The organism is Thermoanaerobacter thermocopriae JCM 7501 (genome assembly GCF_001310975.1).
GTDB lineage: Bacteria > Bacillota > Thermoanaerobacteria > Thermoanaerobacterales > Thermoanaerobacteraceae > Thermoanaerobacter > Thermoanaerobacter thermocopriae.
This window is the reverse complement of sequence record NZ_BAZY01000008.1, coordinates 1-57,671: the sequence shown is the minus strand read 5'-3', so window position 1 is coordinate 57,671 and position 57,671 is coordinate 1. Positions and strand designations below refer to the sequence as shown.

Here is a 57,671-nt window from a genome sequence, read left to right as displayed (position 1 = left end):
GCATTTTTAACCGCTTCTACGAAATATTTAGAATTTCTGTAACTACTTATATCACTATAATCTTTCAAATTGTTTTTTATACTGTCATGACCTGTAAGAACTAATATATCCGGCCTATATTTTTCTAAAAGGTCATAGACTTTATCTGGTTGTTCTTCCTCTTTTAGTACCACTCCTACGACTTCCATACCAACCTTTTTATAAGCATCAACGCATATATTTAAATATTCTTCATCTCCGTCTATGTGAAGAACTTTTCCTGGCCTTCCGTAAGGCTCTTGCCGACTTGAACGCACCATTCTTTTTTTTCGTTGAAGGCTTTTTGAAGAAGCAATTTTTTTTTAAAAGGTATTCTGCTTTTTCTCTATAAGGCCTATCATATTCCGCAATCTTGGCACGAGAAGCCTCTATAAGGTCATCTTCTGGTGCATCTGCAATTATTCTCATGTTTAAACCATGTAAAAGATAATGTCTTACTCCTTTATTATCTATAACATTAATGACTCTAAACAAAATATCAGAGCCATATGATTTTCTCGTTACAATGTCATTAATGCGAAAAGCCATAAATTAACCCCCCTGCATAGTTTAATTCATAATCTATAATATGCAGAGGGGTATATATGGGTGTATATAAATTTATTCTTCCATCTGTTTGCCCAAAAAAGCAGCAGCTGTTTCAGCAATTTTTGCTTCAACTTCTGTAACCGATTCGCCAGCTTCTTTAGTAAAAATCACCACGCTTCCTATTGTATCTCCTCTTGAAATAATAGGAACTATGACTTGAGAGGTAATGTTAAATTCCTGGCCATCTGCTATTTTAATCGGTCCTTTATCTTTTCCCGTTCCAAGCATTATGGTCTTTTTTTCTTCCAAATATTTTTCTAATTCTTGACTTATTGGTTTATCAATTAATTCTTTTTTTGCAACTCCGGAAACAGCAATCACATTGTCTGTATCTGTGATGCATACAGGGTGTTTCGTAGATTGATATATACTATCAGCGTACTCTTGGGCAAAGTCGCTTAATTCACTTATTGGAGAATATTTCTTTAAAATTATCTCTCCTTCTTTATCCGTAAAAATTTCTAAAGGGTCTCCTTCCTTGATTCTTAATGTTCTTCGTATTTCTTTAGGGATAACTACTCTTCCTAAGTCATCTATTCTGCGTACAATTCCTGTAGCTTTCAAAGTAAATACCTCCATTTCCTTAAATTTTTAGCTCAAGATTAGTATTTATAATTTTCCATAAATTTATTCGCAAAAAACCGGCAACTAAATTGCCGGTTTTTACCTTACTGATACTTTTATGTTTTGAGGAAACTTTTGTATTTTTGCTGCTTTCTCAAGAGCATCATATTTTTCCGTAATAACTTGATTTTTTTATCATTCAACAGATAAGCTTCTATATCTCCTTTTACCTCATCAAAAGATTTTAATGTAGCACCCTCTGACTTTATTATATGGTATCCATAATCAGTTTTAACAGGCTTTGATATTTGACCTTTTTTAAGTGAAAAAGCCACTTGCTCAAACTCAGGTACCATGACCCCACGAGCAAATTCTCCCAAGTCTCCTCCCTGGTCTTTTGTAGCCGTATCAATAGAATACTCTTTTGCTAATGTGGCAAAATCTTCACCCTTCATAAGGCGGTTGTATATATCCTGGGCTATTTTTTCATCAGACACTAATATATGACTTGCTTTTACTGTTTCGAATCGGTCTTTATTATCCTCATAGTATTTTTTCAACTCTTCCTCTGTAATTTTTACATCTTTTGTATATTCTTCAAAAAGCTTATTTATTAAAAGATAATTTTTTACATCTTCTTTTGTAATATCTTTATTAAATTCTTTCTCTCTTTGATACTCTTCCTCTATTTCTTTATCTGAAACTGTAATATTATTTTTTAGAGCTTCTTGTAACAGCAATTTTTGAGCAATCAAACTATCAAGTACATTTTCTTTTACCACATCTAAAAACTTTTTCCCTTCGTAATCCTGATTCCATATGTCTTTTGTATATTGCGGACTACTTTCAATTTGAGCCTTTACTTGGTCAAAAGCTTTTCTATATTCGGCATTAGTAATGTTTTCCCCATTAACAGTTGCAACAACCTCTTTTTTGGCAGAGCAAGATACTAGCAAAAATACTATAAAGCCAAAAGACAAAATTAAAGCTATTTTTCTTTTCAAAATGACATCCTCCTGACTTTAAAAAGTTTACATAGGTATAGCTTTATTATATATCATATTTATCCTAACTGCAAATTTTTTATTTTTTCGTGTATGTCAAAATTTTGTAGCTTATTTACGCAGACATCTTTTCTACCAATCAATAAGCTCTTTTTGCAGAGTCTCTTTTTTATTGAACCTATAAGTTAGATATGGCTGTAGTTGATTTGAAAATATTAAATTTCCTCCATATTCTTTTATTATTTTTTCTATAACCTCCATTTTAACCGATTCTATGTTTTTAAATTTTAAAATAACAGTGTTCCCTTTTTCTGTTATTTCAGTAATATTGGCTTTAGAAGCAATAGCCTTTAAATAAGCAATTTCCAGCAGTGCCTCTACAGGCTTTGGATAATCTCCAAACCTATCTACAAGTTCTTCTGAAATTTCCACCATATCTTCTCTAGATTCTATAGAGGCAATTTTTTTGTACATCTCTAATCTTAAATTCTCGTCTTCAATATAGGAAGAGTCAATATAAGCATTGACTTTTATATCTATTGTGGTAGTAATCTCCTCCTTAGGGGCTTCTCCCTTCAAATTCCGTATAGCCTCCTCTAAAAGCTTTAAATACAGGTCATAACCAATTGCGCCAATATGGCCATGTTGTTCTGCTCCAAGGAGATTACCTGCACCTCTTATCTCTAAATCCCTCATGGCAATTTTAAATCCAGAACCAAATTCAGTAAACTCTTTTATCGCCTCTAACCTTTTTTCAGCCACTTCGCTTAAAACTTTATCCTTTCTATAGGTAAAATAGGCATAAGCCAGTCTATTTGACCTACCCACTCTTCCTCTTAATTGATACAATTGAGATAGCCCTAACTTATCTGCATCATAAACTATAATGGTATTCACATTTGGTATATCAAGCCCTGTCTCAATTATTGTAGTGCTTACTAAAACATCGTATTCCCCATTTAAAAAGTCAATCATCACTTTTTCTAATTGACTTTCCTCCATTTGCCCATGAGCCACAGCTACCCTGCAACCGGGAACCAAATCTTTTACCAAAGAAGCCATCTTTTCTATGCCATTTACTCTATTGTAAACAAAATAGACTTGTCCTCCTCTTCCAATTTCCCTCAAAATAGCATCTTTTATTAACTCCTCATTAAATTCTACCACATAAGTTTCTACTGGAAATCTGTCTTCAGGAGGATTCTCTAATACGCTCATATCCCTTATGCCAATTAAAGACATGTGTAAAGTTCTAGGAATAGGAGTTGCTGATAATGTCAAAACGTCTATATTTTCTTTGAGTTTTTTTATTTTTTCTTTATGAACAACTCCAAACCTCTGCTCTTCATCTATAATTAAAAGTCCTAAATCCTTAAATTTCACGTCATTTTGTAAAAGCCTATGAGTACCAACAATAATATCGATAGTCCCTTCCGCCAAACCTTTAATTATTTGTGCTTGTTCTTTGGGAGTCCTAAAACGACTAAGCATCTCTATCTTCACAGGAAATTCCTTAAACCTTTCCATGAAATTAGTATAATGCTGATAAGCCAAGATAGTTGTAGGGCACAAAAAAGCAACTTGCTTTCCATCAGCTACTGCTTTAAAAGCAGCCCTTAAAGCAACTTCTGTCTTACCATACCCCACATCTCCACAGAGAAGTCTATCCATTGGCTTATCTTTTTCCATGTCCTCTTTAATCTCTTTTATACACCTTAACTGGTCTTCTGTCTCTTCATAGGGAAATTGCTCCTCAAACTCCCTTTGCCATGGAGTATCAGGAGAAAAAGCATGTCCTTTAGCTATCTGTCTTTTGGCGTAAAGTTGTATCAAATCCTTAGCAAGGTCTTCTACTGCTTTTTTGGCTTTTCTTTTTGCTTTAAGCCATTCACTGCCCCCCAATTTATTTAATTTAGGAGGATTGTCTGTAGGCCCTACATATTTTTGCACAAGGTCTAATTGTTCCACCGGTACAAAAAGGGTATCTCCCCCGGCATAAATTATTTTTAAATAATCCCTTATAATCCCATCTACTTTTATCTTTTCTATGCCTTCATACTTTCCTATACCATAATTTACATGTACGACATATGACCCTACTTCTAATTCAGTAAAGCTCTTTATCTTATCGGCGTTTTTAATTTTCACAGTTTTTTTGCTCTTTCTAGTCTGTCCAAAAATTTCTCCCTCAGTTATGACAGCAAATTTTGCATCCACATATTCAAATCCCTTGCTGATAGAGGCAGGATATATCACTACTTGCCCTTTTTGTATATCGTATTCACTGTCTTCAATCACTGCCGCATCAATATTAAAACTTTCAAGTGTATCCTTTAAAATTTTGCTCTTTCCTGATTCCCACTTAAAAGCAAAACTTTATATCCTGCATTTTTATAATACTTTAAATCATCTATCAAAATATCAATTTTGCCGTGAAAAGGATGCATAGACCTTGATATAAAATTAACAATTTTTCGCGGCTGTAGATCATTGTCAGGCTTTGCTAAAGTATTTACTATGAGTAAAAAACTATTTTTTGCCTTTTTTAATATTTCCTCATAATCGAAAAAAAGCCTGCTCTGCTCTGGCAAAACTTCTCCTTTTTCTAATAAAGCCTTGAAATTTTCATTGAATTCCATTTGAAGGTTATTTACCCTTTGCTTAATACGGCTGCTCTCGTCTAAAATAATAACTGCCTCTTCTCCCACATAATCAACAATAGAATAAACCTCATCATAAAAATAATCTATAAGTTCATGAATATTTTCCACCCTTTTAGCTTCCGTAATCTCCTCCATAATTTCCTCAAATTTTTGCTGTAATTTTTCTGCAATTCCGCTTTTTGATTTTTTTATTTTTAATAAATAGGAATTTAAAGACTTGGAAACCGCTGAAATCCCTTTTTTAATATGCTTTTCTTCCGCGATAAACTCTGTAGCAGGGAAAATATTTATTTTATCAATATTTTCTAAAGACCTTTGGGTGATCACATCAAAAGTCCTTATGGAATCTATTTCATCGTCAAAAAGTTCAATTCTATAAGGATATTCTTCAATAGGAGAAAAAACGTCAATTATTCCCCCTCTCACACTAAATTGCCCTTTTCCTTCTACTATTTGAACTCTTTCATATCCCATTGCCACAAAATTTTTTATAACCTCTTGTAAATTTACAATATCACCTATCTTAAAAAACATCTGATACTTTTCAAATAAATCCATGGGTATGAGTTTGCCTATTGCTGCATCTATAGAAGTAACTACCGCATGGGGAGTTTCCCTTGTCAATTTTTTAATTACTCTTAACCTCTGAGATACCATCTCTTGACTGGCAGCATCTATTTTATAAAACAAAGCTTCTCTCTTGGGAAATAAAGAGGCATTGCCAAAACTAAAAGAATACAAATCTTCGTATATTTTTCTCGCTTCTATATCATCAGGAGCAATAACTAACACTTTTTTATTAAACTTGCTCATTATATAATGGGCAACATGAGCTTTTTGAGAATCTGTAAGCCCATAAGCTAAAAGGGGGCCTTTCCCTTGTTTTAAAAATTCTTCTATTGTTTTTATTTCTTTTAATTCTTCTATTTGGCGAGTAAACATGTTCATCACCTCAACATAAGCCTATTCCATAAGCCGTGTATTAAAGAAGTTACAATAATAGCCCAAAAAATATTTGTTTGCATTACTAATATGTAAGAGGTTATGCCAAAAAAGCCGTGGCTTAAAATACTCAAAATAGAAGCCCTTAAATTGATTTCATAGGAAGCTTTTATGTAATCATTTACTGCCTCTGTAACCCCAAATATCAAATGAGACAAAAGAATAGAGGAGGTCAAATACCCTGCAACTGTCTTACAGGTTTCTTCAATGACTGGTACAAGATAAATTATAGCTTTTTTGTTGTATTTATTTACTGCCATCTTATTCAGAAAATACGCTAAGATTACACCAGCAATTCCAGACAATAGCCACATATGTTCTTTTTTCTCCTTCAATTGCCTTTTTGCAAACCGTTAAACTTGCTCATAGCATGTTCTATCCCATTTTCTATAATATCTATCACCGCATCTGCTGCTTTTATAACAGCTTCATCAATTAGTTTTTTCTCTGACTCTTCAAACTTTCCTAATACATGACTTACTAAATCCTTTTGTGGTTTTCCAATTCCAATTCTAACTCGTGGAAACTCTTCGCTATTTAAAAGATATATGATAGAATTCATTCCATTGTGACCACCTGAACTGCCTTTTTTTCTTATCCTTATTTTACCCACATCCAAATCTTTGTCATCATAAATTACAATTACATTTTCAAGTGGAATTTTATAAAAATTTACAGCCTCATATAAAGCTTCACCACTTGAATTCATAAATGTCTGCGGTTTTAAAAGAATTATTTTTTCTCCTTTAAAATAATCTTCCCCCATAAGGGATTTAAACTTTAATTTTGTTACATTTATGCCTAACTTTTTAGCCAATTCATCTATTACCATAAATCCTATATTGTGTCGCGTTTGTTCATATTCTATACCAGGATTTCCTAAACCTGCAATTATGAACATACAACCACCCTTCCTTATCAAATTAATTATACATGATTAAGCAAAAAAAAGCTATAACATGCACAAAAGATTACCGGCAAGTCACTTGCCGGTAATCTTTTGTGCGAAGGAGGCCTTTATTTCATTTATTGAAAGTTTGCACTGCTTTGTAATTTTACATTAACTGTAAATGTTCTGCCATTTCTCCAAATTGTCACCTTTATTACATCTCCAACTTTGTGGTCATCTAGTATTCCTTGTAAATCCTCAAAGGAAGTAATGTCTTTACCGTCAACCTTTATTATCACATCTCCTGGTTGAATTCCAGCTTGTTCTGCTCCACTATTTGGCTGAACCTGAACTACATATACCCCTACAGGCAAATTATATCGTTGTGCATCTTGTTCTGTAATGGTTTGAGCACCTATACCCATCATAGGTCTTTCTACATAACCATATTTTATTATTTGGTCAATTATAGGTTTAGCTTCGTTTATTGGAATTGCAAAACCCATACCCTCAATAGGAGTCCCTTGGCTTTGAAACATTCCAAACGGGTCCTGAATACTTGACCCTAGTGAAGTAAGCTTAACACTTGTTATACCTATGACTTCTGCTTTACTATTTACAAGGGGTCCTCCACTGTTGCCAGGATTAATAGCTGCATCCGTTTGTATAAGTTTGACAGGTCCATAATCACTTTGGAGGTTTCTGTTAAGCCCGCTTATTATACCAGCAGTGACCGAACCTGCAAAAGAACTTCCCAAAGGATTTCCTATAGCAATAGCCAGTTCACCCGGTTGAAGCTTTGAAGAATCACCTAATTCTACAACAGGTAAATTAGAAAGATTTATTTTAACTACTGCGAGGTCTGTTCTTTCATCTTTTCCTATAAGTTTTGCATCAGCACTTCTTCCATCTAAAAGTTTTACTGTAATTTTTGATGCTCCATCAATTACATGGTTATTGGTAACAATATATCCATCCGAACTTATTATAAAACCAGAGCCGCTACCTTTTGGAACATATCCTGTTCTATAACCATTGGTATAAGCAGCACTTGTATCAATTTCTACAACTGCTGGACTCACTATTTTGTAAATGTTGGGTATCAGATTTAAAATGCCGCTTTCGTCTGACGAAGTAGTATTTAGAGGTAAATATCTTGTAACAACTTGAGCTGACGCATTATTTTGGCTTCCATAGTATTTCATTACAGACCCCGTAATTCCTCCACCGATTAAAGCTGCCACTAAGCTACTGCGATAAAATAAGCTAGCATCCTTCTTCTAAATCTTTTAACCATTTTGCCAAGGCTCTTTTTATTGTTTCTAAATTTTACGTTAGAAGGTATCATAGAAGTTTCAAACTTCTCATAAGGTTGCTGCTCCTCAATTATTTCTTGATACATTTTTTCCTCGTTGGAAGTCTCTTCTAGTTTATTTTCTGGTAAAGTCATATCATGTTCCGTATCATTTTTCTCAATTTTATTTTCAAAGTCTTTTTCGTAATCCATATTACCCCTCCTTTTGTTCTTTTTTTTAATTATAACCTTCTTTTATTAACAAATTATGAACACGATGTAAAGATTTTAAGTAATTTTTATTAAAAAATTTTTTGCACTGCTTTTTATAAATAAAGTGCGGCCCAAGTATTCGCTTGGACCGCTGAAAAGGGAGGTCAAGGAGAGGCATTTGTCACTTTCAAATATTATTATATCCTTTATTTATGAATAAAGTGTTAATAAAGTGTAAATATTTTGTTGCAATTTTTTAAAACTTTTTCACCGGCAAAGTAAAAGTAAAGGCAGCACCTCTGCCTATTTTGCTTTCTACCCATATTTCCTCGTTATGAGCATTTATAATACGCTTTACGATATAAAGCCCAAGACCTGCACCATCTTTTCCCCTCGACTTGTCCGCTTTATAAAATCTGTCCCATATATGCTCTTGGTCTTCAGGAGAGATACCTATTCCATTATCTTTTATAGTAATAAATACCTTGTCATCTTTTGTTTCAGTAAAAATGTGGATTATACCTTTTTCTTTGGAAAATTTTATTGCATTATCTATAAGATTTGACAAAACTTGCTCTATCTTGTCCTTATCAGCTATTACTATTCGTCGGTCTTCTTCAAAATCAACTTTAACGGTGAGATCTTTTTCCACTATTCTTTTTTCAAATTTTATAACTGCAAGTCTTATAAGTTCATTTATATCAAATTCCGTCTTGTGTAGTGGAAATTGCCCTGACTCAAGTTTAGTCATTTCAAGAAAATCGTCTATGAGTCGAGACATTCTCCTCGTTTCTTTTTGCACTATTTTAAGATAATCGCAAGCTTTTTCTACCGGAATAGTACCGTCTAATATTCCGTCTATATATCCCTGTATAGAAGTTAATGGAGACCTCAATTCGTGGGAAACATTTGCCACAAAATCTTTTCTCATGTCTTCTAACTGTTCTAACTCTTTTGCCATAACATTAAAGGACTTAGCCAACTCCCCTATCTCATCTTCTTCTCTATGCTGTACCCTTGCAGAAAAATTCCCTTTGGCTAATTGCTGAACAGCTAAACTCATCTCTTTAAGAGGCTGAGATATTTGCTGGAAGTATAAGAAATGAGCACAAAACCTATTATAAGAGCTACTCCTCCAGATAAAAGCATTAAAAGAAAGATGTTAATAATAGTTTTATTCATTTCTGTCAAAGGAGCATGCATAAATATGGCCCCTTCAATCCGGCCCTTTATGACAAGAGGCACTCCCACTGTTAAAACAGGTTGATTAAATCTTCCGCCAAAATATCCTTTTTTTACAACAGATTGTCCATCTAAAATACTTTTTATTTCATCTTTACTGAGGCTTACCCCCGTCCAAGCTTTGCCATGTTTATGCGATTGACTGTAAATTAACCCTTCTTTATCTACAATCCATACAGTAGCATTAATCAACCTAGTGACAACATCTAATTCTTGATTCCATTTATCTATGTTTATGTCTCCTACCGCAAAATCATTTAAAATTGCATTTATTTCTCGAGCCTCTTCTAACATTATTTTTTCTTTGTCGGCAAAGTAATAGTTTTGAAACATCAGATAAAACATTCCTGAAAGAATAGACAAAGTAATAAGGATTATAATTATGTTGCTTATAAAAAGTTTTTTAAAAAGACTATTTTTGGTCAAATTTAGTTCACCTCAAATTTATAACCTACACCCCATACGGTGGTAAGTTTCCAATTAGTGCCATCTCCTATTTTTTCTCTAAGTCGTTTTATATGAACATCTACCGTGCGACTATCTCCCATATAATCATAACCCCATACATTTTCTAACAGCTGGTCTCTTGTAAAAACCCTGTTAGGATGCGTACATAAAAAGTATAAAAGTTCTAACTCCTTGGGAGTCAAATCCACATTTTGCCCTTTATAAACAACCTTATATTCGCTCAAACTTACATAAAGGTCTGGGTAAGAAACAGCCCGCCTTTCATCGCTTTCCGGCTCATACCTTCTTAAAACCGCTTTAACTCTTGCTATTAATTCTTTCCCATCAAAGGCTTTACAATGTAGTCATCAGCGCCGATCTCTAAAGCCAATACCTTATCAAGAGTATCCCCTTTTGCAGTAAGCATTATTATAGGCACCTTTGAAAATTTTCTGACTTCTCTGCAAAGAGCAATACCATCAATCCCTGGTAACATTATGTCAAGTATGACGAGCCTTGGTGGATTAGTTTGGATCTTCTTTAAGGCTGTTTGTCCATCGTATATTTGTTCTACTTCAAATCCCTCTTTTTCAAAGTACAAAGACACTATTTCACATATATTCTTGTCATCATCCACTACATAAATCTTTGGATTCTCTCCCACAAAACCACCCTCTATGCCGAGTTTCCTTGCTTAAATTATATCATAAAATTTTAAGGATAATAATAAAAAAGGCACCATAAGTGCCTATTCGAACAATTTACTGACAGACATGCCTCGTGGATTCGCAAAATTGCTTCTGCAAACAAAGGAGCTACAGACCTCACTTTAATTTTTTCAATTTTTTTCTCTTCGGTAAGAGGAATTGTATCGGTGATAACCAATTCTTTTATTGGCGATTCTTTCAATCTCTCAATGGCAGGTCCTGACAACACCCCATGGGTTGCACAAGCATAAACTTCAGTAGCACCATTATCAATAAGCTTCCGCCCCTTGTACCAACGTACCAGCAGTATCAATAAGGTCATCTACCAAAATAACCTTTTTTCCTCTAACATCACCTATTATATTCATTATCTCTGCTACGTTGCTTTTGGCCTTCTTTTGTCAATAATTGCAAGAGGAGCATTAAGTTTCTCTGCAAAATACCTAGCTCTTGTCACACTGCCATGGTCTGGTGAAACAACTACAACATCATCTCCCAAATCTTTTTCAAGAAAATATTTTGCAAGTATTGGTCCTCCTAAAAGATGGTCAACAGGAATATTAAAGTACCCTTGTATCTGCGGAGCATGCAGGTCCATCGTAACAACTCTGTGAGCTCCTGCTGCAGTTATAAGGTCGGCTACAAGCTTAGCACTAATTGGGTCCCTCGGCTTTGCTTTTCTGTCTTGTCTTGCATAACCATAGTAAGGTATAACTGCATTAATTTCAGCTGCAGACGCCTTTTAAAAGCATCAATCATTATCAATAATTCCATTAAGTTGTTATTGACAGGTGCGCAAGTTGACTGTATCACAAAAACACTTGCCCCTCTTACACTTTCGCCGATCTTTACACTAATCTCGCCATCACTAAAAGTCCCTACTTCTGAGTCACAAAGCTTAAGCCCCAAATGCTCTGCTATTTCATTGGCTAACTTAGGATTTGAATTTCCAGTAAAAATCTTGAGAGAATTAGTATATCTTGCCATTTAATTTAAAGCCTCCCTTTTTTTATTCTTTCCTGAACCCAACCTTCTTTATTGGTTTGCCTACTTCTGGCTATGGCAAGGGCTCCTTCGGGAACATTCTCTGTTATAGTTGAGCCAGCAGCGACATAAGCATTACTTCCAATCTTCACTGGCGCTACAAGATTTACATTACACCCCACAAAAACATTATCTCCTATTATTGTCTTGTGCTTTTGTTTCCCATCATAGTTGACTGTAATAGATCCACATCCCATATTGACATTTTTACCAATTTCCGCGTCTCCTACATAGGTAAGATGAGGAACTTTACTTCCTTCATCAATTATAGATTTCTTTATCTCTACAAAATCCCCTATTTTGACATTACTTTGTATCACAGTTTCTGGCCTTATGTGAGCAAAAGGCCCGATTTTAACATTATTTTTTATTTTTGAAGAGAGTATTACAGAATACATTATACTACATCCATCACCAATTTCTGAATCAACAATCCTACAATTAGGCCCTATTTCACAATCACTCCCTATTTTAGTTTTCCCTTCTATAACACAACCAGGCATTATTATAGTATCTGCTCCAATCTCCACATCAGCTCCTATATAAGTGGTCTCGGGGTCCACTATTGTTACTCCATTTTCCATGTGACGATAATTAATCCGTTTTCTCATTATTTTTTCTGCTTCAAAAAGTTGCACCCTTGAATTTACTCCCGTTATCTCTTCTGATGATACAGTAAAAGCTCCAATTTTTCCACCCATATCTCTTATAATTTCCACAGCATCCGTCAGATAATATTCACCTTGTGCGTTATTATTGGTTATTCTCCTTAATGCCTTCTTCAGTTTGGCTATATCCATAACGTACATGGCAGAATTTATCTCATGGATGCGTTTTTCTTCTTCTGTTGCATCTTTATCTTCCACAATTTTTATAACGTTTCCACTTCCATCCCTTATTATTCTCCCATAACCGGTTGGGTCTTCTAATACTGAAGACAAAATAGTAACACTGTTGCCCTCTTTAATATGAAAATTTATTAATTCTTTTAAGGTATTGGAGGTAATAAGAGGAGTATCTCCTGTCAAAATCATTACATTCCCTTCATCAGGGAGTAAGTCCTCCGCCATCATTACGGCATGGCCCGTCCCTAACTGCACTTGTTGATAAGCATACTTCACTCTTTCTTTTAAAACTTCCTTAACTTCTTCTGCTTTGTGTCCCACTACTACAATCACTTCGCTACTTCCTATTTCTTCTACCGCATCTACTACCCATTCTATCATCGGTTTGCCACAAACTTTATGAACCACCTTAGGATGCTTAGATTTCATCCTTTTCCCTAGCCCTGCAGCTAAAATAAGCGTCACTAGCCCTTCCAATTTTTCCACACCCTCTTAAATTTAATTCTGATATCCTATACTATTTTAACTATAATTGCAACAAAGTTCAACAAAAAAAATAAAAAGGAGACAAGCTCCTTTTTATTCCTTATTGTGCAGCTCCCTGTTCTTTTGCCTTTTCATATTCTTTAAGTATAGCGCTTTGCAACTTATTTCTTGTATCTGAATTTATAGGGTGAGCAATATCCTTAAACTCCCCTCCAGGAGTCTTTCTGCTGGGCATAGCAATAAACAGCCCATCTTGGCCTTCTATAACCTTTATATCGTGAACCACAAATTCATTGTCAAAGGTTACAGAAACTACAGCCTTCATTTTGCCTTCCTCATTAAGTTTTCTCACCCTTACGTCTGTAATTTCCATAAGCTCACCACCTTCCTGAAGTTAAAACCTATGTTAGCATTGTGGAACTGCTCTAATTTTTGAGCTTCTTGTTTCATCGATCGCTTATCTTTTTTGCAATCTCCACAAGCGTAATTTCGGCGTGTCCACCACCTACATTAAAACTTTTTACTTTATAAATATTCGCCACAAAATTAAAATTTCCTTCAGCAAAAACTAAAATCCTGAAAAATTTTTAAAAAATTTTTATTCCTTTTAACCTTTCAATATCCAATCACTTATTTCAATATCAATTATATTTTTGTCTTCTTCCATATTTTTTAACACGAAAACTGAAATGTAATTATCTACCAGCTTATTCTCCGGTTTTTCCGTCGAAATCATAACTCCTGCACCAACCACTTCAGCGTCAAATTCCTCCATAAGCTCCATCATACCTTTAATCGTCCCACCTGCTTTCATAAAGTCATCTATCAATAATACTTTAGAACCTTTCTGTAAAGACCTTCTAGCCAAAGACATAGAGCGTATGTGCCTTTGAGAACCAGAAATATAATTAATAGACACAAAAGATCCTTCTGTAACTCTACTATCTTTTCTAATTATTACAAGTGGAACATTAAGCGTCCTTGCACACATTAAGGCAATAGGTATACCCTTGGTCTCCACAGTTACAATTGCATCAACTTCCTTATCCAAAAAAGGAAGCACTAAAATCTCACCAATTTTTGTTACAATATTGGGAGAATAAATTAAATCGGCAGTATATAGAAACCCACCGGGAATTATTCTAGAAGGGTCTTTTAACTTTTCCTTTATTTCTTCTACAAAGGGCAAATAACTTTTAATATCAGATATAGGAATGTACTTTACTCCACCACCAGCTCCAGGCAATGTAATTAATTTGCCAAAATTAAATTTTTCTATCACATTCTTTAAAATATCGATATCTTCAGAGGCAGTAGATTTGGCTATGCCAAAAAAATTCATAAAATATTCTAAATTTATGAGGGTATTGGGATTTTCACTAAATATCTTAACGATTGCTGCCAATCGCTCATACCGTTTGTACTTATCCATAAAAAATAACCTCCACACATACAAATTTATACCAAAATTATATTTAAAAGTTCATTTTTCTGCAATATGTGATATAATTTTTTTATAAAATATTTGTTCCCTTTGACAAGCTTTAATCATATTTTAACCATGAAAAGGCAATAATAGTTAATAAGAACTGAGAGAGGCGATTAATTATGAATATAAACCTTGAGAACTTCAAAAGAGTGCATTTTATAGGAATTGGCGGTATAAGTATGAGCGGTTTAGCTCATATACTTTTGAATAACGGTCATGCAGTAACAGGCTCGGATATAAAAAATTCTCATATAATTGAAAAATTAAGACAGGAAGGAGCAGTTATAACAATACCTCACAATGAAAATAGTGTCATAGGTGCCGATTTAGTAGTGTATACGGCTGCTATCCATGAAGACAATCCTGAATATCAAAAGGCTAAAGAATTAAATATACCTACTATAGACAGGGCTACCCTTTTAGCCTCATTATGAAAAAATACAAATACGGCATTGCTGTTTCTGGAAGTCATGGAAAGACAACTACTACATCTTTAATATCCGTAATATTCGATGGTATGGGATATGACCCTACAGTTTTAGTAGGTGGAGAAGTAGATGTAATAGGAGGAAATGTGAGGGTTGGAAACAGTGAATATTTTGTCACAGAAGCCTGTGAATATACAGATAGTTTCTTAAAATTTTATCCTTACATAGCTGTCATCCTAAACGTTGACTCAGACCACTTAGATTATTTCAAAAATATCGACAACATAAAACAATCTTTTAGACAATTCGCCAGTTTAGTTCCACCAGATGGATACGTGGTAGCCTGTAAAGACGATGCCAACACTATGTATGTCGTAAATGGGCTAAATAAAAATATTGTTACTTATGGTATTTACAAAGATAGTGATTGGAAAGCAAAAAACATAAGGTTTGATGATAAAGGCTGTGCTATTTTTGACGTTTATTATAAAGAGGAATATATGGGCAATTTCAAATTGTCAATACCCGGAAAGCATAATGTTTACAACGCTTTAGCTGCTTTGGCAGTAAGTCACCTTGTAGGAATCGACATAAAAAAAGCTTCTCATTATTTAACTGAATTCAAAGGCACCCATAGAAGATTCGAAATAAAAGGAATAGTAGACGGCATAACAATTGTGGATGACTATGCTCATCACCCTGCTGAAATAAAAGCGACTTTAGAAGCAGCAAAAAACTATCCTCACAAAAGAATTATCTGTATATTCCAGCCCCACACTTACTCTAGAACTAAAGCCTTGCTCAATGAGTTTGCGGAATCCTTTGACAATGCAGATAAAATAATAATAGCAGACATATACGCCGCAAGAGAAAAAGATACAGGAATTGTTTCTTCTAAAGATTTAGTGGAACTAATCTCTCAAAAGGGGAAGGATGTTTTGTACTTAAAAGACTTCGACTCTATAATGGAGTATTTAAACAAAAATGCAAAAGCAGGCGATTTAGTATTAACAATTGGAGCAGGAAATATCTACGAAGTAGGAGAAATGTTCCTAAAAGACTATAAAAAAGCTGTAGGAATGTAAAAATACGGAATTCATTCAAAATGATTTCACTAATTACTTCTAGTAAGGTGAAATCATTTTGTTTAATTTTATATATCTAACTATTAATTTGTTCTAATACAAAGCCTCTAATCTTTTGAGCTATTTCAAATGCTTTTTGTGCCTCCTCTTTTGTAACTTCTTCATAAGTTTCAGCAGGTGGATATTTAATTTCATTATAAAAAACAGTTAGAAATTTGCAGTCGTCAAAAAAATCTTTAAAACCCTCATTATAATTAGTACACATATTACATAACACAGTTAAATCATGTGTCTTTTTAATAGAAGAACCATAAAATATCAAATATCCTTTTAAGTATTTTTCTACAGCCTGTTGGCAATGAAATGCTACTGTATCATATATTCCTCAAATCTTAGAAGAATATCAGCAGCTCTCAGGTCTTGTTCTGCTTTTTTAAACCAATCCTGATAATATTTACTGTCTGTCATATAAAACAACCCCTTCTGAATTTATTATATAAGCAAAACTTTGCTTGCTCTTTATGTGTTTATTCCATTCTTCCGGTGTGTAAACTATTATATCTAGTGGAATACTGTGTTCAATACCATATAGTTCTGTTTTAATTTTTCTTTTATTTTCGGTGTCAATAACAATACATAAATCTATATCGCTATCAAACTTTATCGTATTTGCAGCACAGGAACCAAATAAAATTATTTTTTCTGGATTAAACTGTTTAATAATCTGATTTTTTATTTTTTCTATTTCATTTTTATAAATTTCCTCAATATTGAGTTTGGTAGTCCCAATCATAAAAAACACCTCCTTATAAATTTTTTTAAAAGCAGACTTCAACTTGAGAAGTCTGCTCTTTTTATCTTGCAACACAAGATTTCCTTTCTACAAGCTTTACAGGTACAATGATGTGGTCTGTGTCAATTTCTTTTTGCTTTAACCTAGCAATCAAAAGCTCTGCAGACTTAATACCCAAATCAAATGTAGAAATATCTATTGTGGTAAGAGGCGGATTTGCAAAAGCTGACAAGGGGATGTTGTTAAACCCTACTATCGATATATCCTCAGGAACTCTATATCCTTTATCTATTGCAGCCCTTATAACACCAAATGCCATAATATCATCAGTGACAACAACCGCAGTAGGTTTTTCTCTATCCAAAATTCTCATCATCGCCCTGTATCCACCATCTTCTGAAAAATCATCCTGTTCCGCCAACTTTCTATTAAAAGATATCCCATTTTCTTCAAGGGCAAGTTTATAACCGTCTAATCTGTCTAAACTCACTACATATTCCAATGAACCACTTATAAAAGCAATTTTTTTATGCCCATGTTTAATAAGGTAATTAGTAGCAAGTTTAGAAGCCCCTATATTGTCATTATCGACCCAATACACACCTTTGGCATCCAAAGGTTTACCTATAACTACAAAAGGAAATTTCTCATCTCTCAACCAAGGTATAAGTTCATCGGTTGTACGAGAAGATAAAAGAATTATTCCATCTACTCGTTTGCCCTTTACCATATTTATAACCGCTTCTTTTTCCTCTTCTTGATTTCCAGATGTCGACAAAAGCAAATCATACTTTTCTTTATGGGCAACAACACTTATTCCCCTCATAACTTCAGGGAAAAAAGGATTCGAAAAAGCTTCTTCTGTCGAGCGAGGCATTATAAGTCCCAAAGTATTTGTCACTTTACTTGCAAGGCTTCTGGCAATGGCGTTTGGATAATACCCCAATTCCTCCATTGCCTTCCAAACTCTTTCTTTTGTCTCTTTGCTTATACGAGGATTATCCGCAATAACCCTTGAAACAGTAGAAGGAGCAACATTTGCCCTTTTTGCCACATCTTTAATCGTAACATTCATTATACCACCACCTTCAAAATGAAACCGATTGCATTTTTCCTATCTATTATTCTATACTATTCTTTTCTTTACGTCAACAGTTTTCATTTTCTTTTAAGCATTCCTTACATAACCCCAGCTATTTTTAATATCTGCTCAGTAATTTTATACAAAAATACTAACACTGATAAAAGTACAGGCCAATGCAAGAAAATATGTAAGTCTTCTTTTAACTTTGTAGTACCGCGGATAACATATGGGTCAGTTACTTTCTTCAAATATCTTAATTGCACATACAAAAGAATAGCAGCAAATAATGCAAAAATCCCATAACTAATAACAGCAATAAATGGAATATCTACCTGTTGTAATGAAGTTGTTTTTCCTAAGTTTTGTTGTGCTATGAAATAGGACAGTAAAACAGAAATAGTGTTATTTGTGAAATGGCCTATCATTCCCCCATATATGGAATTAGTTCTATACACCACATATCCCAATAAACTACCGAGAAAAAGTATACTCAAAAAATTTTGTACATTTAAATGAAGCATTGCAAAGAATATAGCGGTTATAAAAATACTCTTTATAGAACCCCTCATTTCAAAACTTCTCATCACAAGTCCCCGCATAAATATTTCTTCGCAACAGGCAGCTACAGCTCCAAATATTAAAATTTGAATAAAAAGTTCTTGTATATTGGAAGCTGCAGGTATAGGCATCACGGGAATTTTACCCAGTTTAGATAGAAAATAATTTGTCAAAAGTGCAAAAAAACCCGACACTATCCATCCTAAAATAGCTATTATTATCACTAAAAAAACTTGTTCCCCTTTTATAGGATTCAACCTTAAAACATATTTTACATCGTATTTTTTCAAAAAAAGATAAAGAATAACAGGCAGTAAAACAAGAAAAAATTCTGTGATGACTATACCTATATATAAAGAAGCCTTTTGCACCAAATATCCCACTGTTATGAAAAGTAACATGACAAAAAAGTACAACTTACTTACATCTTTTTCATCTGGACGCATCCAATCACTTCCTTTTTGACATCGTCAGTCTCACTCTTATAAATTTTAACATAAAAAGAATAAAAAAGTAAGAATTAAATGTGAAGATTTTGAGAAACCTAATAATTGCAAAACTTAATCAATGTGATATAATAAATAATAGAAAAATATGGAGGTGATGTAAATGAGTTTAATGAGGCGAGGACGTGACTGGTGGGATTGGCCATTTGATTTTAATATTAGAAATTTGCCAAGCATTTTTGATGTAAACTTCCCCTCTATTTCAGGTCTATTTTCTCGGCCAAGAGTAGACATCACCGAATCTGAAACAGAAATAGTCGCAACAGCTGAACTACCAGGCGTTGACAAAAAAGACATTGAAATAAATGTTTATGACAACATATTGGAAATAAAAGGACAAACCACAGTAGATGAAGAAAGAGAAAATAAAAATTATTACATGAGAGAAAGATATTACGGAAGTTTTGCCAGAAGAATAGAACTACCTGCGGAAGTAGACCCTGAAAGAACTACCGCTAAATTTGAAAACGGCATACTCAAAATCACAATGCCAAAATTACATCCAAGCAAACCAAAGGGAAGAAAAATAGATATAGAATAAGAAATTGGGTAAGTTTTTACCCAATTTCTTTATTTCTATTTGCTTTCTTTGTCATTCTCTATCATTGTACCTAGCAAAATTTCACGTTCTTTACCATATAAATTTTCCTTGGCTTATATCTATGCATTTGTTAACATAACAATTGATTTACACGTAAAAATGTGTTATACTAAATTACGTGGAGGTGATATTATGAATAGAGAAAGGCAAAAAATAGAAACGCAGAACATCACATTGTCTTTACCTAAAAATTTATTACAAAGGATAAAACATATAGCTATAGATAAAAATACATCTGTATCTAGGCTTTTAACAGAAACGCTAGAAGAAATAGTAAAAAAAGAAGACTCCTATGAAAATGCCAGGTTATATCATATAAAAATATTAGAAAAAGGTTTTGATTTAGGTACAGAGGGAAAAGTTACCTGGAGGAGAGAAGATTTATATGAAAGATAATAGAAATTTGCAGTTCATTGATACAAATATTTTAGTTTACGCTCATGATGTATCTGCTGGTAAAAAACATGAAATTGCAAAAGAACTACTAAAAGAATTATGGTACGAAAGAAACGGATGCTTAAGCACACAAGTGCTTCAAGAATTTTATGTAACAATTACAAGAAAAGTAAAAAAACCTTTGATTCCAGCTGAAGCAGCAGAAATTATTTCAGCTTTTAAGAGTTGGAAACTAAATATAATAGATTTTGAAGATATACTTGACGCAATTAAAGTTTCACAACGCTACATGATTTCTTTCTGGGATTCGCTTATAATCGTTAGTGCAATAAACCTGGATTGTAATATAATATGGAGCGAAGATTTAAATCCAGGCCAGTATTTTAGCAAAGTAAAAGTACAAAATCCATTTTCCTTAGGCAATGACTTTTGAGTATTCCTATTTTTCCACCACCGCACTTGGCCAAGCTTGACTTTCTTTCTAAGTTTTTTATTTTTATATCTTGCTTAATGCTTATCATAGCGATACCTAAACTGTATGCAAATAAAAAATTAAGGGGCAAGCTCTTGCTTACCCCTTAATCTTTTATTTTTTATTGAACTTTCTTTTTAAGCAAGGCTATCATAAGAGCAGTAACCACAGTTCCTACTGCTATTGCTCCAATGTAAAGAAGGGGGTTTGACACGGCTATTGGTATTACAAATATACCTCCGTGAGGAGCTCGAAGTTCAATGTGGAAAAGCATTGAAAGAGCACCTGTTACAGCAGAACCCACCATTATAGAAGGTATCACTCTTAAGGGGTCTGCCGCTGCAAATGGTATAGCACCTTCTGTTATAAAGGAAGCACCCAAAACCCATGCTGCTTTACCTGCTTCTATCTCTTCCTTTGTAAATCTATCCCTAAAAAGAACTGTTGCAAGAGCAAGTCCAAGTGGAGGAGTCATACCAGCTGCCATTACTGCTGCCATTGGAGCAAAAACATTTGATGCTAAAAGACCCGTTGCGAAAGTATAAGCTGTCTTGTTTACAGGACCACCCATATCAAAAGCCATCATAAGTCCTAATATTGCTCCAAAAATAACTGCATTTGTAGAGCTCATTCCTGTAAGCCAGGCAGTCAAAGATGTCATTATAGCTTTCATTGGAGAACCAATTACATATATCATTAGTAATCCTACTATCAAAGTCGATAATACCGGCAATATGAGTATTGGCATTAAACCTTCTAATGTTTTAGGAAGCTTTATTAACCTTTTCAGATAAACTATCGTATATCCTGCTAAAAATCCTGAAATTATGCCGCCTAAAAATCCTGCTCCAGTAGATACTGCTAGCATACCGCCTACCATACCGGGTACAAGGCCAGGTCTATCTGCTATAGAAAATGCTATATAACCTGACAAAATCGGAACCATCAATGCAAAGGCTGAGCCGCCGCCAATTTTCATCAAAGCCCAAGGAAGAGTTCCTTCCACCTCAAAGGCTTTATATCCCCAGAAGAAAGAAAGCGCAATTAAAATACCGCCTGCAACTACAAAAGGTATCATATAAGAAACGCCTGTCATCAAGTGTTTGTATGCGCCTGTTCTTTGAGCTGACCTCTCTCTATGAATTTCTTCTACTTTTTCCACATAGTCTTTTGGTTTTTCCATCTTCAGAGCTTTTTCAATAAGTCCTTTCGCATTCTTTATAGCCTCTTCGACAGGTACCTCAAGTATAGGTTTTCCTGCAAATCTCGATTTGTCAACTTTAGTTGCCGCTGCTATTATTACAGCATCTGCAGCTTTTATATCTTCCTCAGTAAGCTGATTTTCTGCACCTATTGAACCTTGCGTCTCTACCTTTATGTCTACTCCCATCTCTTTGGCTGCCATCTGAAGATTTTCCGCTGCCATATAGGTATGGGCAATACCTGTAGGGCAGGCCGTAACAGCAACTACCTTTTTCATAACTAATCCCCTTTCTTTAAAAATTATTTTCTAAAAGCGTTTATGACTTCCTCAGGTGTCGAAGCTTTTTCTAACTCCTCTCTCACCTCCTTATGCATTAAAGACCTTGAAAGCTCAGCCAAAACTTTAAGGTGCAGCTCATCAGAATTGTCTGGCACAGCAATTAAGAAAAATAAATGTGCCGGTTTACCATCCATTGAGTTATAATCAATTCCTTCACGAGATTTGCCAAATACAATTGAGACCTTTTTTATCAGCCTACTTTTACCATGTGGTATTGCCACCCCATAGCCTATACCTGTAGAAAACTCTTCTTCTCTTCTTTTCACCACTTCTAAAAATCCTTCTTCATCCTCTACAACTCCATTTTCTTTTAAAACACCTACTAACTCTTTTAATACCCCATTTTTGTCCTTTGCTTTTAGGTCAAAAACCATCATTTTTTCATCCAATACATCTTTTATTTCCATTTCCCTCACCTTTCTATCCTCTCTATTTCAATCTTATCTTTTAATGCATTTACTTCCTCAATAGTGCCTGCCCTTGTCCCTTCTTTCATTACAACTGATGTAGCTAAAGTTGCAGCTATTTTTATAGTCTCCTCAATCGGAAGTCCTTTATATATTCCATGGGCAAAGCTGCAACAAAGGCATCTCCTGCCCCAACTGTACCTTTTACTTCAACTTTTACAGGCTTTACCCTATATATCCCTTCCTTTGTTATCACAACACTACCGCGGCCTCCCATAGAAATCGCAACTATTTCTATGCCTGAATCCTTCAACTTTTTCCCTTCTTCAATAACCTCTTCTAAACTTTCAAGCTTTTTGCCTACTGCATCTTCTAACTCCTGCACATTAGGTTTTATCATGTAAGGCTTTTCTTCTATACCATACAAAAGCGCTTCTTTGTCAGCATCAAGAATTATTTTCAAATCACCGCTTTTTACTTCTCTAATTATGTCTTTGTAAAAAGTCTTTGGCACTCCTTGTGGTAAACTTCCTGAGAGCACAAGCACTTTTGACTCTTTAGCATATTTAAATATACTTTTTTTAAGTAGCTCTATTTCTTCTTCGCTTACATGAGGACCATATTCATTTAAATCTGTGACTTCTCCCCTTGAAATATCAGAAATTTTTATGTTTGTCCTTGTCTCGTTTTTTATCTTTACAAAATCAGTTTTTATACCTTCATCTTCTAAACAATCGATTATATATTTAGCATTAGGTCCTATAAAACCGAGTGCAATAACATCGTCTCCTAAATTTTTAAGGTTTTTAGCCACATTTATACCTTTTCCCCCAGCATCTACTCTTGATCGAATTACCCTATTTACATAACCAATTTTCAAATCCTCAACAATTATTGTCCTGTCAATTGCTGGATTCGCCGTTACCGTCGTTATCATTATTTTCATCCTTTCCAAAGCTTACTATATCTATATTTGCCTGTTCATATTTTCTCACTATCTCATAATCAACCTCATCATCTGTTATTATTGCCGTAATGTCTTTTATATCTGCAAATTTGACAAAAGACTTTTTCCCAAATTTAGTGTGGTCTGCTACTATATAAACTTCACTTGCCGCATCACACATCGCTTTTTTTGTATTGGCTTCAATTAAGTCTGGAGTCATAAGACCATCCTCAAAAGATATAGCATTTGTACCTATAAAGGCTTTGTCAACTTTAAACTGCTTTATCACCATTTCAGCAATAGGACCAACTAAAGCCTTAGTCCTCCATCTCTGTATGCCTCCTGTCATAATAAGCTCAATATCCTCGTGTTTTGAAAGTTCTATCGCAATAAGAGGTGAATTTGTGACAACAGTAAGTTTCATATTTTTAAGATTTCGCGCAATCTCAAGAGTAGTCGTACCAGCATCTAAAATTATAGAATCTCCTTCTTCTATCATTGATGCAGCAATTTTACCTATCTTCCTTTTTGCCTCAAGTTCTACATCTTCTTTTTCAAAAAATGTAGGCTCATAGTGAGTGCCAACATTCAATATCGCTCCACCGTGAGTCCTCTGTATGAAACCCTTTTCCTCTAGCACATGTAAATCCCTTCTTATTGTAGATTCAGAAACATTAAAAAGTTTGCTAAGCTCAGAAACACTGATACTTTTATCTTTGCTTATAATTTCTGCAATCTTTAAGCGTCTCTCCTCACCAAACATCCTATCAGATATACTCATATTCATTCACATCCATTCAATATTATCCCGCTCAAATGTGATTGTTTTTGCTTAATTTTGATTATATACTACCGATTTTGATTTGTCAATGGGTAAAAAATAAAACAGGCATAAAGCCTGTTTAAATAAATAGATGGATTTTATTTAGGAGTTACAAGCTGACAGTCCAATGCTTTGTTTAGAATAAGAGCTAAATCGCCTCTTTTTATAATGTCGTTAGGATTTAAATTTATGCCTTCTGTAAGTCCAATTTCTTTTGCTTTTTCCAAAACGCCTTCAGGCCATTTTAAGTTTTTATAACCCAGGACATTTAACACAAAGCCAAGGGCCTGCACATAAGTGACCTTACTATTAGGGTCAAATAGACCATTTCCTATTCCACTTGCAAAGCCTAACTTTGCGGCAAGATTTATATCTCCTATTGCCCAATAATTTTTAGGTACATCTTTAAAGGCAGGTGGCAGGTATTTGTACTTTTCAGCTTCCTGTCTGTATCCAGATATCCTGTTTATAAATACTACCATCATAGCTCTTGTAACAGGATCATTAACCCATAAGTGCCTTCAGTTTTTCCACTTATGATATCTAGACTTTTTAGTCTCATAACAGCATTATAATAAGGAGAATCAGCCAGTACATCAGAAAAGCTATTAGCTGCATCTACTTTTATCAAAGAGAAAGAAAATATAAAAATCAATGCAAATGCCAAAAAAGTTTTATTTAGTCTCAATAGTTAACTACCCCTCCTTATGAAAAGCCCGACGCTAAAGGCGTCGGGCTTTTCATTTTACAATTATTAGTAGATTGTTACTGTCTCTACCCTGATGCATCTTTTGCATAATCTACTTTATATCCAAATGCTTCTGCTAAGTATCTTGCAAGTATGAAGGTTCTTCCTACATCCTTACCAGATGCATCTACTGTTGTAGCTTTTGTCTCCATTGTCTGTGTTGCAACTACTACTCCATTCTTGATTACCTGCATCTTGTTGCTGCCAAGAGTGAACTTAACTATTGTGTCGCCTTTTACGAAGGTTACTACTTTTGTATCCTGATCATAGTATGACCGAGCATTTATAGCGTCAGCAATGTATCTTGCAGGTACTAATGTTCTTCCATCTTTTACATATGGAGCTGCATCCATTGTCTTCTCTACACCATTTACGGTGTATTTGTCAGAGCCTATTGTGAATACAACTGTTGCACCAGTCTGCTGGCTTGGATTAATTGTTAATGTGAGTGTTTTTTCAACAGGTACACTTACTGAAACTGCTATGCTTGTTGGAAATGCTGAGAACAATGTTGCTGTTACTGTGCCATCATCACCAGTCTTCACTGCAGTTCCAACGTTACCAACTGCTGTAGAACCTGTACCACCAAGATATACGATTGGTGAGCTGAATTTAATTTCTGCACCAGATACCGGATTGCCATGTACATCTTTTACTGTGAATTTGACATTTCTGTATTCATTAGCGTTTATTGTAGAAGGTTCCATTGTGAGAGTTCCTGGCTTAGCTTCTAAATTAGCCACTACAAATGTCTCTTCGAAATCTTGCAATTTTTTAACCTCATACAAGTTACCTACATAGTCAGTATAAGCGGCTTCTATTTTGAGATAATCTCCATTAGGAATTTTAGCTTTTACAGTTATTTTGCCTGAATCCTTCTCATAGCTATTAGCTACAGGATCGCCTAACACAATATTGTTATTGGTATCTAATGAAACAGCTTTTAAGCCATCATCAGTTACCAGATACCATGAACCATTTGCTATCTTTTCATTGGCGTCAACATATTTTACCTCTGTATCTTTTGTTTTATTATCAGATTTTAATACTGTGAATCTTACAAATTTAGCAAAATCAACTGCCAGGTTCTTATTATCAGCACTTGTATTGCCATTAGGTAATTTGTCATTTAATGTAAAAGTTACAGGATCGCTAATACCTGCAGCAAGTACCTTATCAGCAGGAGCTACCAGTTCAAATTTAGCAGCTTGTGGTGTAATATTTACAGCCCCTACTGAATAGTAATTTCTTCCATATCCAAACTCCCAATTAGAATAATTTACCTCATTGTATACTGTCAAAACATATTTGTGACCTGCAGACATTGGTGGCAATACTACTTTATATCCATCTACTATACCATCGTTGTTAATATCTTTAGCGTTGTTAATATTTTTAGCGCTATTTACTAAATCAATTATTGCTAGTACTTTATCATCTTTAGTTAAAACAGCTTTTGCAGCAGAATTGTAATTAGCTCCGGGTACAGTAATCAATACAGTTTCAGGATATGTTTCAAGCGGATTTGTATTACCACTTAAATAGCTGACATTTGGTGCTGCACCGCTTAAATAGAGTCTTGCATCATCGTAGTTCACACTTTTGCTTTGTCCATCTATTATTATTGACGGGCTACCAGTAACCCATACTCTACCATAATTAGCTACATAGAAGGACATCTGTCCTGCACTTATAAAACCAAATTGTACTGTTCCTGGAGATGCAACTACAAAGCCTGTCACATCAGAACTGGGTAGAATTCTTATATCAGTGGTTGTAATGTTATTTACAGGATATGCTGTCTGATATACTGCATCATTAACAGTTGCACTTATTAAAGAACCATCATTTGTATCGATCCAGCCACTCCTGTTGGTGTCAAAAACTAATGTGCGAGGATCTGCATTTAATGTAAGTCCACTCTTATAGATAGTTTCTAACACTTTCTTATCTGTTACAACTTTTCCTTCTTTGTCAAGAACTTTAATGACTAATGAAACCATATCTCCTACTTTTGCTGTGTTTTTCTCAAAAACTACTGTGTAATCACTTTGCGTTGTAGTTCCAGGGCTAAACACAGTATTAGAAGAAGATGGTGTTGTACCAGGTGCAGTCACGTAATTGAACGCAAATCCTGGTGCCATTATGCTCATAAGCATAGCAACAACAATTACGAAAGCCAATAACTTTCTCTTTAACATTTACTCTACCTCCTATTTTTTATGTAGTTTTTCACATTCTGTCGTTTTTGAAAATCATCCTCCTCTTTTCCCCTTACATCCCTCCCTTTTAAGATTCCTTATTTTGATTAAACTGCTTGATAGCTTTTGTTTAAGACTGTAGTCAACCTGTGAAAGGTGACCACAGAACAAACCTCTTTTTGTAAAAGGTTTCTTCCGTAGCCATCAGAAAAGCTACATATGAATTATTTCCCTCTCACAAAGTAATTATAGCAATGCAATGTTTACAAGTCAATAAATGTTACTATTTTGTAATAAAACTGTAATAAATCTTTAATAATTTTGTAGATGCTTCCTGAAATATTATGGTTTTATATCGTTAATTCTTCCAACATTGGCAAACAACCTGATTATATTATAGCATTAGGTATTTAATGAGTCAATAAATGTTACCAATTTGTAATATTTCTGTAATATTAATTTAACATTTCTTTGAGTATTTTTTGGAACTAGGATGAGTAGCCTATGACGATAAAGATACTTTAATCAGCTTTTCTTTCCCATCCCATTTAACTTCATAGCCTATTTGCGGAGCTACTTCTGTTAAAGGAAAATAGGAGTTACCGTTTAGAATAAATGCACCTTTTTTTCCGTTTGCAATATCTTTATAGGATTTTATATCAAATGTAATGGTGTTACCTTCTTTTAAAAGGGTTAATTTATTGTTTTGTGAATCCCAAAATACTTTCGCTTTCATGTATTTTTTCAATACAGATGAGGATACAAAAGTTTTTCCATTTAAGACTAAAATTCCATCTTTTACAACCATAAACTCTTTGTTTACAGTGCCTTCAAGGTTTGGTCCTACATCACTTAAAAAGTATGGGTCACTGATTAAATTAGAATAGGTTTTTAAAATTCTTTCATCGTCTGTTATGGCATAGTTATTTATTCTTCTGCCAGAAGGAGCATTTATTAAGTTATTTACATCAAAATAAAATATGGACTTGACCCTCGGATATTTTGTTTTTAAGCCATTGTACATGCGGGTTATTTTTTCAATTGCAAAGTCTACATAGTATTTTCCATCAGTTATAGTATAGTGAGTGGCGCCAAATTCAGAAATCTGGATAGGCTTTCTTTCACTGAAGGTGTCATAAACATAATTCAAAAGTTCCAACGGGTCTTCATGGTCTGCTTTTAATTTTATGTTATTGTTGTGATAAACCACATTGTAAATATTTACTCCCACCCAATCTACATATTCGTCCCCTGGGTAATACGCTAATATATTTGACTGTGGAAAGGTAAATACCGTCCATACCATCATGACATTTGGAGCTTCTTCTTCCATCACATCATGAACAAGTCTCCATTTTTCTATGTATTTTTTAGGGTCCCCACTATAGGCAGTCCAATCCCCATTCATCTCTGAGGCAAATCGCAAAAATACAGGTATACCAGATTCTTTTAATTTTCTTGCAAAGTTTCTTAAATATTGGTCGTCTTTTACTTGGTCCAATCCGTTATTTGGTTCAAAAGCTATATGAGCAGCTGCGCCTACTTCCTTTAATTGGTCAATCCATTTTTGAGGGAAGGGACTTCCATATCCAACATAAATGAAAAATGATGCATGTTTTTTGCCTGTGAGTTCATTAAACTTTTTCATATCACCATTTATTAAAGTGTCTTGATATACATAAGCTCCAAGGTATGCACCTTTTTTAGGCTCGTATTTTGACAGTTTATAGTCATCTACTTCAATTAGAACTCTTACATTTGAGTTTTTCTTAGGCAATTGCTGTGCCCCAACGGGAGTGATAAAGGTACAAGTAACAGCAAAAATTAGAAAATATAATGTAAGCTGTCTAATTTTTGTCATTTTCCTACCTCCATAATTTTATCTTTAGTTTTTCAAAGTTATTGTAGGTAAAACCTCTATTTCAAACATTCTGCTCCAAGGGTATTTTACTTTTACTTCTATATCTTTTATACTAAAATAGCTATTTCCCGTCTTTACTATTTCTCCAATATATTTTTTCTTTATTGTATTAATAAGGGGTTTCATCTTTATTGTAAGTTCCTCGTCGGCAGTTTTTTTATCTATGCTGTCTTTACTCATGTGGTTTGCCTCTGCCCATTTGTACATTTTATTTCTTACATCGGCTTGATAGGCAAAGTCATCCGCATAACGTATAACTGAAAAAGAAATAAAGCTTTTTATGGCATCTTCCTCCGCGTAAGGAGGAAGTATGCTTTTGTCAAGGATTATTTTTAAAGACATTTCAGATATAACTGTCCCTATTGTGTTGCTGGGTGTGTTCCAACCTGCATAAAGAAAACTTAGTGGATTTAAGTCAAAGAGCACGTTGATTAGCTTTTTATCCGCCATATTAACATATGCAACATCTGCTATTCCGAAAATTTGTCCTGTATTTTTATATTTTTGTATTTCGTTTTTTATTCCTAAATTTTCATGTGTGTGGACATATAGTATACATTCGCCACTTAAGTCGATTTTTCCTCCTATAAAGTTAATTTTTTCTTCAACAATTTTCTTAAGGTTTGCACCTTCATAGGGCAAAATAATTTTATCAGGGTCTTTTACGTCATAAACGACTTGAAAACGAGGAACTTGCTTGTAGTACTCATTTGCAAGCCTTGCCGTTATCTCCATGCCAATTTCATCAGCACCATGGAGTACATACACATTATCAGATACTTGCCGTGCTTTCGCATAGTATTCAAGTTTTCGCGCAATCATGTTTGACATACTAAACTCTTGTGTGTCGTCAATACCTATAACTAATGTTTTTATATATCCCTCTTTCGTCCATTCAATGAGTTTTTTATTTATTACTTCGTTTAACTCAAAAAGTTCAGTATAACTAGTAAGCACATCAGTTGGTATACTTTTTCTTATTTCTTCAAGCCTGACTTTATCTTTCTCTTGGTTAAAAAGGTCAACTTTATCAGATAACATTGAGAATTCTTTTATCATATCACTGTATTTTATATACTGGTAGTCGGAAAATTGTGTAGGTGTAAGGCGAGGTATTATTGAAAATATGATTATATTTTTGTTTTCATTCTCTGTCAAAAATTTGTAAAGTAGCGAAAGTCTTTCTTCATAATCTTTATAGTTTTTGATATCACGGGATGCTATAAGGCCCCCGTTCAAATACTGTTGCAGTGATATTACAACAGCGTAAACGTTACTTTTAGGAATGACCTCATTAAGCCATTCATTAAGCCTTCAAAGTTTCCCGGTTTCGTGTAGTCATCAAGTACATGTTGGGGAGGCAAAATTAATTTTTTCCCCCACATATTTGTCAAAAGGCTTACGTTTTGAGTATTTACAGGGCGGCTGTCAAGAGGTATAAAAATTATGTCGTCTTTTGGAAGGGTAAATTTTTCGTTGTAAGTAGAAACTGGGAAAAAAAGTACGCATAAAATTAGTGCGACTAATAAAAACCTCTTAATCATATTTTCTCCTGCTCTCTTTTTGTATAAATTATACCATAATGAAAAAAATTTTTCACTTACCGTCAAAGCCTATTGTGATAACTTTTGACGATGGATATTTAAGCAATTACACCTATGCTTATCCTATACTTAAAAAATTGGGAATGAAGGCGACAATATATTATAGTAAGCTATGTCCTAGATGAAGTGGACAGGCAAAAACCGTATATATGTTCCACATTTTACATGGGAACAAGCAAAAGAAATGGTGGATAGTGGGGTAATAGAAATTGGGAGTCACACATATGACCTTCATAAATATGGGGCAAATGGCTCTAAAGAAATTCCATTAGTAATGGGGCCTGTAATAATAAATGGGCGCCATGAAACAATAGATGAGTATAAGGAAAGACTTTATGCAGATTTTTTATGCTCGCAAGAAATAATTAAAGAAAAGATGGGCAAAACGCTATATGTTTGGCGTATCCTTTTGGTGCTGGCAACAAAATAAGCGATGAAATAGCAAAAAAAGTTGGTTTTGAAATGGCTTTTGGTATTAAAGAAGGAGTAAATTATTACGGTGATAATATTATGAAATTAAAACGAATTACTGTAAAAAATTCCGATACAGGTCAAGACATTGTAGAAAAAATAAACAAGTTGAATAGGAAAACTGGTTTTATTCCCTTTTTAGGATATTAAACTATTATTTAAGTAAATTTATAAACTCTTCTGCTTTTATTATCTTAATGTTTCTATACTCCTTCAATTGGAGCAAGTGCTGGTCTCCCGATACTACAAATTCACAGTTACCCTCTATGGCACACTCCAAAAAAATATTGTCTTTAGGGGCATCTTTTATTACATCTATTTTTTGTTGTGGGTATACAAATACCACCCAATCGAGTGACAAAATCCTATGCAACAAATTTAGCCTTTCTTCTGTACTTCCCAAAGCAGAAAATTTATCTCGCGCTAAAACATCGGCATATTCTTCAACGATTTTTCTGCTTACTACAGGGTTAATCTTGTTTAAAATCCAGTAATCAAGCACTTTTGCTGGATAACTTCTTTTACTGATAAAACCTGAAATTAGAATATTGGTATCAATTACTGCTCGCATTTTCGCACTTCCTTTATTTCTTTCTGTACATCAGTTTCAGAAAGTCCTGCTTTTTCAGCCTTATCTCTAAATTCGTTTAAAATTTGTGTAATTTCTAACTGTTTTGTCCTTTTCGCAAGTTCTTTTAACTCATTGTACATGGAGTAATTGATTATAACTCCTTTTGGTTCAGATCGAGAAGAGACTATTATCACATCGCCTTTTTCTACTTTTTCTAAATATTCACCTAATTTGGGTCTTAATTTGTCTACTCCAACGACTTCTTCCATCTGTTTTCACCTCCAGATTAATTTTAAAATTAATTTCTAGATATATTATAACCTTTTTGTTCATAACTATCAAGTAAAATTTAAAGGCTGGATATTCACCAGCTTATTCCTTGTCTTTTAACATTGCTCCTATAAAATCTCTAAACAATGGATGGGGTTTTAAAGGTCTTGATTTAAACTCTGGGTGAAACTGGGACGCTACAAAATAAGGATGGTCTTTTAATTCTATTATTTCCACCAATTTCTCATCAGGTGAAAGGCCTGAAAGTACAAGACCTCTTGAAGTTAAAAGTTCTCTATATTGATTATTGAATTCGTACCTATGTCTATGCCTTTCATAAATTAATTCGTCTTTATAGGCTTCATAAGCTTTTGTTCCTTCAATTACTTTGCAAGGATACACTCCTAATCTCATAGTACCGCCTTTTTCATCTATGTCCTTTTGTTCAGGCATGAGGTCTATTACAGGATGGGAAGTATGCGGGTCAAATTCTGTGGAATTAGCTCCTTTTAGTCCTGCTACATTTCTTGCAAATTCTATTACAGCGCATTGCATACCAAGACACAATCCAAGGTAAGGAATTTTGTTTTCCCTTGCATACTGGATGGCCCTTATTTTGCCTTCAATGCCTCTATCACCAAATCCTCCAGGCACTAATATGCCATCTACTCCTTTTAAAAGCATCTCTACTGTCTCATTATTCACATGCTCCGCATTCACCCATCTTATGTTAACAGCGGCACTATGATAAACTCCTGCGTGCTTTAATGCTTCTACAACGCTTATATAAGCATCGTGTAAGTCAACGTATTTTCCTACCAAAGCTACTTCTACCTGTTTTGTGGGGTTCTTTTCTCTTTCTACGTATTCTCTCCATTGTTTTAAATCCGATTGACCAAGAGGCAAATTTAATCTTTTTAACACATATTCATCTACTTTTTGCCTTTCGAATTCCAATGGTACTTCATAAATTGATTCTACGTCTCTATTTTCTATAACCGCTTCTACATTTACATTGCAAAAAAGGGCGATTTTTTCTTTTAAGTCCTGCGTTAGAGAAAGTTCTGTTCTGCATACAATCATATCCGGTTGAATACCTATAGAGCGTAATTCTTTGACACTGTGTTGGGTAGGTTTTGTTTTTAATTCCCCTGTCTTTCCAAGATGAGGTACTAATGTGACATGAATAAACATAACATTGTCTTTACCTTGTTCAATTGCTACTTGTCTTATAGCTTCAAGGAAAGGAAGGCTTTCTATGTCTCCTACTGTTCCGCCAATTTCCGTTATTACCACATCTACATTTTTTTCTTTTGCAACTCTGTATACTCTTTCTTTAATTTCGTTTGTTATATGGGGGATTACTTGTACTGTGGCACCAAGATAATCCCCTTTTCTCTCTTTTGTAATGACAGACCAGTACACTTTACCTGCTGTTACATTGCTACTTTTGGTAAGGTTAGTGTCTATAAATCTTTCATAATGCCCAAGGTCTAAGTCTGTCTCCGCCCCATCTTCTGTAACAAAAACTTCACCATGTTGGTATGGACTCATGGTACCCGGGTCTATGTTTATATAAGGGTCAAATTTTTGAATAGCAACTGATAGGCCGCGACTTTTTAAAAGCCTTCCCAATGATGCAGCAGTTATTCCTTTGCCAAGAGAAGATACAACTCCTCCTGTTACAAAAATATATTTTGTCATTTTCTCACCTCTTAAGTGTATTATCGTTTTTTTAGACTGACTTTTAATGGTTTTTAACACATAAAAAAATCTCTATTTTGGAAAAATAGAGACTCGTACCCCTTTAAGTTTAGATGGATTTTGTTGAATTTTTATAATACCGCCAGTACATAAAAACACCTCGTAAAAAATAAATACTTATTTATTATATAGGATTTTGAAGTGATTGTAAAGAGTGCATTATTGCTTGTAGATCCATTTCGTAATCTTCTTCAGTATAATTTATAACCGGAATTCCTTTATTGTTTAATAACTTCATAAAATCAACTAAATTATAACCTGCTAATTCTGCAGCTCTTCCTAAGCTTATTACTTTTTCCACATATAGGCCAATTGCAAGAGCTTCTCTTAATATTTTATCCGATTTTACAAAAGAAGAAAATGCATTTATTTCTGTAAACAATTGTATAGGTATTTTTAACTCTATAGTTTTTTGTTCCTCCATAAATTAATCACCTCACAAATTAAATCAATCATTTTAAATTATTATAACACAAATTGCATTAGTTTTCGCAAAATATTATAATGTTGTAAGATATTAAAATCTCAAAGCTTTATCTTATTGAAAAGGAGGAAAAATATGGCTGCAGATTATCACGTCCACATAGAAAATGGCCCTTATACTATAGAATGGCTTAAAAAGTTTATAGATTCTGGTTTAAGTAAAGGTCTAGTTGAGATTGGCATTTCTGAACACGGACATAGATTTAAAGAAGGATATAGCGCTTATAAAAGCGACGGTTTCAGAGGCAAATGGATAAAAGATTATATGGATCAAAGCATTTCTGACTATGTTGAACTTATAAAGGAAGCAAAAGCAATGGGACTGCCTGTTAAATTAGGTATAGAAGCAGACTACTTCCCAGGAAAAGAAAAGGAAATAAAGGAATTTTTAGAGCCTTATCCATGGGATTATGTGATAGGCTCTGTTCATTGGATTGAAGATTGGGGTATAGACCTTGAAGAATCTATAGAAGAATGGCAAATAAGAGATGTTGATTCGATTTATCTCGAATATTTTAATATAATTGAAAAAATGGCTAAAACAGGCTTATTTGATATTATAGGACACATTGACCTTGTGAAAATTTTTGGATTTAGAGCAAAGCCTTATACTTTTGATAAAATAAGACGAAATATTAAGGAAATCTCTAAAGCAGGTATAGTAATTGAAGTTTCTACGGCAGGGCTTAGAAAACCCGTAGGAGAAATCTATCCTTCAAAAGAAATAATGGGAATGATCAAGGAATATAATATACCGATTGTAGTAAATTCTGACGCTCATAATCCTTACGATGTGGCAAGAGATTTTGACAAAGCTTATGCTTATGTAAAATCATACGGGATAAACACTCTTTATTATTTTGAGGGAAAAAAAAGAACACCTTATAATATTTGAAGGAGCAGGAAAGTTTGCTCCTCAGTTTGTGGGCAAAGTCAAAAATTTTTTGAAGAAGATATTTTGCATCGTAGCTCCGCTGTTCCAAAGCGACAAAACTAAAGCTTGACCTTCGGGTTCCGGCAGGGGCCCGGGCACAACTTCCGGCTTTTTAATATATCACTTTGAGGCAAAGCACAGCAAAACCAGCAGTATAGATATCTGAAAAATATCACAAAAATTTTACAGCATTTCTACTTTAAATCCTGTTAAATAGTATAACTTCCCATTAATTTCTTCTAGCGTTTCTTTCTCGATAGGAGAAGAAGTTACAATTTTTACAATCATGTTGTCTACATATATACTGGGATTTTTCTTTAAAAGAATCCCTTTTTCTTCAAAAAGATTTTTAACTATGTTTATTATTTCAAATTGATTGCAACTGTTGCTTATCCCTATAGGCCATCTTGTCTTTTCTGACAGTTTTTTAATCAGTTCTGTGTACTTTTCACCCACTACTTTTGATATAAATGAAAGCTCAATATACTTAGAACCATCCGAGGATGTCTTTATGCTTTTTTTGTAAATTTTATGTGGAAGTTTTGAGAATTCTTCATCAATTATTTTCAAAGCTTTATTTTGCTCCATTCTATCTTCAAAATCGCTATTTGCTATAATAATTTCTTTCTTCTCATTTGGAATTTCCTTTTTATCATTTGCAATTAATAAAGTTAAGCCTGTTTCACTATAAAACTTGTCTTTAACTAGATCTAAATCATTAATTTTTCCTTCTATCTTTACTATAACTTTCTTTTCCATGTTCATATATGAAACTTTTTTTATTAAAACTTCTTTAGGAAGTATTTTTGACAAAATGCTGTTTATTGCTGAAATATTGATATTCTTGTTAAGCTCTATTTTCCAACCTGTTTTCTCTTCAAATTCTTTAAATTTTTCAGAGTATTTTTCTCTTGCTACATCTGGAAAATTGAAATATAAAAGAGCTATTTTTTCTTCAAACCTTGCACCTTTTTTATACAACCCTGATTCAGGGCCAAAATATTCATCTACAAGGGAAAGCATTTGATTTAGCTCCATTACTTCCTCTTTTTGAAGATTTTTCAATTCATCTTCAGTTACTGCATGATACAAAAACATCCGTTTTTTATCAGGTTCAAAGTATATAGTATTGTTTAGTAATTCTTTCAAGTTTTCAATGTTAACACCTTTTCCCCAAATTTGTGCTATTTCTTCAAGAGATAATGCCTGTTTTACACCTATTTTTTCAACTATAAATTGCCATAAATCTTTTATATTTTCTTGAGTCAATGCACAATTTTGATTCATAGAAGGATAAGACTGTTTCTCAATTTGCTTTCTTGGATTTTTTATGTCAATTTCATAAATGTCACCATTTGAAGGTATGTATACTTCTGACTTTAAGTCTTTTTGAACTTCTTTTCCGAGAAAATTTATTATTTCCGGATCTCCATGAACAAGAAATATTTTTTTAGGGTAAAGACTATTAGCAAGTGCTAGTATTTCTCCCATGTCAGCGTGAGCTGACAGAGCAAATTTGTCAATACTGCATTTTATCAATATTTCTTTATCGTCAATTTTAATTTTTCTGTTTTCAGGGCTTTCTTCCATGATATCTAACAGTCGCCGGCCGGAGATTCTTCATCTTGATAGCCAGTTATGGCAATTAAATTTTTTTCATCCTGTGCAAGTTTTTCAACATACCACTGACTTGGGCCTCCGGTTATCATACCTGAACTTGATAGGATTACACATGATTCTTTTATAATTTCTTCTCTCATTTCAGGCTTTTCAACTGCTATAACATTGTCATCAAAAAATATATCATTACCCTTGAAAATTTTTTTAGCAAGGTTTTGCCTTAGATAATTGGGATTTAATTTGTAAACCCTGCATACTTCTCTCACCATGCCGTCAACATATACTTTTGTTTTTAATAGCCCTTTGTTTATTGCTTTCTTTAAGATAAGTATAATTTCTTGTGCTCTTCCCAGTGCAAATGCTGGTATTATGACTTTTCCACCTTCGTTTATTATAGAAGATACTCTTTCAACAAGCCTCGTTTCTTCTAATTCCCTGTTGGCATGCAGCTTGTCTCCATATGTAGACTCAAATATTGCTACATCCGGTCTTAATTTAGATATAAAAGCTCCTTCTATGGTATTCTGCCTAAATCCAGAAAAATCGCCTGAATAAAAAACGCTTCCTTCTTCTGAGGTAATATAAACTGAGGCTGCACCTAATATATGACCTGCAGGATATAATGTAACTTTTATTTGTGAATCGGAAAAAGGCGTAAAAGTATATCCTGGTGTATAACAAAGTACCCTATCTAACATATCTTTGACGTGGTTTTCGGCATAAATAGGTATTTCACTTTCTCTTTCCATTATTTTTAAGCTGTCGTATAGCAATACTCTTGTTAGGTCTTTTGTAGCATGAGTCATATATATTTTAGCTTGGGGATACATTCTTGATATAATAGGTAATGCACCTGTATGATCCAAGTGGGCATGACTTACTATTATGGCATCAACACCGCCATGTTCTTGAATCAAACGAAAATCAGGAAGATTATCCTTTGTAGATGACATACGTATTCCGCAATCAAGTAATATGTTTTTACCATCAAGATTAATGAGATAACATGAAGCACCTACTTCATTAGCTCCTCCAGAAAATATAGCTTTCATAAAAACCACCTTTTTGAGTTTATTTTGCTAAAGTAAAAGGAGCAAGGAAAACTTGCTCCTTTTTTCATTTATATATATCCCCTCTTGTACTAAAAACTCTCACTCTAATAACAAAATCTACATTGTCAATCTCAATTTTATATCCCATTGTCCTCTATCCTAATGCCTTTTTTGCTTCTTCTAAAGTTATATATTCTCCCTCGCTTTCTTTTAACAATTTTTCCTCTTCATAGGTCATTTGTTCTACTTCTAAAGATTTATCCCAATCGCTTAATTTTTTTATAAGCTCTTTCTTTTTTTTCTCTTTAAGATACTCAGCAAAGTCAATCACTTCAGCAATTTCTTTCTCCGTTAAAAATCTATAATTTCATTTAACTTTTTTATCATGCTACTATTTTGCATTTTTATCACCTTAATAAAATTTACTTTGTATATATTATATCATCTTTATAATATTCTGACAACAATCTTTATTTCTATATTAGCCCCTTTACCGCTCTTGCTTTTATTATGCTATTTAATTTATTTAGCGACTCTACCGCCTCATCAGGAATTTCTTTGTCCGTACTTACAATCATAAGGGCAGTTCCATCATTTTTATTGGGGCTTACTTGCATAGTTGAGATGTTTATGCCAAAGTCTCCTAATACATTCCCAATATGACCTATAACCCTGGTACGTCTTTATTCTTAACAAATAGCATGTTTTCTGTAGGCTCAAAATTTACTTTATGACCCATATACTCTACAATTCTTATTTCTTCTCCATATGTGGTTCCAGCAAATTGTGTGGTTTTGCCATGAGTGTCTGTAATCTTGAGAATGATAAGGCTTGAATAGTGGTTTATTTCTTCGATTTTTCCTTCTACAATCTCTATTCCCATTTCTTTTGCCCTTAATTTTGCATTTACAATGCTTACATCCTCTTCTAACACAGGCTTTAAAAAGCCTTTAAGGGCATAGAGAGTGACAATCTCTGTATTAGTTTTTGAAATCTCTCCTCTATATATCACTTCAACTAATCTAACAGGAGTGTCATTTATTTGATAATAAAGTGCTCCCATGGCTTCGGCTAATCTCATGTATGGTTTAAGCTGTGAAAATTCATCAGATTTTACGCCTGGTAAATTTACTATGTTTCCGTACAAATTGCCGTTTAAAGCCGAAATTACTTCTTGAGCAATTGATATGCCTATGTTTTCTTGCGCTTCATAAGTCGAAGCTCCAAGGTGAAGAGTAAAGACAACATTTGGCAGTTCAAGAAGAGGATTGTGAAAATCTTGTCGTTCTACATTATATTTGGGCTCTACTTCAAGAACATCCAAACCTGCTGCCGCTACAATGCCCTCTTTTATGGCATTGTAAAGTGCCTTTTCATCAATAATGCCTCCTCTAGCAGCATTTACTATTCTAACTCCTTTTTTCATCTTTTTAAATTCTTTTTCCCCAATCATTTTTTTTGTCTCTTCCGTTTTTGGGAGATGGATTGTTATAAAGTCTGATTGCTGAAGTAATTCATCCAAAGTAACTTTTTCTACTCCGTATTTTTCAAAACGACTATCAGGCATATAAGGGTCGTAAGCAATTACTCTCATGTTGAATGCTGCCAGCCTTGCAGCAACAAGGGAACCGATTCGACCAAAACCTATTATACCTACAGTTTTACCATTTAGTTCAACGCCTTTGAATTTATCCCTTCTAAAGTCTCCATTAAGGCCAGCATGATATGCCTGTGGTATATTTCTGGCTATAGCCAGCATAAGACCAACGGTCAATTCCGCTGCAGCAACGATATTCCCAGTAGGAGTATTTACAACAAGGATTCCTTTTTCGGTAGCTGATGACACATCAATGTTGTCAACCCCATTTCCTGCCCGACCTATTACCTTTAACTTCTCGCCTTTTTCGATGAGTTCTCTATCCACTTTTGTAGCACTTCTAACAATAATAGCATCATAATTTTTAATAATTCCTAAAAGCTCTTCTCTCGAGATATTAGTTTTCACATCTACTTCAGCGTGTTTTTTAAGATACTCAATCCCACTTTCTGATATTTTTTCTGTGACAATTATCTTCAAAATTTATCCCTCCTTATCTATTGCATCTTTCAACGCCTCAAGGGTTTTAGTAAGCATTTTTTCAGTAACATAACCCATATGACCTATTCTTATAATTTTCCCTTTTAAAGGTCCTTGCCCTCCTGTTATTAATACCCCATGTTTTTCTTTCATGTGGTTTATAATTTCTGATGCTTTGTATTTTTCAGGAACTTTTATAGCAGTTATTAAATCAGAAGCTATCTCTTCTTCAGGCAGCAGCTCTAATCCCAGGCTCTTTATGTATTCTCTCACTCTTTTTCCATAGTCAGCTTGCCTCTTGTATACATTATCCAATCCCAATTCCAAAAGCATATTTGTCGCTTTTGCTACAGCCATTATTGTAGAAACAGCAGGAGTAGCAGGAGTATCGGGGTTGGGCTTTAAAACGCCTTCTCTTGCTTTTTTCAAGCTAAAATAATATTTTGGAAGATTAGAAGTTTCAGCCATTTTCCATGCTCTTTCACTTAAAGCAACAAAGCTAAGTCCAGGTGGGGACATCAGGCACTTTTGAGAACAGGTTATTACTGCATCAATACCCCACTCGTCCATTTCAAGGGGTATACCACCTAAAGAGCTTACAGCATCAACGACAATTGCTACCCCGTATTTATTAGCAATTTTTGCAATTTCTTTTACGTTATTTGTAACTCCTGTGGAAGTTTCATTATGGGTAACTAAAAGGCTTTGTAATTGCCATTTCTTAATTTATCTTCTAATACGTCAAGGTCTACGGCGTTTCCCCAGCCAAAGTCTTGAAGTTCTGCATCAAGGCCATATGCTCTTGCTATGTTATAAAATCTTTCTCCAAAATAACCTATACTGGCAACTAATACTTTATCTCCTGTGGAAAAAAGATTTGCAATGACAGCTTCCATTCCACCTGTTCCTGATGAGGTCAACGTAATAACTTCATTTTTAGTTTTAAATATTTCTTTTAAATTTTTATTGAGATTAGAAAATAATTCATAAAAATCTTCCGTTCTATGGTGTAAAGGTTGTGCACCCGCAACTTTTTTTACATCTTCCGGCACCATTGTAGGCCTGGTGTCATCAATATCATTTCTTTCATTTTATCACTCCTTGTTACTAGATGTATATTTAATATGATAAATCAATAAAGTAAAAAATGCAATAGTAAAAAATACATTTGTCCACGTAAAATGTACATTGTTAAAAAAATATCGATTACTGATATGCAAAAATAAAATTTTATTATCTTAAAAGATAAAAATTACTCTAAAAAAAGACTCCTTAAGATAAAACCTTAAGGAGCCTTTTGCATTTGTCCTGTAGCAGACACGGTTACAACATTTGGCAAAGTTGCCAGTGCATAAAATCCTGCCCATTTGAATTCATAGCCAAGAGGTCCATATTTTTCATTTGCAAATTCTGTAACTTCTTTTCTATTTCCAACATCTAAACTGTCATTTCCAGCAGCCGTAACGATTAGTGCACCTTTCTTTTCAGCATATTTAGCTGTTTAATACTTTTATTGCCTTATCTAACTGATTATCCTTATTATTTAATTCTTCGAGCATTTTAACCATTGCATCGTATGTGTTTTTATCAAAAACCCCTGTTGGAGTCAGCCCCGCTTTTTTTTGTAATTCTTTTACAGCTTTTGCTGTTTTAGGACCAAAAATGCCGTCTTCTGGACCAGCATTAAATTTCAAGATATTTAAATGTTTCTGTAGAATTTTTACATCATTTCCTTTGGAACCCACCTTTAACGTACCGTTAAATTTAATCGAAGGAGTATATTGAGTACTTGCCACATATATATCTGGTTTCAAGCCTTGCTTATCAATATATCTGCCTGAAGGGAGCTTATACCTTGCAATCGTAAGCTTAAAGCCACTTCCATCCGGCAGTGGCACTACCGATTGGACAGTTCCTTTTCCAAAAGATTTTTCTCCCACTAATATACCTACTTTTGTATCCTGGATGGCTCCTGCTAATATTTCAGCTGCAGAAGCAGTATTGCCATTGATTAAAACTGCTAATCTGTACTTAGGATTGTTAAGATAAGAATAATATACTTCATCCTCTCCATCCTTTTTCTCTACAGTCACCACAACCCCTTTTGGAACAAAGAAGTTTGCAACGGTTACCACCTCTGTTAATAAGCCGCCAGGATTGTCCCGCAAATCGAGGATTATTTTATTTACATTGTTTTTGTCCATGTAAAGTAATGCTTTTGTTATACTAGATGTAGTATTCTCATTGAATTCTTGTATTTTTATGTATCCAACTCCCTGGATTATTTTATAGGAAACTGGGTTGACTCGAATTATTTGCCTTGTAAGTTCAAATTCTCTTGTTGTCCCTCCTACGTCAAACGTAACCTTTACTTTTGTACCTTCCTCCCCTATTATCATATTTACTACATCGTTTATATTCATCCCCTCAATGCTTTTGTCGTTTACTGCTTTTAAGATATAGCCACTTTTGATTCCAGCTTTTTCAGCAGGCGAACCTTCTAAAACAGAAATTACAACAATTTTTCCGTCCTTTTCGGCCAAGACCATTCCTGTCCCACTAAAAGTTCCATAAGTATTTTTAGTAAAATCTTTGAACTCTTCTTTTGTAAAATATGTACTGTACTCATCAAGCTTGAAAAAATTCCTTTTAAAGCCGCTTCTTTAAGTTGCTCATACGTCACATCTCCTACGTAGTTATCTTTTATATACTTCATTATAGAACCAATGTCCGCAAGGTTATCATATAATTGCTGGTCTTCTTGAATCTGTGTTGAAGTCTCAGAAAAAGCAGGAACTGGAATAGCAAAAACAACACTTATTGCAAGGATAAATGTCAAAAATAGCGGCAAAAATTTCTTCACAATATATACCTCCATCCCTAAAAAGTTATAATTTCTTTCTTTCCTGTTAGTTTAATTATATCACAATGCATCCAAAATTAAAGGTTTCTCTATATTGATAGAGAAACCTTTGAAACTTGAGCACCATTGTTTTCACAATGGAGTTTGTATACTCTGTAATCAATTCCCATATAAGTATACACACTTCCCACACTTTCTACTACTTTATCTACTTTATCTTCTGGGCAAATAGCATAATTGTAGGACCTGCCCCACTTAGAAAAGCAGAATAAGCTCCTGCTTCTAAAGATTTTTCAAAACAGGCATACATTTCAGGTATAAGTTTAGATCGATATTTTTGATGGAGCATATCTTGACTAGCAATTTTTAACAAATCGTACCTTCCGCTAAACAAAGCAGCTGTCAAAAGAGAAGACCTACCTGTATTGAATACAGCATCTTTAAAGTCTATTTTTGGTGGTAATATATTTCTTGCTATTTCCGTCTTTAAAACTTTCTTTGGAGTAAAAGCAATAAATGTTAAATCATTTTCTAATTCTTTTTTTACATAATAAGTATTTACTCCATCAAAAACTGTTACATTTAGTCCTCCATTTAGAGCAGGACCTACGTTGTCGGCGTGCCCTTCCATGGAAGCTGCAAGGTTTAAAATCTCCTCATGGGTTAAAATACCCCCTGCAAGTTCATTTGCCGCCAACATCCCGCCAATTATCGCTGCAGCACTACTTCCAAGACCGCTGCCTATAGGAATGCCATTTTTTATTTCTATTTTTAAGCCTTTATATTGTGTTTCTGTTTTTTCAAAAATTATTTTAGCCGCTTTATAAACAAGATTATTCTCTGTCGTCTCTATTTCTTTATAGTCCTCTCCTGAAACTTCTATAATAAGCCCTTTTTCTATAAATCCCATAGAAATTTCTGTGTACAAATTTAGTGCCACTCCTATGCAGTCAAAACCAGGTCCCAAATTTGCTGAAGAAGCAGGAATTCTCACCTGCACCATATCGCTATCCATACAAAACTTCCTCCAATGTTTTTAGATTTGCCTCTATCGTTTTTATTTCTCCTCCTAATTTAACAGCTGTATCTGGATCTTTTAAGCCATTTCCAGTTAACACACAAACAACAGACTCTCCTTCTTTAAAAAATCCTTCCTTGTATTTTTTTATAACCCCTGCAATAGAAGCTGCTGAAGCAGGCTCTGCAAAAATGCCCTCCTTTTTAGCTAAAAGGTTATAAGCTTCTAGTATTTCTTCATCTGTAACTTTGTCAATAAGTCCACCCGACTCATCCCTTGCAGCAACTGCCTTTCGCCAGCTGGCAGGGTTGCCTATTCGTATAGCTGTTGCAATAGTCTCTGGGTTTTCAATTACTCTGTTTTCAACTATAGGCGCAGCCCCAGCAGCCTGAAAACCTAACATTTTAGGAAGTCTCATTATTTTTTTGGCATTATAATATTCTTTAAAGCCCATCCAATAGGCAGTAATATTCCCCGCATTTCCAACAGGGAGGCAACGTAAGAGGTGCATCTTTGAGTTCATCACATATTTCAAAAGAAGCCGTCTTTTGTCCTTCTAACCTATAAGGATTTATGGAATTCACCAGAGTTATAGGAAATTTTTCCGAAATTTCTCTAACCAATTTCAAGGCATCATCAAAGTTTCCATTTATGGCAATGACTTTAGCACCATAAGCAATTGCTTGAGCAAGCTTTCCTAAGGCAATTTTGCCACCAGGTATGAGTACGATGCTTTTAAGACCTGCTTTTGCTGCATAGGCAGCTGCAGAAGCAGAAGTATTTCCTGTTGAAGCACACACAACTGCATTAGAGCCCTCTTCTTTTGCCTGCGATACTGCTACAGTCATACCCCTGTCTTTAAAAGAACCTGTTGGGTTTAACCCTTCATATTTCAGATATATTTTTATGCCTGGAAAAAGTTTTTGAAGATTTATAGCCTCATAAAGAGGTGTATTGCCTTCTTTTAAAGTAACTATGTTTTCCTCTTTTATTTTAGGTAAAAATTCTCTATAAGCTTTTATTAGTCCTTGCCACTTCACTATTATTCCTCCTCTACTCTTATGACGCTTTCTATGCTTTCTACTTCTTTCATGTTTTGTATTTCATCTAAAGCTTCAAACACCTTCCCTGTATTCGCAATATGAGTAATCAAAACAATCTCTGCAGTATCTTTCAAAACCCCTTTTTGCACCACTGATAAAAGACTTATCCCTTTGTCTCCTAATATTCCAGTAATTTTGCTCATTACACCAGGTTTATCAATGGCTATGAGTCTTATATAATATTTGGATGCAGTATCCACAACAGGAAGAAGGTCCGCATCCTCGCAGCCATTTTGAATTACAATGTGGTTTTTCACATCCATTATGTCTGCAACAACCGCACTAGCAGTAGGCATCATACCCGCTCCTTGCCCATAAAACATGACTTCACCTACCGCATTTCCGTCAACTAAAATAGCGTTAAAGACTCCATTTACGCTGCTTAAAGGATTGTCTTTTTTATCATAACAGGATGTACCCATGCTTCTAATCGCTCGTTTTCGTCAATTTTTGCATAAGCTATGAGTTTTACATGGTACCCCAATTCTTCGGCATATTTTATGTCAGATTTAGAAATGGACTTTATACCTTTTGTGTAAATTTTCTCAGGCAAAATGAATTTGTTAAAAGCTAAAGTGCATAGTATAGCGAGTTTTCTTGCCGCATCAAAACCTTCCACGTCATCTGTGGGGTCTGCTTCTGCATAACCTTTTTGCTGAGCCTCTTTTAAAACTTCTTCAAAGTCTAAACCTTTTTGTTTCATTTCTGTCAATATATAATTTGTAGTTCCATTTAATATTCCTTTGATTTCGTATATTTTATTCGCCGCAAGACATTGTTTTAATGGCCTGATAATTGGAATGCCTCCACCAACTGATGCCTCATAGAGAAGATTTACTTTATTTTCAGTTGCAAGTTTTATTAGCTCTTTCCCGTGAACTGCTATAACTTCTTTGTTAGCAGTAACGACATGCTTGCCTTTCTTGAGGGCTTTTATGATATATTCCAAAGCAGGATGTTCTTTCCCCATCACCTCAACCACTACATCTATTTCTTCATCTTCTAAAATGTCGTTTGCATCAAAAGTTATTTTCCCTTCTGCAAAGGATGCCCTTTTTTTATTAGGGTCTTTTACAAGTATCTTCTTTATCTCAATTTTTTCCCCCAACTTTTTTTCAATGTTTTTACCGTTTTGGTTTATTAAATGAACTACGCCTGTTCCAACTGTGCCAAGCCCCATCAGTCCTATTTTCATTCTCAATCCCTCTCATTCTCCCAAAATTTCTATCTTCCTAACTCCGTTTTGACTAGACAATTTTTCAAGAAAATTTTCTAAGCTCATTTCCATGTACTGGGTATCAACAGAAATTGTCACATTGGCTACACCCATAGAAGGCATACTTTGATTTATGGTGACAACATTGCCCCTTGCTTTTGCCACCACATCCAAAATAGAAGAAAGTACACCTGGCATATGGTCTAACAGCATAGATAAAGTTATGATTTTCCCTTTGCTAAATTTAGAAAAGGGAAAGACATAATCTCTATACTTGTAAAAAGCACTTCGAGAAATACCTACTTGTTTTACTGCTTCATTGATAGTTTTCACTTTACCTGATTCTAATAATTCTTTTACTTTTAAAGTTTTTTTAAGGGAATCCGAAAGGATTTCCTCTCTTATTATATAAAGTTTACTATCTTCCCCCACAATTTCACCTCCTATTGTTCTTTTTGAATAGACAATATTCCATATATGATATACATTTTATCACATTAAATTATAAAAATCAATAGGAGGTCACGTTTACTAGAAAAAAGCCATTGACAGAAAATAGATATATACTCTATAATTGTTTATAAAATTACGTGCTTCTCTCATTTTTTTAAAACGGTTCTTTAAGATATTTTTATTTGCTTTGTATTTTTAACTAGTATTTTAAAAAGTTAAATGTAGTATTATTTTGCTTTAATACAATAGCGTAATAATATATCATCATAATAAAGTGATAAGTACTTTTGTTTTTATACTGGAAAAGAAGGTATGAGGTTTCTGATTGAAAAATTTAATTTAATAATTAATTGCTATAAGGAGGTAATTTAGTGACACATTCAAAGGAATTTTTTAGAAGGAAAACTTTAGAAATGATATTAGTTGATGCAGAAAGTGAACAATATAAACTTAAAAAGTCATTGACAGCAGTTGACCTTGTCGCATTAGGATTGGGAGCAATTATAGGTACAGGTATATTCGTTCTTGCTGGTGTCGCCGCTGCTGAAAAATCTGGCCCTTCAATTGTTCTTTCTTTTATTTTAGCAGGACTGGCTTGTGCTTTCGCTGCAATTTCTTACGCAGAATTAGCATCAATGTTCCCAATTGCAGGTTCCACTTATAATTATGCATATATCGCAATGGGAGAATTTATTGCGTGGATAATTGGATGGGATTTAATACTTGAGTACGTCCTTGCACTTCCTGCAATAGCTTTGGGCTGGTCCAGTTATTTTACCAATCTTCTTTCAAGCCTAGGGGTAAATATTCCCGGTTGGGCTACTCATTCTTCCTTGCAAGGCTCAGGAGGACTTATTAATATTCCAGCAATAGGAATCCTTATTATTATCGCCCTTTTAAATTACATCGGTGCAAAAGAAACAGCAACTATTAATAATATCGGGGTTGCCTTTAAAGTGTTTGTGGTACTTTTCTTTATTTTTGTTGGCATATCCCATGTAAGGCCAGTTAATTGGCAACCTTTTATGCCTTATGGTTGGAAAGGTGTTTTTAAAGGTGCTGCAATTGTTTTTTTTGCATATATGGGCTTTGATGCAGTTTCTACTGCTGCTGAAGAAACAAAAAATCCAGCGAAAGATATGCCTATTGGAATTTTGGGTTCCCTCGGAATAAGTACTCTTTTATATATTGCTGTTTCAGCAATTTTGACAGGTGTTGTTTCATATGGAGAGTTAAAAGATACAGCTCCTGTTGCAAAAGCTTTAGGTTTGATAGGTTTAAACTGGGCACAAGGGCTTGTTTCTTTAGGTGCTATAATAGCTATTACCACCGTGCTATTAGTTATGTTTTATGGTGCTACAAGAATAATCTTTGCTATATCTCGTGATGGATTGCTTCCACCCACTTTTTCAAAAGTTCATCCAAAATTTAGAACACCCGCTTTCTCTATATATCTCATAATGATTGTAACAACTCTGGCAGCGGGATTTTTGCCAATAGACATAATCGCAGAGCTTGTAAATATGGGTACTATGTTTGCTCTTATAATAACTTCTGCTGCTGTTATAGTATTGAGATACAAGCAACCCGAATTGCCAAGAAAATTTAAAGCTCCAGGTGTACCATTGACACCTATTTTGGCCATTTTTTTCATCCTTTTGCTTATGTTATCTCTTTCCTGGCAAACATGGGTTAGATTTATTGTATGGTTTGTAATAGGGCTTTTTATTTATTTTGGTTATGGGAGATATCACAGTATATTAGCCAAATTAAAAGAATATCAATAAAAATGCGGCAAAAGCCCAAAACTTTGCCGCATTTTTTATATTTCTACCAAATCACTTTCAATATTTCTTAAAGCCAGGCGAACTTCAAATTTTACTCCCGATTTTTTAAGCATATTCGTTACAGTAGTAAAGGCAAGTTCTGGTCTGTTATTATTTTGGCTTAAATGGCCTAAAAAAGCTATACCTATTGCTTTCATTTTAAAAAGTTTCATCAAAGTGTCTGCAGCTGCATCATTAGAAAGATGTCCTAAATTAGATAAAATCCTTTTTTTAAGAGGCCAAGGATATGAACCATTAATAAGCATTTGTATATCATGATTTGATTCTAAAAGTACTACATCAGAACCTATAAGATGATTTGCAACTCCTCTTGTCATGTACCCTAAATCAGTAGCAATGGAAATTTTTTTGTCTCCGCATTTAAAGGAAAAACCTACCGGCTCCACAGCATCGTGGGGCTTTTTAAAGGGTATTATTTTTATTTCTCCAATTTCAAATTCTTCCCCGGTTGTGAAATAGAGTTTGTTTTTTTCGGAAATTTCTTTTATGTCTTTTTCCATCGCACCCCACGTAGCTTTATTGGCATATATAGGTATATTGTATCTCCTTGAAAGCACTCCTGCCCCTTTAATATGGTCTTTGTGCTCATGAGTAATAAGAATAGCAGACAGGCTTTTAGGGTTTACGCCTATGTTAAGTAACGCTCTTTCAATTGTTCTGCCGCTTAAACCCGCATCAATAAGTATATGTACATCTTTATGATTGATGTAAATAGCATTTCCACTACTACCTGACCTTAAAGAGCAAAATTTCATAGTCCATATACCCGCATTGCGGGTATCCCCCTTTCTTTTACTATCGCAATTAATTATAACAATTTTTCTAGGGCAAGTGAAGAAATTTTCTTTTTAAAGCGAAAAGCAGTTATTCACATTTGAGCTGTGTGCAAATTTTTCATAATTTAAAAATTTCCCATGCTCTAGCTAAGAGACTTTCAACACCAAGTTATCAACATATTCACATTTATTTGTGGATAAGTTGATAACTTAAAAATATAAGAGGAAAATAACTCCTCTCTCATGGTACTATCAGTCGGCAAATAGATGATTCCTTCTTTGTCGAATTTTTGGATTTCTTATATAATTATATCTTCTCCCCCTTTTCTAAGCCCAAGGATTTCTCTTTCAGAATATTTGGTAGTCCGCAAAATATAAAAAATAACTGAATCCTCTTCTTTGTCTATTATTCTTCCTAATTCTAATTTGAGTTTTTTATAATTTGCTTCAGAAATTTCTCCTTCAAGAACCGAATTTTGAACCCAATGTAAATATTTCCTGCAAGTCTTTAAAACCTTATTGACCCTTTTCTCGTTCACATCGTATACTAAAATTAAAAACATATCCTATCACCTAAATTTACCATTGTGCAATAAAAGGCTTGTACTGCTCCTCCTCAATCAAGTGTTTTTCCAACTTATACAACTCTAACCTTATAAGTCTCCTATAAGAAACATTGTGAGAAAGAGTTCTGTGTTTAATGGTTGTAGCAAGCTTATCTTCAAATTCCTGCACAAATACTTTTTTCCCTTTTTCTTTAAGCAACAATCCTTCTGCATCTTCTTCAAAGTCTTCTTTAGTCACCATTTTTTGCTAAGCAAAGTAAATATCGTCCTGTCTACAATAATAGGTTTAAAAATCTCTGAAACATCTAGATTTAAAGAAAAACGCCTGAAATTAGTAGCATGCAAAAAACCTATTCTGGGGTCTAAATGGGTTTTGTATATCTCGCCTAAAGCTACCGTATACATTAAAGAATTTCCAAAACTTATTAAAGTATTTAAAAAATTCTGAGGCGGTCTTTTGCTTCTAAAATCAAATTTAAAATCGGGATTTTGAATTATCTCATCAAAAGTCCTATAGTAATATTCCCTAATGTTTCCTTCTATTGCCATTAATTCGTTTATTGTAGAAGTTGAATCGACACTCTCACCTAATTTTTCTATGGAATAAATAGCATCTTCCAAATTTTTACCTCTATTTGAATAATATTTTAAAACCTGCCTTATATTCTTATAAGCCCCTTCTACAAATTTTTGTGCAAGATAAAGCCTTTTACTTTCATCATTATAGTGTTCAGCTTGTTTTAATATCATATAACCTGAGTTTAAATGTTCTCTTGGATAATAAGAACCTACATAATATCCATAATGATTAAAGAAATGAAGTATAATCTCAGATTGGGTTAAAAACTCAAGAAATCTTTTGTTAAGGGTTACCTCTCCAAAAATCATTATTTCACAAGTATTTTCAACAGGTATAAATTTTCTTCCATTTTCTCCTTCAAAAAACAAAGTGTTGTCCTTTCTCTTCAATTCCCCATCTGAAAAAATGTAAATCGTCTTTTTCATGACATACAAAACTCCTTATACCCACAATTTTTACAATAAGGTATTTTTAAAAAAGCAGGAGGTAATTCATGTAAAGCAATTTCTTTTATCTCATTTATTGCCTCAATTATTTTATCCTCAAGTTCTGGCGTTAGTTCAACTATTTCTCTTTTTCGCTCTTCTGGAAAGAAAAGTTGCCCCTTTGCTGATATTCCGCTTTGTTTTAACTTATAAAGATAAAATAAAAGTTGCATTTTCGCACTTTCAGCTGCTTTTGAACTTTTCTTTACCTCACCAATTAAAATATTATCTTTTTCTATTCTCACAAGGTCTAATACCACATTTTCAAAGTGAATCTTTTTTCTATCTCTTTGATAAGAATTTTCATCAATGAGCCTACCTATTTCAATATAAGGATGTTCTTGGTCAGGCACTATTTGATGTGCCATAAGCCAAACCTGCCTTTTACAAATGGTATAACTTTGCATTAATGCCCCTGTAACTTCAAATTCCATGGTATCACCTTTATCAAAAACATCCAAAATTTTTTAAACTATTCATCGCAAAACTTCACTAGGCCTTGTAAAAGATTTTTAATAGAAAGCAGCTAAAGCTTAAGGCTTGTTTGTAAGAAAGCTTTGGATTGGACTTATAAGTAATATACGCTTCAACATAAATAAGCCACTCCTTTTTAATTATTCAGCCACTTTGTTTAGTAATATGAATAGTCAAAAAATTCAATTGTTGACTTAAAAATATATTCAAAACATTTTTACCTTTTATTTTTAGTTTCAATCCTTATTAAGTAAGCTAAAGACCAATAGGTATAGACTAATCAATAACACAGATAGAATCTCAATTCCTTATAGACCTTATGCCGTAACTACGGCACCATCAGAGTTGGTTCCTTCATGGATTTAGTTTATTCTCACATAGCCGAAATCGGCACGAATATGGAACAGTTCCCCTCTGCTGCCCATTTGTGTTCTGAGCTGCCTCAAGAACAAAAGATACTTATCTCTCAAGTCAGTACCACCCATCGCTGCTCGAAGAGGAGCAAACCGTGCAGCAGTTGCAGTGGCACATAGCATTTTAATTATAGTTTATCATATTCTCAAGCGAAAGCAACCTTATATTGAATTAGGTCCTACTTATTATGAAGAGAAAAAGCGTAATATGATTATTCGTCAATCTGTAAAAAGCTAGAGTCTTTAGGTCTTAAGGTCACGGTCGAATCTGCAGCGTCTTAACTTTTTATATTTTATTTATGTAGCTATATCCATTTAGTTTCATATTTATCCCATATTTTTACATCGGTATGGGCTTAGTTTTTTATTGTCTTTTTGAGGAATCATTATTTTCAGGATAGGTAGACTAAAAACGCTTTTTTCTTATTTTGACGTATGGCGGTGGATATTCGCCATCAAAATCTTTGTATTCATTACTCGCCAATTTGTTTATATGATTTATTATGTCTTTGTCGAAATTATTTAAGTTAATACCATCGTTACCGTAAAGCTCTTTCAATCGTAACCTAAACTCACTAAGTGTTTTGCATGCGAGTAATATTTTCTTTTCTTCAGGGGTAACCATTCACATCAGCCTTTCTAGTTTCAATTCCTTATAGACTCCCATGCCGCAAATGCGGCACCAGCAGAGGATGAAAATGTCCTTTTTTGATGATATAATCAGTACAGCGGCTGGTGAAGAAAGGTCGTTCCTACTTTGGTGCTTTGAGCCCGACTCATAGACAGACTCCAACGACCAGGTGCACCACAGATTGTTGCTCTTTACGGGAAGCACGCAGAATAGAATAACCCTTATGGTTGTTGCACCAGCTCTTCAATTTTACAGTCGCTATCGTACAAATACTAAAAAAGGAGTTGGTTCTTTCATGGATTTAGTTTATTCTCACGTTTGCGGATTAGATGTCCATAAAAAGAGCGTCGTAGCTTGTATAATAACACCGGAAGGTAAAGAAATCCGCACCTTTTCAACCATGACCGATGACCTTATTGGATTAAAAGAATTTATTAAAAGCAAAGGTTGTAATGTTGTTGCTATGGAAAGTACCGGTTCTTACTGGCAACCTATCTACAACCTCCTGGAGCTTGAGAATATTAAAATTCTACTCGTCAATGCTAAGCATATTAAAAATGTTCCCGGCAGAAAAACTGATGTAAAAGATGCTGAGTGGATAGCAAGTCTTTTGCAACATGGCCTTTTGCAAGGCAGCTTTGTCCCAGATCGTGAACAAAGAGAGCTTCGCGAACTTGTCCGCTATAGAAAAAGCCTCATTGAAGAAAAATCAAGAGAACTTAATCGCATACAAAAGGTTTTAGAAGGAGCTAATATCAAACTGTCTTCGGTAGTCTCTGATATCAACGGGGCATCCAGTCGTTCTATACTTGCGGCTATTATAAATGGTGAAGAAAATCCCGAAACCCTGGCTGAGCTTTCTCAAGGTAAGCTAAAATAAAATGGATGAACTAAAACGCGCTTTAAAAGGCTTGATCAATCATCACCAAAGGATGCTTCTGGAAATACAGCTTAGACATATTGATTACCTTGATGAAGAAATAGCAAAATTAGACGAAGAAATTAAAAATCGAATGCTCCCTTTTGAAAAAGACCTGACACTGCTGGATACAATCCCTGGAGTCGGTAGAAGAACTGCAGAACAAATAATAGCCGAAATCGGCACGAATATAGAACAGTTCCCCTCTGCTGCCCATTTGTGTTCTTGGGCAGGGCTGTGTCCAGGTCATAATGAAAGTGCTGGTAAACAAAAGTCTGCCAAAACTCGAAAAGGTAACCAAAAATTGCGAAGCTCTCTTATTGAAGCTGCCAGGGCTGCCTCAAGAGCAAAAGATACTTATCTCTCAAGTCAGTACCACCGCATCGCTGCTCGAAGAGGAGCAAACCGAGCAGCAGTTGCAGTGGCACATAGCATTTTAATTATAGTTTATCATATTCTCAAGCGAAAGCAACCTTATATTGAATTAGGTCCTACTTATTATGAAGAGAAAAAGCGTAATATGATTATTCGTCAATCTGTAAAAAAGCTAGAATCTTTAGGTCTTAAGGTCACGGTCGAATCTGCAGCGTCTTAACTTTTTATATTTTATTTATATAGCTATATCCATTTAGTTTCATATTTATCCCATATTTTTACATCGGTATGGGCTTAGTTTTTTATTGCCTTTTTGAGGATCATTATTTTCAGGATAGGTAGGCTAAAAACTAATGTGGTAGTAGAAATTGAAAAAATTACTACAATGTTTCAATTCCTTATAGGTAGGCTAAAAACTTCCTCCTTTCCATCCTCGATAATACCTGTTTTTACAGTTTCAATTCCTTATAGGTAGGCTAAAAACGTAACAGCAGTTGGGGAGGGACCAAGGTAAATGCCGGTTTCAATTCCTTATAGGTAGGCTAAAAACAAGATAGCGAAGGTAAGATAACTCGTGGGACATGGCAGTTTCAATTCCTTATAGGTAGGCTAAAAACCCTAGGCAAATGTAAATATTGTGGTAAAGAAATATAGTTTCAATTCCTTATAGGTAGGCTAAAAACTATAGTAGATAGCTCTGTTAATGGCAAATTAGCAGTGTTTCAATTCCTTATAGGTAGGCTAAAAACTTGCCATTATCAAGTACCTCTTGTTTTATGTCAACGGTTTCAATTCCTTATAGGTAGGCTAAAAACAAAGAAAAGAAAGACTACGGAGTTATTCCGGGTACGGAGTTTCAATTCCTTATAGGTAGGCTAAAAACGTGCAAGCATTAGAAAAATGGCTTATGGGGAAGGAGGGTTTCAATTCCTTATAGGTAGGCTAAAAACTTATAATTGTGGATATGCTAAAATGCAAATATACTTTGTTTCAATTCCTTATAGGTAGGCTAAAAACACAAACGACAAAAGCAGGAAGGCTTATAACTATAGGTTTCAATTCCTTATAGGTAGGCTAAAAACGTTATGTTTTATGCAATATAACAGAATTAAAAAGGAGAGTTTCAATTCCTTATAGGTAGGCTAAAAACGCTACTATTTCATTTAATTTGAAGTTTAGTCCTTCTTGTTTCAATTCCTTATAGGTAGGCTAAAAACAAGGTTTAGCTCTGAAACTTTTATTTGAAGGTCCATGTTTCAATTCCTTATAGGTAGGCTAAAAACAATAAAGGATATTTATCAAGTTCCTCATTTAATCTGTCGTTTCAATTCCTTATAGGTAGGCTAAAAACTACACTCTTCCGCAATCTCCTGTATAAATATTTATGGTTTCAATTCCTTATAGGTAGGCTAAAAACTTGTTATCTGCTCTAACTTTTGTGCCTTTTCTCTGTGTTTCAATTCCTTATAGGTAGGCTAAAAACCGCATCGTTCTTGCTAATGCATTGCGTTTTTTAATATGTTTCAATTCCTTATAGGTAGGCTAAAAACGACGAATAAAACTACTGTACAAAAGAACATAGGAGTTTCAATTCCTTATAGGTAGGCTAAAAACGAATCCGTAGCAGCCTCAGCGCCGCAATGTAAGGGTTTCAATTCCTTATAGGTAGGCTAAAAACGCACTTCTCGTTTTAGACTATGACGGCTATTATAAGCTGTTTCAATTCCTTATAGGTAGGCTAAAAACCGCATTACCCACCCATAAGTTTTACCGTCTGTGGCGAGTTTCAATTCCTTATAGGTAGGCTAAAAACTTCTTTTTGAAATTTCTTTGCTTCTGCAATCAATGGTTTCAATTCCTTATAGGTAGGCTAAAAACAAGGCTTAATACCGCACATTTAGGTGATGAATGATGTAGTTTCAATTCCTTATAGGTAGGCTAAAAACAAACACCGCGGTATTTTTCATTACACAGAATATTAGTTTCAATTCCTTATAGGTAGGCTAAAAACTGTCATCCTTTCAAGCTCATCATTTTCATACATTTTGTTTCAATTCCTTATAGGTAGGCTAAAAACTTGTAAGCAGTTTCTAAAACAGCGTGTAAGAATCTAGTTTCAATTCCTTATAGGTAGGCTAAAAACTTTAAGATACCTCCTTTAGAATTTTTCTAAGTTCTGTTTCAATTCCTTATAGGTAGGCTAAAAACAAAGATGTGCTTGCACAAGCATTTTTAAGGCAACCAAGTTTCAATTCCTTATAGGTAGGCTAAAAACCAGCTGCCGACAACTGTAATGTTGCCTTTACAGCTTGTTTCAATTCCTTATAGGTAGGCTAAAAACTGTTCCATATCGCAGAGCCGCCATTGCATGGTCATGTTTCAATTCCTTATAGGTAGGCTAAAAACTTCAGTTGTGCAAATTCCATTTACAGAAGGTGAAAAGTTTCAATTCCTTATAGGTAGGCTAAAAACGACAAGCCTTTTAATGCACCTTGTTTTAAGAGTGCGGTTTCAATTCCTTATAGGTAGGCTAAAAACCATTAGGACAACCGCAATGGACGCCACGGAATTACGCGTTTCAATTCCTTATAGGTAGGCTAAAAACTATACTTGCCAACTTGCGTTCCAATTGCTTTAGACCGGTTTCAATTCCTTATAGGTAGGCTAAAAACTTGTGTGAGTTGTCATGGAAAGCAGAAAATTTGCTGTTTCAATTCCTTATAGGTAGGCTAAAAACGAAAGGAATCCATGGGGATTTATCCCTATCGTTCACTTGTTTCAATTCCTTATAGGTAGGCTAAAAACCTCTTAATTTTCTTTTTCCCTCGCTTCTGACTCAATTAGTTTCAATTCCTTATAGGTAGGCTAAAAACGAAGGATGGTTTATAGAGAAGAACGGTGTGGTTATATTGTTTCAATTCCTTATAGGTAGGCTAAAAACCAAATAACTGAAGCAAACAGAGCAATGGGTGAAGCTTAGTTTCAATTCCTTATAGGTAGGCTAAAAACGAGTAAAATTCCTTCTTTTATCCTCTCGCTTCAAATACGTTTCAATTCCTTATAGGTAGGCTAAAAACGCTCCAGTAACAGCCATATAGTGCATACACTGCACGGTTTCAATTCCTTATAGGTAGGCTAAAAACCTGATGTTAAGGGGTGGAAAATCAAAGAAATTTTTATGTTTCAATTCCTTATAGGTAGGCTAAAAACAAAGTAAATTGTCTCATTTACTATGCTCTCACATATGTTTCAATTCCTTATAGGTAGGCTAAAAACCTGGGCAAGTGCTGCGAATCGCCTAAAAGGCGGTGAGTTTCAATTCCTTATAGGTAGGCTAAAAACTTGCAAAGCAGGTATTTAGAGGCGACACCCTTGCCGATAGTTTCAATTCCTTATAGGTAGGCTAAAAACGAAGTGTTCCATCAGATATTTGCCGATCCTCGTGCAAAGTTTCAATTCCTTATAGGTAGGCTAAAAACTCCAGACCTTCCTTTTTTACGTAAGGGCGATAAGGGTTTCAATTCCTTATAGGTAGGCTAAAAACGCTTTATAGCCTTCACGGATTACGCCATCAGAGCCCTGTTTCAATTCCTTATAGGTAGGCTAAAAACAATGCCGATGGGTCGTTGTAACCAAAGTCTAAGCCAGTTTCAATTCCTTATAGGTAGGCTAAAAACTTGTTCTAGCTCGCTGGCTTCTTCAATCCATATCCCAGGTTTCAATTCCTTATAGGTAGGCTAAAAACTTGATTAATCCTACTTTAGAAAATTTAAAAAAATAGTTTCAATTCCTTATAGGTAGGCTAAAAACTTAGATGAATACAAAGAACAATATAGCGAATTATTGTTTCAATTCCTTATAGGTAGGCTAAAAACGAAAGGGAATATACGCAACGACCAGCAGCTAACACGTTTCAATTCCTTATAGGTAGGCTAAAAACCTCTATTTCCTCAGGCACATCCTCTATGAATAGCTGGTTTCAATTCCTTATAGGTAGGCTAAAAACCTTGGATATAAGGAGGAATAAGAATGGCAGCGGAAAGTTTCAATTCCTTATAGGTAGGCTAAAAAACCATCA

General features: G+C 34.3%; 37 protein-coding genes, 19 pseudogenes and 1 CRISPR repeat array (1 of these 57 running past the window's edge). Of the genes and pseudogenes, 11 read left to right on the top strand and 45 right to left on the bottom strand.

All coding sequences use genetic code 11. The annotated features are described in order from the left end of the window. From yabG to purR, 13 genes and pseudogenes are all read right to left on the bottom strand, one after another. A pseudogene (yabG, locus tag JCM7501_RS05030) lies at positions 1–567 on the bottom strand (sporulation peptidase YabG); it reaches 289 nt to the left of the window's first position. Positions 568–639: 72 nt separating this feature from the next. Further along, positions 640–1,191 carry a stage V sporulation protein T gene (gene spoVT / locus JCM7501_RS05025; RefSeq protein WP_012996131.1) on the bottom strand — a complete coding sequence of 184 codons (552 nt, stop codon included), beginning with the start codon at positions 1,189–1,191 and terminating at the stop codon, positions 640–642. A gap of 99 nt (positions 1,192–1,290) precedes the next feature. Next, positions 1,291–2,195 (bottom strand): annotated as a pseudogene (locus JCM7501_RS05020) (peptidylprolyl isomerase). A gap of 132 nt (positions 2,196–2,327) precedes the next feature. Further along, positions 2,328–5,800 (bottom strand): annotated as a pseudogene (gene mfd / locus JCM7501_RS15835) (transcription-repair coupling factor). A 5-nt stretch (positions 5,801–5,805) separates the two neighbouring features. Further along, positions 5,806–6,174, bottom strand: a complete 369-nt coding sequence (locus JCM7501_RS05010; RefSeq protein ID WP_028992300.1) for a hypothetical protein — start codon at positions 6,172–6,174, stop codon at positions 5,806–5,808. Between the two features lie 17 nt (positions 6,175–6,191). After that, positions 6,192–6,761 (bottom strand): aminoacyl-tRNA hydrolase, encoded by a 570-nt coding sequence (gene pth, locus JCM7501_RS05005; RefSeq protein WP_012996135.1) that lies wholly within the window; start codon positions 6,759–6,761, stop codon positions 6,192–6,194. A gap of 125 nt (positions 6,762–6,886) precedes the next feature. Next, positions 6,887–8,097 (bottom strand): annotated as a pseudogene (locus JCM7501_RS05000) (S1C family serine protease). 415 nt (positions 8,098–8,512) lie between these two features. Then, a pseudogene (locus JCM7501_RS15830) lies at positions 8,513–9,924 on the bottom strand (sensor histidine kinase). A gap of 2 nt (positions 9,925–9,926) precedes the next feature. Next, positions 9,927–10,609 (bottom strand): annotated as a pseudogene (locus JCM7501_RS04990) (response regulator transcription factor). A gap of 84 nt (positions 10,610–10,693) precedes the next feature. Then, positions 10,694–11,639 (bottom strand): annotated as a pseudogene (locus tag JCM7501_RS04985) (ribose-phosphate pyrophosphokinase). A 5-nt stretch (positions 11,640–11,644) separates the two neighbouring features. After that, positions 11,645–13,018, bottom strand: a complete 1,374-nt coding sequence (glmU, locus tag JCM7501_RS04980; protein ID WP_028992296.1) for a bifunctional UDP-N-acetylglucosamine diphosphorylase/glucosamine-1-phosphate N-acetyltransferase GlmU — start codon at positions 13,016–13,018, stop codon at positions 11,645–11,647. A gap of 109 nt (positions 13,019–13,127) precedes the next feature. After that, the gene (gene spoVG / locus JCM7501_RS04975) at positions 13,128–13,400 is read right to left on the bottom strand and encodes a septation regulator SpoVG (RefSeq protein WP_028992295.1); all 273 of its coding nucleotides are present in this window, start codon (positions 13,398–13,400) and stop codon (positions 13,128–13,130) included. A gap of 234 nt (positions 13,401–13,634) precedes the next feature. Further along, positions 13,635–14,459 carry a pur operon repressor gene (gene purR, locus JCM7501_RS04970; protein WP_012996142.1) on the bottom strand — a complete coding sequence of 275 codons (825 nt, stop codon included), beginning with the start codon at positions 14,457–14,459 and terminating at the stop codon, positions 13,635–13,637. 176 nt (positions 14,460–14,635) lie between these two features. Between purR and murC the strand changes: the two are divergent. After that, positions 14,636–16,029 (top strand): annotated as a pseudogene (gene murC, locus JCM7501_RS04965) (UDP-N-acetylmuramate--L-alanine ligase). Positions 16,030–16,105: 76 nt separating this feature from the next. On the opposite strand, the gene JCM7501_RS04960 reads toward murC, so the two are convergent. The 4 genes from JCM7501_RS04960 to JCM7501_RS04945 all read right to left on the bottom strand — a co-directional run bounded on the left by JCM7501_RS04960 (position 16,106) and on the right by JCM7501_RS04945 (position 18,910). Continuing rightward, positions 16,106–16,411: a HEPN domain-containing protein gene (locus tag JCM7501_RS04960; protein WP_081723138.1), complete on the bottom strand. Its 306-nt coding sequence runs from the start codon at positions 16,409–16,411 to the stop codon at positions 16,106–16,108. 72 nt (positions 16,412–16,483) lie between these two features. Next, positions 16,484–16,822 (bottom strand): nucleotidyltransferase domain-containing protein, encoded by a 339-nt coding sequence (locus tag JCM7501_RS04955; protein WP_013150967.1) that lies wholly within the window; start codon positions 16,820–16,822, stop codon positions 16,484–16,486. A gap of 61 nt (positions 16,823–16,883) precedes the next feature. Next, a complete protein-coding gene (locus JCM7501_RS04950; protein WP_012996146.1) occupies positions 16,884–17,897 on the bottom strand; it encodes a LacI family DNA-binding transcriptional regulator in 1,014 nt (337 codons plus the stop codon). A gap of 104 nt (positions 17,898–18,001) precedes the next feature. Further along, positions 18,002–18,910, bottom strand: a complete 909-nt coding sequence (locus tag JCM7501_RS04945) for a CPBP family intramembrane glutamic endopeptidase (RefSeq protein ID WP_028992292.1) — start codon at positions 18,908–18,910, stop codon at positions 18,002–18,004. Positions 18,911–19,073: 163 nt separating this feature from the next. On the opposite strand from JCM7501_RS04945, the gene JCM7501_RS04940 reads away from it, so the two are divergent. The 3 genes from JCM7501_RS04940 to JCM7501_RS04930 all read left to right on the top strand — a co-directional run bounded on the left by JCM7501_RS04940 (position 19,074) and on the right by JCM7501_RS04930 (position 20,400). Beyond that, positions 19,074–19,511, top strand: a complete 438-nt coding sequence (locus JCM7501_RS04940) for an Hsp20/alpha crystallin family protein (RefSeq protein WP_012996148.1) — start codon at positions 19,074–19,076, stop codon at positions 19,509–19,511. A 192-nt stretch (positions 19,512–19,703) separates the two neighbouring features. Then, on the top strand, positions 19,704–19,967 hold the full coding sequence (locus JCM7501_RS04935; protein ID WP_013150969.1) for a DUF6364 family protein: 264 nt from the start codon (positions 19,704–19,706) through the stop codon (positions 19,965–19,967). Next, a complete protein-coding gene (locus JCM7501_RS04930; protein WP_012996150.1) occupies positions 19,957–20,400 on the top strand; it encodes a PIN domain-containing protein in 444 nt (147 codons plus the stop codon). Before JCM7501_RS04935 ends, JCM7501_RS04930 begins: the two co-directional genes overlap by 11 nt. Positions 20,401–20,560: 160 nt before the next feature. On the opposite strand, the gene JCM7501_RS04925 is transcribed toward JCM7501_RS04930, so the two are convergent. The 9 genes and pseudogenes from JCM7501_RS04925 to JCM7501_RS04885 form a co-directional block, all read right to left on the bottom strand. After that, positions 20,561–21,919, bottom strand: a complete 1,359-nt coding sequence (locus JCM7501_RS04925; RefSeq protein ID WP_028992291.1) for a PTS fructose transporter subunit IIC — start codon at positions 21,917–21,919, stop codon at positions 20,561–20,563. Positions 21,920–21,942: 23 nt separating this feature from the next. Continuing rightward, on the bottom strand, positions 21,943–22,389 hold the full coding sequence (locus JCM7501_RS04920) for a PTS sugar transporter subunit IIA (protein WP_038002095.1): 447 nt from the start codon (positions 22,387–22,389) through the stop codon (positions 21,943–21,945). A 5-nt stretch (positions 22,390–22,394) separates the two neighbouring features. Continuing rightward, a pseudogene (pfkB, locus tag JCM7501_RS04915) lies at positions 22,395–23,326 on the bottom strand (1-phosphofructokinase). Then, positions 23,292–24,122, bottom strand: a complete 831-nt coding sequence (locus JCM7501_RS04910; protein WP_028992289.1) for a DeoR/GlpR family DNA-binding transcription regulator — start codon at positions 24,120–24,122, stop codon at positions 23,292–23,294. Before JCM7501_RS04910 ends, pfkB begins: the two are co-directional and overlap by 35 nt. A 134-nt stretch (positions 24,123–24,256) precedes the next feature. Further along, positions 24,257–24,643, bottom strand: coding sequence for an S-layer homology domain-containing protein (locus JCM7501_RS04905; RefSeq protein ID WP_082392664.1), 387 nt, complete (start codon positions 24,641–24,643; stop codon positions 24,257–24,259). Beyond that, complete coding sequence (locus JCM7501_RS14230; protein WP_054644801.1) at positions 24,640–24,846, bottom strand: S-layer homology domain-containing protein; 207 nt, start codon at positions 24,844–24,846, stop codon at positions 24,640–24,642. Before JCM7501_RS14230 ends, JCM7501_RS04905 begins: the two co-directional genes overlap by 4 nt. 86 nt (positions 24,847–24,932) lie before the next feature. Then, positions 24,933–27,107, bottom strand: a complete 2,175-nt coding sequence (locus tag JCM7501_RS04895) for a stalk domain-containing protein (RefSeq protein ID WP_054644800.1) — start codon at positions 27,105–27,107, stop codon at positions 24,933–24,935. A gap of 502 nt (positions 27,108–27,609) precedes the next feature. Then, positions 27,610–28,968: a stalk domain-containing protein gene (locus JCM7501_RS04890; RefSeq protein ID WP_028992287.1), complete on the bottom strand. Its 1,359-nt coding sequence runs from the start codon at positions 28,966–28,968 to the stop codon at positions 27,610–27,612. Between the two features lie 24 nt (positions 28,969–28,992). Beyond that, positions 28,993–30,572: pseudogene (locus tag JCM7501_RS04885) on the bottom strand (DUF4127 family protein). A 38-nt stretch (positions 30,573–30,610) separates the two neighbouring features. Here JCM7501_RS04885 and JCM7501_RS16155 point away from each other — a divergent pair. Genes JCM7501_RS16155 through JCM7501_RS14220 form a run of 3 tightly spaced genes read left to right on the top strand, consistent with a single transcriptional unit; the run spans position 30,611 to position 31,253 of the window. Beyond that, on the top strand, positions 30,611–30,757 hold the full coding sequence (locus tag JCM7501_RS16155) for a polysaccharide deacetylase family protein (RefSeq protein ID WP_370590994.1): 147 nt from the start codon (positions 30,611–30,613) through the stop codon (positions 30,755–30,757). Then, the gene (locus tag JCM7501_RS14225) at positions 30,754–31,062 is read left to right on the top strand and encodes a polysaccharide deacetylase family protein (RefSeq protein ID WP_054644799.1); all 309 of its coding nucleotides are present in this window, start codon (positions 30,754–30,756) and stop codon (positions 31,060–31,062) included. Before JCM7501_RS16155 ends, JCM7501_RS14225 begins: the two co-directional genes overlap by 4 nt. After that, a complete protein-coding gene (locus JCM7501_RS14220) occupies positions 31,029–31,253 on the top strand; it encodes a polysaccharide deacetylase family protein (RefSeq protein ID WP_054644798.1) in 225 nt (74 codons plus the stop codon). The genes JCM7501_RS14225 and JCM7501_RS14220 overlap by 34 nt, the downstream gene beginning before the upstream one ends. A gap of 4 nt (positions 31,254–31,257) precedes the next feature. Here JCM7501_RS14220 and JCM7501_RS04870 read toward each other — a convergent pair whose 3' ends face one another. The 4 genes from JCM7501_RS04870 to JCM7501_RS04855 all read right to left on the bottom strand — a co-directional run bounded on the left by JCM7501_RS04870 (position 31,258) and on the right by JCM7501_RS04855 (position 34,132). After that, positions 31,258–31,674 carry a putative toxin-antitoxin system toxin component, PIN family gene (locus JCM7501_RS04870; protein ID WP_028992285.1) on the bottom strand — a complete coding sequence of 139 codons (417 nt, stop codon included), beginning with the start codon at positions 31,672–31,674 and terminating at the stop codon, positions 31,258–31,260. Beyond that, entirely contained in the window at positions 31,662–31,943 is a 282-nt protein-coding gene (locus tag JCM7501_RS04865; protein WP_028992284.1) for a type II toxin-antitoxin system prevent-host-death family antitoxin, read from the bottom strand. Before JCM7501_RS04865 ends, JCM7501_RS04870 begins: the two co-directional genes overlap by 13 nt. Before the next feature lie 103 nt (positions 31,944–32,046). Then, on the bottom strand, positions 32,047–33,648 hold the full coding sequence (locus JCM7501_RS04860) for a CTP synthase (RefSeq protein WP_028992283.1): 1,602 nt from the start codon (positions 33,646–33,648) through the stop codon (positions 32,047–32,049). 184 nt (positions 33,649–33,832) lie between these two features. Then, entirely contained in the window at positions 33,833–34,132 is a 300-nt protein-coding gene (locus tag JCM7501_RS04855; RefSeq protein WP_028992282.1) for a UPF0175 family protein, read from the bottom strand. 135 nt (positions 34,133–34,267) lie between these two features. Here JCM7501_RS04855 and JCM7501_RS04850 point away from each other — a divergent pair, with 135 nt between their 5' ends. Next, a complete protein-coding gene (locus tag JCM7501_RS04850) occupies positions 34,268–35,086 on the top strand; it encodes a histidinol-phosphatase (protein ID WP_028992281.1) in 819 nt (272 codons plus the stop codon). A 222-nt stretch (positions 35,087–35,308) separates the two neighbouring features. Here the strand turns inward: JCM7501_RS04850 and JCM7501_RS14215 are convergent, their stop codons facing one another. From JCM7501_RS14215 to JCM7501_RS04805, 10 genes and pseudogenes are all read right to left on the bottom strand, one after another. Then, entirely contained in the window at positions 35,309–36,715 is a 1,407-nt protein-coding gene (locus JCM7501_RS14215) for an MBL fold metallo-hydrolase RNA specificity domain-containing protein (protein ID WP_256201158.1), read from the bottom strand. Between the two features lie 5 nt (positions 36,716–36,720). Next, positions 36,721–37,797: an MBL fold metallo-hydrolase gene (locus JCM7501_RS14210; RefSeq protein ID WP_256201157.1), complete on the bottom strand. Its 1,077-nt coding sequence runs from the start codon at positions 37,795–37,797 to the stop codon at positions 36,721–36,723. Positions 37,798–37,951: 154 nt separating this feature from the next. Beyond that, a complete protein-coding gene (locus tag JCM7501_RS04840) occupies positions 37,952–38,128 on the bottom strand; it encodes a hypothetical protein (protein WP_256201156.1) in 177 nt (58 codons plus the stop codon). 145 nt (positions 38,129–38,273) lie between these two features. Then, positions 38,274–39,874 (bottom strand): annotated as a pseudogene (gene serA / locus JCM7501_RS04835) (phosphoglycerate dehydrogenase). Between the two features lie 3 nt (positions 39,875–39,877). Further along, positions 39,878–40,964, bottom strand: a pseudogene (locus tag JCM7501_RS04830) (pyridoxal-phosphate-dependent aminotransferase family protein). Positions 40,965–41,367: 403 nt separating this feature from the next. Beyond that, a pseudogene (locus tag JCM7501_RS04825) lies at positions 41,368–42,737 on the bottom strand (S41 family peptidase). A gap of 89 nt (positions 42,738–42,826) precedes the next feature. Continuing rightward, positions 42,827–43,752 (bottom strand): annotated as a pseudogene (gene thrB / locus JCM7501_RS04820) (homoserine kinase). Further along, a pseudogene (gene thrC, locus JCM7501_RS04815) lies at positions 43,745–44,795 on the bottom strand (threonine synthase). Before thrC ends, thrB begins: the two co-directional pseudogenes overlap by 8 nt. Positions 44,796–44,797: 2 nt before the next feature. Beyond that, positions 44,798–46,053 (bottom strand): annotated as a pseudogene (locus JCM7501_RS04810) (homoserine dehydrogenase). Positions 46,054–46,065: 12 nt separating this feature from the next. Further along, complete coding sequence (locus JCM7501_RS04805; protein WP_028992329.1) at positions 46,066–46,506, bottom strand: ACT domain-containing protein; 441 nt, start codon at positions 46,504–46,506, stop codon at positions 46,066–46,068. 392 nt (positions 46,507–46,898) lie between these two features. Between JCM7501_RS04805 and JCM7501_RS04800 the strand changes: the two genes are divergently transcribed. Then, entirely contained in the window at positions 46,899–48,314 is a 1,416-nt protein-coding gene (locus JCM7501_RS04800; protein WP_028992328.1) for an amino acid permease, read from the top strand. Between the two features lie 35 nt (positions 48,315–48,349). Here JCM7501_RS04800 and JCM7501_RS04795 read toward each other — a convergent pair whose 3' ends face one another. The 4 genes and pseudogenes from JCM7501_RS04795 to cas4 all read right to left on the bottom strand — a co-directional run bounded on the left by JCM7501_RS04795 (position 48,350) and on the right by cas4 (position 51,215). After that, positions 48,350–49,129 (bottom strand): MBL fold metallo-hydrolase, encoded by a 780-nt coding sequence (locus tag JCM7501_RS04795; protein ID WP_028992327.1) that lies wholly within the window; start codon positions 49,127–49,129, stop codon positions 48,350–48,352. Positions 49,130–49,449: 320 nt separating this feature from the next. Further along, positions 49,450–49,713, bottom strand: a complete 264-nt coding sequence (gene cas2, locus JCM7501_RS04790; protein WP_012996174.1) for a CRISPR-associated endonuclease Cas2 — start codon at positions 49,711–49,713, stop codon at positions 49,450–49,452. Between the two features lie 16 nt (positions 49,714–49,729). Beyond that, positions 49,730–50,721: pseudogene (gene cas1b / locus JCM7501_RS04785) on the bottom strand (type I-B CRISPR-associated endonuclease Cas1b). Beyond that, positions 50,718–51,215 carry a CRISPR-associated protein Cas4 gene (gene cas4, locus JCM7501_RS04780; RefSeq protein WP_012996176.1) on the bottom strand — a complete coding sequence of 166 codons (498 nt, stop codon included), beginning with the start codon at positions 51,213–51,215 and terminating at the stop codon, positions 50,718–50,720. The pseudogene cas1b and the gene cas4 overlap by 4 nt, the downstream one beginning before the upstream one ends. 417 nt (positions 51,216–51,632) lie before the next feature. On the opposite strand from cas4, the pseudogene JCM7501_RS12900 reads away from it, so the two are divergent. Continuing rightward, a pseudogene (locus tag JCM7501_RS12900) lies at positions 51,633–51,950 on the top strand (IS110 family transposase); the annotation flags it as partial. A gap of 124 nt (positions 51,951–52,074) precedes the next feature. Here JCM7501_RS12900 and JCM7501_RS04775 read toward each other — a convergent pair. Then, the gene (locus tag JCM7501_RS04775) at positions 52,075–52,293 is read right to left on the bottom strand and encodes a hypothetical protein (RefSeq protein WP_028992326.1); all 219 of its coding nucleotides are present in this window, start codon (positions 52,291–52,293) and stop codon (positions 52,075–52,077) included. Positions 52,294–52,594: 301 nt separating this feature from the next. Here JCM7501_RS04775 and JCM7501_RS04770 point away from each other — a divergent pair. Beyond that, positions 52,595–53,813, top strand: a pseudogene (locus JCM7501_RS04770) (IS110 family RNA-guided transposase). Between the two features lie 167 nt (positions 53,814–53,980). After that, a CRISPR array of direct repeats spans positions 53,981–57,665; the repeat unit is 30 nt; unit sequence GTTTCAATTCCTTATAGGTAGGCTAAAAAC. Positions 57,666–57,671 lie beyond the last annotated feature (6 nt).

Coding starts and splice junctions, on each gene's coding strand:
- JCM7501_RS05010 (WP_028992300.1), bottom strand. CDS start 6,174: ATGTGGCTATTGTCTGGAATTGCTGGTGTAATCTTAGCGTATTTTCTG.
- pth (WP_012996135.1), bottom strand. CDS start 6,761: ATGTTCATAATTGCAGGTTTAGGAAATCCTGGTATAGAATATGAACAA.
- spoVG (WP_028992295.1), bottom strand. CDS start 13,400: ATGGAAATTACAGACGTAAGGGTGAGAAAACTTAATGAGGAAGGCAAA.
- purR (WP_012996142.1), bottom strand. CDS start 14,459: ATGGATAAGTACAAACGGTATGAGCGATTGGCAGCAATCGTTAAGATA.
- JCM7501_RS04955 (WP_013150967.1), bottom strand. CDS start 16,822: ATGATTGGGACTACCAAACTCAATATTGAGGAAATTTATAAAAATGAA.
- JCM7501_RS04950 (WP_012996146.1), bottom strand. CDS start 17,897: ATGAATGTTACGATTAAAGATGTGGCAAAAAGGGCAAATGTTGCTCCT.
- JCM7501_RS04945 (WP_028992292.1), bottom strand. CDS start 18,910: ATGCGTCCAGATGAAAAAGATGTAAGTAAGTTGTACTTTTTTGTCATG.
- JCM7501_RS04940 (WP_012996148.1), top strand. CDS start 19,074: ATGAGTTTAATGAGGCGAGGACGTGACTGGTGGGATTGGCCATTTGAT.
- JCM7501_RS04935 (WP_013150969.1), top strand. CDS start 19,704: ATGAATAGAGAAAGGCAAAAAATAGAAACGCAGAACATCACATTGTCT.
- JCM7501_RS04930 (WP_012996150.1), top strand. CDS start 19,957: ATGAAAGATAATAGAAATTTGCAGTTCATTGATACAAATATTTTAGTT.
- JCM7501_RS04925 (WP_028992291.1), bottom strand. CDS start 21,919: ATGAAAAAGGTAGTTGCTGTTACGGCCTGCCCTACAGGTATTGCCCAT.
- JCM7501_RS04920 (WP_038002095.1), bottom strand. CDS start 22,389: ATGGAAATAAAAGATGTATTGGATGAAAAAATGATGGTTTTTGACCTA.
- JCM7501_RS04910 (WP_028992289.1), bottom strand. CDS start 24,122: ATGAATATGAGTATATCTGATAGGATGTTTGGTGAGGAGAGACGCTTA.
- JCM7501_RS04905 (WP_082392664.1), bottom strand. CDS start 24,643: ATGATGGTAGTATTTATAAACAGGATATCTGGATACAGACAGGAAGCT.
- JCM7501_RS04895 (WP_054644800.1), bottom strand. CDS start 27,107: ATGTTAAAGAGAAAGTTATTGGCTTTCGTAATTGTTGTTGCTATGCTT.
- JCM7501_RS04890 (WP_028992287.1), bottom strand. CDS start 28,968: ATGACAAAAATTAGACAGCTTACATTATATTTTCTAATTTTTGCTGTT.
- JCM7501_RS16155 (WP_370590994.1), top strand. CDS start 30,611: ATGAAAAAAATTTTTCACTTACCGTCAAAGCCTATTGTGATAACTTTT.
- JCM7501_RS14225 (WP_054644799.1), top strand. CDS start 30,754: ATGAAGTGGACAGGCAAAAACCGTATATATGTTCCACATTTTACATGG.
- JCM7501_RS04870 (WP_028992285.1), bottom strand. CDS start 31,674: ATGCGAGCAGTAATTGATACCAATATTCTAATTTCAGGTTTTATCAGT.
- JCM7501_RS04865 (WP_028992284.1), bottom strand. CDS start 31,943: ATGGAAGAAGTCGTTGGAGTAGACAAATTAAGACCCAAATTAGGTGAA.
- JCM7501_RS04860 (WP_028992283.1), bottom strand. CDS start 33,648: ATGACAAAATATATTTTTGTAACAGGAGGAGTTGTATCTTCTCTTGGC.
- JCM7501_RS04855 (WP_028992282.1), bottom strand. CDS start 34,132: ATGGAGGAACAAAAAACTATAGAGTTAAAAATACCTATACAATTGTTT.
- JCM7501_RS04850 (WP_028992281.1), top strand. CDS start 34,268: ATGGCTGCAGATTATCACGTCCACATAGAAAATGGCCCTTATACTATA.
- JCM7501_RS14215 (WP_256201158.1), bottom strand. CDS start 36,715: ATGGAAGAAAGCCCTGAAAACAGAAAAATTAAAATTGACGATAAAGAA.
- JCM7501_RS14210 (WP_256201157.1), bottom strand. CDS start 37,797: ATGAAAGCTATATTTTCTGGAGGAGCTAATGAAGTAGGTGCTTCATGT.
- JCM7501_RS04795 (WP_028992327.1), bottom strand. CDS start 49,129: ATGAAATTTTGCTCTTTAAGGTCAGGTAGTAGTGGAAATGCTATTTAC.
- cas2 (WP_012996174.1), bottom strand. CDS start 49,713: ATGTTTTTAATTTTAGTATACGATGTGAACGAGAAAAGGGTCAATAAG.
- cas4 (WP_012996176.1), bottom strand. CDS start 51,215: ATGGAATTTGAAGTTACAGGGGCATTAATGCAAAGTTATACCATTTGT.
- JCM7501_RS04775 (WP_028992326.1), bottom strand. CDS start 52,293: ATGGTTACCCCTGAAGAAAAGAAAATATTACTCGCATGCAAAACACTT.